63 protein-coding genes and 1 pseudogene are annotated in these 57,671 nt (G+C 34.4%); 9 read left to right on the top strand and 55 right to left on the bottom strand.

Features of this window, described 5'->3' with window-relative positions; all coding sequences use genetic code 11:
* The first annotated feature begins 250 nt into the window (after nt 1–250).
* Entirely contained in the window at nt 251–790 is a 540-nt protein-coding gene (locus C1726_RS24595; protein ID WP_102275560.1) for a sigma-70 family RNA polymerase sigma factor, read from the top strand.
* Nucleotides 766–2,064 carry a DUF4179 domain-containing protein gene (locus C1726_RS24590; RefSeq protein ID WP_102275559.1) on the top strand — a complete coding sequence of 433 codons (1,299 nt, stop codon included), beginning with the start codon at nt 766–768 and terminating at the stop codon, nt 2,062–2,064. The genes C1726_RS24595 and C1726_RS24590 overlap by 25 nt, the downstream gene beginning before the upstream one ends.
* 708 nt (nt 2,065–2,772) lie before the next feature.
* Here the strand turns inward: C1726_RS24590 and C1726_RS24575 are convergent.
* From C1726_RS24575 to C1726_RS24565, 3 genes and pseudogenes are all read right to left on the bottom strand, one after another.
* A complete protein-coding gene (locus C1726_RS24575) occupies nt 2,773–3,267 on the bottom strand; it encodes a HEAT repeat domain-containing protein (RefSeq protein WP_102275557.1) in 495 nt (164 codons plus the stop codon).
* Nucleotides 3,268–3,364: 97 nt separating this feature from the next.
* Nucleotides 3,365–3,541, bottom strand: a pseudogene (locus C1726_RS24570) (virginiamycin B lyase family protein); the annotation flags it as partial.
* Nucleotides 3,542–3,716: 175 nt separating this feature from the next.
* The gene (locus tag C1726_RS24565; protein WP_235822843.1) at nt 3,717–4,214 is read right to left on the bottom strand and encodes a DUF6022 family protein; all 498 of its coding nucleotides are present in this window, start codon (nt 4,212–4,214) and stop codon (nt 3,717–3,719) included.
* A gap of 146 nt (nt 4,215–4,360) precedes the next feature.
* On the opposite strand from C1726_RS24565, the gene C1726_RS24560 reads away from it, so the two are divergent.
* Nucleotides 4,361–5,053 (top strand): MerR family DNA-binding transcriptional regulator, encoded by a 693-nt coding sequence (locus tag C1726_RS24560; protein ID WP_102275556.1) that lies wholly within the window; start codon nt 4,361–4,363, stop codon nt 5,051–5,053.
* A gap of 116 nt (nt 5,054–5,169) precedes the next feature.
* On the opposite strand, the gene C1726_RS24555 is transcribed toward C1726_RS24560, so the two are convergent.
* From C1726_RS24555 to C1726_RS24520, 8 genes are all read right to left on the bottom strand, one after another.
* Nucleotides 5,170–8,340 (bottom strand): ATP-binding cassette domain-containing protein, encoded by a 3,171-nt coding sequence (locus C1726_RS24555; RefSeq protein ID WP_102275555.1) that lies wholly within the window; start codon nt 8,338–8,340, stop codon nt 5,170–5,172.
* 398 nt (nt 8,341–8,738) lie between these two features.
* Nucleotides 8,739–8,963: a hypothetical protein gene (locus C1726_RS24550; protein ID WP_102275554.1), complete on the bottom strand. Its 225-nt coding sequence runs from the start codon at nt 8,961–8,963 to the stop codon at nt 8,739–8,741.
* A 533-nt stretch (nt 8,964–9,496) separates the two neighbouring features.
* Entirely contained in the window at nt 9,497–10,012 is a 516-nt protein-coding gene (locus C1726_RS24540) for a GNAT family N-acetyltransferase (protein WP_102275552.1), read from the bottom strand.
* A gap of 300 nt (nt 10,013–10,312) precedes the next feature.
* Nucleotides 10,313–10,543, bottom strand: coding sequence for an NUDIX hydrolase (locus tag C1726_RS24535; protein WP_102275551.1), 231 nt, complete (start codon nt 10,541–10,543; stop codon nt 10,313–10,315).
* Nucleotides 10,534–11,061, bottom strand: coding sequence for a GrpB family protein (locus C1726_RS24530; RefSeq protein WP_102275550.1), 528 nt, complete (start codon nt 11,059–11,061; stop codon nt 10,534–10,536). The genes C1726_RS24535 and C1726_RS24530 overlap by 10 nt, the downstream gene beginning before the upstream one ends.
* A gap of 234 nt (nt 11,062–11,295) precedes the next feature.
* Complete coding sequence (locus C1726_RS26410) at nt 11,296–11,469, bottom strand: hypothetical protein (RefSeq protein WP_180968294.1); 174 nt, start codon at nt 11,467–11,469, stop codon at nt 11,296–11,298.
* 752 nt (nt 11,470–12,221) lie between these two features.
* Complete coding sequence (locus C1726_RS24525) at nt 12,222–12,962, bottom strand: SDR family oxidoreductase (protein ID WP_102275549.1); 741 nt, start codon at nt 12,960–12,962, stop codon at nt 12,222–12,224.
* Between the two features lie 267 nt (nt 12,963–13,229).
* A complete protein-coding gene (locus C1726_RS24520) occupies nt 13,230–14,399 on the bottom strand; it encodes an MFS transporter (RefSeq protein WP_102275548.1) in 1,170 nt (389 codons plus the stop codon).
* A 213-nt stretch (nt 14,400–14,612) separates the two neighbouring features.
* Here C1726_RS24520 and C1726_RS24515 point away from each other — a divergent pair, with 213 nt between their 5' ends.
* Nucleotides 14,613–15,506 carry a LysR family transcriptional regulator gene (locus C1726_RS24515; RefSeq protein ID WP_102275547.1) on the top strand — a complete coding sequence of 298 codons (894 nt, stop codon included), beginning with the start codon at nt 14,613–14,615 and terminating at the stop codon, nt 15,504–15,506.
* Between the two features lie 486 nt (nt 15,507–15,992).
* Here C1726_RS24515 and C1726_RS24510 read toward each other — a convergent pair whose 3' ends face one another.
* From C1726_RS24510 to C1726_RS24490, 5 genes are all read right to left on the bottom strand, one after another.
* The gene (locus tag C1726_RS24510; RefSeq protein ID WP_102275546.1) at nt 15,993–16,604 is read right to left on the bottom strand and encodes a hypothetical protein; all 612 of its coding nucleotides are present in this window, start codon (nt 16,602–16,604) and stop codon (nt 15,993–15,995) included.
* Between the two features lie 295 nt (nt 16,605–16,899).
* Entirely contained in the window at nt 16,900–17,463 is a 564-nt protein-coding gene (locus C1726_RS24505; RefSeq protein WP_102275545.1) for a DJ-1/PfpI family protein, read from the bottom strand.
* 179 nt (nt 17,464–17,642) lie between these two features.
* Nucleotides 17,643–18,209, bottom strand: coding sequence for an ATP-binding protein (locus C1726_RS24500; RefSeq protein WP_102275544.1), 567 nt, complete (start codon nt 18,207–18,209; stop codon nt 17,643–17,645).
* 258 nt (nt 18,210–18,467) lie between these two features.
* A complete protein-coding gene (locus C1726_RS24495; RefSeq protein ID WP_142385108.1) occupies nt 18,468–18,587 on the bottom strand; it encodes a sigma factor-like helix-turn-helix DNA-binding protein in 120 nt (39 codons plus the stop codon).
* A 477-nt stretch (nt 18,588–19,064) separates the two neighbouring features.
* A complete protein-coding gene (locus C1726_RS24490) occupies nt 19,065–20,168 on the bottom strand; it encodes a CamS family sex pheromone protein (protein ID WP_102275543.1) in 1,104 nt (367 codons plus the stop codon).
* 365 nt (nt 20,169–20,533) lie between these two features.
* On the opposite strand from C1726_RS24490, the gene C1726_RS24485 reads away from it, so the two are divergent.
* Both C1726_RS24485 and C1726_RS24480 read left to right on the top strand, forming a co-directional pair.
* The gene (locus C1726_RS24485; protein WP_102275542.1) at nt 20,534–21,022 is read left to right on the top strand and encodes a hypothetical protein; all 489 of its coding nucleotides are present in this window, start codon (nt 20,534–20,536) and stop codon (nt 21,020–21,022) included.
* A gap of 145 nt (nt 21,023–21,167) precedes the next feature.
* Complete coding sequence (locus tag C1726_RS24480; RefSeq protein ID WP_235822842.1) at nt 21,168–21,599, top strand: topoisomerase; 432 nt, start codon at nt 21,168–21,170, stop codon at nt 21,597–21,599.
* 319 nt (nt 21,600–21,918) lie between these two features.
* On the opposite strand, the gene C1726_RS26405 is transcribed toward C1726_RS24480, so the two are convergent.
* From C1726_RS26405 to C1726_RS24360, 25 genes are all read right to left on the bottom strand, one after another.
* A complete protein-coding gene (locus C1726_RS26405) occupies nt 21,919–22,077 on the bottom strand; it encodes a hypothetical protein (protein ID WP_180968293.1) in 159 nt (52 codons plus the stop codon).
* 128 nt (nt 22,078–22,205) lie between these two features.
* Nucleotides 22,206–22,415 carry a hypothetical protein gene (locus C1726_RS26685; protein WP_235822841.1) on the bottom strand — a complete coding sequence of 70 codons (210 nt, stop codon included), beginning with the start codon at nt 22,413–22,415 and terminating at the stop codon, nt 22,206–22,208.
* 204 nt (nt 22,416–22,619) lie between these two features.
* Nucleotides 22,620–23,024, bottom strand: coding sequence for a hypothetical protein (locus tag C1726_RS24470; protein WP_102275541.1), 405 nt, complete (start codon nt 23,022–23,024; stop codon nt 22,620–22,622).
* 143 nt (nt 23,025–23,167) lie between these two features.
* The gene (locus tag C1726_RS24465; protein ID WP_102275540.1) at nt 23,168–23,569 is read right to left on the bottom strand and encodes a hypothetical protein; all 402 of its coding nucleotides are present in this window, start codon (nt 23,567–23,569) and stop codon (nt 23,168–23,170) included.
* A 39-nt stretch (nt 23,570–23,608) separates the two neighbouring features.
* On the bottom strand, nt 23,609–24,178 hold the full coding sequence (locus C1726_RS24460) for a nucleotidyltransferase domain-containing protein (RefSeq protein ID WP_102275539.1): 570 nt from the start codon (nt 24,176–24,178) through the stop codon (nt 23,609–23,611).
* Nucleotides 24,179–24,271: 93 nt separating this feature from the next.
* On the bottom strand, nt 24,272–24,775 hold the full coding sequence (locus C1726_RS24455; protein ID WP_102275538.1) for a DinB family protein: 504 nt from the start codon (nt 24,773–24,775) through the stop codon (nt 24,272–24,274).
* Nucleotides 24,776–25,026: 251 nt separating this feature from the next.
* Nucleotides 25,027–25,608, bottom strand: coding sequence for a DUF4256 domain-containing protein (locus C1726_RS24450; RefSeq protein ID WP_102275537.1), 582 nt, complete (start codon nt 25,606–25,608; stop codon nt 25,027–25,029).
* A 164-nt stretch (nt 25,609–25,772) separates the two neighbouring features.
* Nucleotides 25,773–26,429, bottom strand: coding sequence for an ABC-2 transporter permease (locus C1726_RS24445; protein WP_102275536.1), 657 nt, complete (start codon nt 26,427–26,429; stop codon nt 25,773–25,775).
* Nucleotides 26,413–27,282, bottom strand: coding sequence for an ABC transporter ATP-binding protein (locus C1726_RS24440; protein WP_216629093.1), 870 nt, complete (start codon nt 27,280–27,282; stop codon nt 26,413–26,415). The genes C1726_RS24445 and C1726_RS24440 overlap by 17 nt, the downstream gene beginning before the upstream one ends.
* A gap of 11 nt (nt 27,283–27,293) precedes the next feature.
* Nucleotides 27,294–27,668, bottom strand: a complete 375-nt coding sequence (locus C1726_RS24435; RefSeq protein ID WP_102275534.1) for a GntR family transcriptional regulator — start codon at nt 27,666–27,668, stop codon at nt 27,294–27,296.
* A gap of 177 nt (nt 27,669–27,845) precedes the next feature.
* The gene (locus C1726_RS24430; protein WP_102275533.1) at nt 27,846–28,361 is read right to left on the bottom strand and encodes a GNAT family N-acetyltransferase; all 516 of its coding nucleotides are present in this window, start codon (nt 28,359–28,361) and stop codon (nt 27,846–27,848) included.
* Nucleotides 28,362–28,464: 103 nt separating this feature from the next.
* Nucleotides 28,465–29,034 (bottom strand): hypothetical protein, encoded by a 570-nt coding sequence (locus C1726_RS24425; RefSeq protein WP_102275532.1) that lies wholly within the window; start codon nt 29,032–29,034, stop codon nt 28,465–28,467.
* Between the two features lie 230 nt (nt 29,035–29,264).
* Complete coding sequence (locus C1726_RS24420; protein ID WP_102275531.1) at nt 29,265–29,957, bottom strand: aspartate/glutamate racemase family protein; 693 nt, start codon at nt 29,955–29,957, stop codon at nt 29,265–29,267.
* 126 nt (nt 29,958–30,083) lie between these two features.
* Complete coding sequence (locus C1726_RS24415) at nt 30,084–30,875, bottom strand: hypothetical protein (protein WP_142385107.1); 792 nt, start codon at nt 30,873–30,875, stop codon at nt 30,084–30,086.
* Nucleotides 30,876–31,097: 222 nt separating this feature from the next.
* Entirely contained in the window at nt 31,098–31,874 is a 777-nt protein-coding gene (locus tag C1726_RS24410; RefSeq protein WP_102275529.1) for an alpha/beta fold hydrolase, read from the bottom strand.
* A 260-nt stretch (nt 31,875–32,134) separates the two neighbouring features.
* On the bottom strand, nt 32,135–33,385 hold the full coding sequence (locus C1726_RS24405) for a cytochrome P450 (RefSeq protein WP_102275528.1): 1,251 nt from the start codon (nt 33,383–33,385) through the stop codon (nt 32,135–32,137).
* A gap of 77 nt (nt 33,386–33,462) precedes the next feature.
* Nucleotides 33,463–34,461 carry a glycosyltransferase gene (locus C1726_RS24400; RefSeq protein WP_102275527.1) on the bottom strand — a complete coding sequence of 333 codons (999 nt, stop codon included), beginning with the start codon at nt 34,459–34,461 and terminating at the stop codon, nt 33,463–33,465.
* A gap of 140 nt (nt 34,462–34,601) precedes the next feature.
* The gene (locus tag C1726_RS24395; protein ID WP_102275526.1) at nt 34,602–34,856 is read right to left on the bottom strand and encodes a spore coat protein; all 255 of its coding nucleotides are present in this window, start codon (nt 34,854–34,856) and stop codon (nt 34,602–34,604) included.
* A gap of 13 nt (nt 34,857–34,869) precedes the next feature.
* The gene (locus C1726_RS24390) at nt 34,870–35,055 is read right to left on the bottom strand and encodes a hypothetical protein (RefSeq protein WP_102275929.1); all 186 of its coding nucleotides are present in this window, start codon (nt 35,053–35,055) and stop codon (nt 34,870–34,872) included.
* Between the two features lie 132 nt (nt 35,056–35,187).
* A complete protein-coding gene (locus tag C1726_RS24385) occupies nt 35,188–35,973 on the bottom strand; it encodes a class I SAM-dependent methyltransferase (protein ID WP_235822840.1) in 786 nt (261 codons plus the stop codon).
* A 145-nt stretch (nt 35,974–36,118) separates the two neighbouring features.
* Complete coding sequence (locus tag C1726_RS24380) at nt 36,119–37,363, bottom strand: aminopeptidase P family protein (protein ID WP_102275525.1); 1,245 nt, start codon at nt 37,361–37,363, stop codon at nt 36,119–36,121.
* 63 nt (nt 37,364–37,426) lie between these two features.
* Nucleotides 37,427–37,873: a hypothetical protein gene (locus C1726_RS24375; RefSeq protein WP_102275524.1), complete on the bottom strand. Its 447-nt coding sequence runs from the start codon at nt 37,871–37,873 to the stop codon at nt 37,427–37,429.
* A 53-nt stretch (nt 37,874–37,926) separates the two neighbouring features.
* The gene (locus C1726_RS24370; RefSeq protein ID WP_102275523.1) at nt 37,927–38,220 is read right to left on the bottom strand and encodes a DUF2085 domain-containing protein; all 294 of its coding nucleotides are present in this window, start codon (nt 38,218–38,220) and stop codon (nt 37,927–37,929) included.
* Between the two features lie 37 nt (nt 38,221–38,257).
* Nucleotides 38,258–38,491, bottom strand: a complete 234-nt coding sequence (locus C1726_RS24365) for a hypothetical protein (RefSeq protein WP_102275522.1) — start codon at nt 38,489–38,491, stop codon at nt 38,258–38,260.
* 5 nt (nt 38,492–38,496) lie between these two features.
* Nucleotides 38,497–39,396 (bottom strand): proline iminopeptidase-family hydrolase, encoded by a 900-nt coding sequence (locus C1726_RS24360; protein WP_102275521.1) that lies wholly within the window; start codon nt 39,394–39,396, stop codon nt 38,497–38,499.
* Nucleotides 39,397–39,709: 313 nt separating this feature from the next.
* On the opposite strand from C1726_RS24360, the gene C1726_RS24355 reads away from it, so the two are divergent.
* The gene (locus tag C1726_RS24355) at nt 39,710–40,300 is read left to right on the top strand and encodes a guanylate kinase (protein WP_102275520.1); all 591 of its coding nucleotides are present in this window, start codon (nt 39,710–39,712) and stop codon (nt 40,298–40,300) included.
* A 51-nt stretch (nt 40,301–40,351) separates the two neighbouring features.
* On the opposite strand, the gene rbsB is transcribed toward C1726_RS24355, so the two are convergent.
* The 6 genes from rbsB to C1726_RS24325 all read right to left on the bottom strand — a co-directional run bounded on the left by rbsB (nt 40,352) and on the right by C1726_RS24325 (nt 46,098).
* Nucleotides 40,352–41,251: a ribose ABC transporter substrate-binding protein RbsB gene (gene rbsB, locus C1726_RS24350; RefSeq protein WP_102275927.1), complete on the bottom strand. Its 900-nt coding sequence runs from the start codon at nt 41,249–41,251 to the stop codon at nt 40,352–40,354.
* 109 nt (nt 41,252–41,360) lie between these two features.
* Nucleotides 41,361–42,305 carry an ABC transporter permease gene (locus C1726_RS24345; RefSeq protein WP_102275519.1) on the bottom strand — a complete coding sequence of 315 codons (945 nt, stop codon included), beginning with the start codon at nt 42,303–42,305 and terminating at the stop codon, nt 41,361–41,363.
* Nucleotides 42,302–43,804: a sugar ABC transporter ATP-binding protein gene (locus tag C1726_RS24340; RefSeq protein ID WP_102275518.1), complete on the bottom strand. Its 1,503-nt coding sequence runs from the start codon at nt 43,802–43,804 to the stop codon at nt 42,302–42,304. The genes C1726_RS24345 and C1726_RS24340 overlap by 4 nt, the downstream gene beginning before the upstream one ends.
* A gap of 1 nt (nt 43,805) precedes the next feature.
* On the bottom strand, nt 43,806–44,201 hold the full coding sequence (rbsD, locus tag C1726_RS24335; protein WP_102275517.1) for a D-ribose pyranase: 396 nt from the start codon (nt 44,199–44,201) through the stop codon (nt 43,806–43,808).
* Nucleotides 44,198–45,106, bottom strand: a complete 909-nt coding sequence (gene rbsK / locus C1726_RS24330; RefSeq protein WP_102275926.1) for a ribokinase — start codon at nt 45,104–45,106, stop codon at nt 44,198–44,200. Before rbsK ends, rbsD begins: the two co-directional genes overlap by 4 nt.
* Before the next feature lie 5 nt (nt 45,107–45,111).
* Complete coding sequence (locus C1726_RS24325) at nt 45,112–46,098, bottom strand: LacI family DNA-binding transcriptional regulator (RefSeq protein WP_102275516.1); 987 nt, start codon at nt 46,096–46,098, stop codon at nt 45,112–45,114.
* A 338-nt stretch (nt 46,099–46,436) separates the two neighbouring features.
* Between C1726_RS24325 and C1726_RS24320 the strand changes: the two genes are divergently transcribed.
* On the top strand, nt 46,437–47,057 hold the full coding sequence (locus tag C1726_RS24320; protein ID WP_102275515.1) for a DUF3298 and DUF4163 domain-containing protein: 621 nt from the start codon (nt 46,437–46,439) through the stop codon (nt 47,055–47,057).
* Nucleotides 47,058–47,078: 21 nt separating this feature from the next.
* On the opposite strand, the gene C1726_RS24315 is transcribed toward C1726_RS24320, so the two are convergent.
* The 6 genes from C1726_RS24315 to C1726_RS24290 form a co-directional block, all read right to left on the bottom strand.
* The gene (locus C1726_RS24315; protein ID WP_102275514.1) at nt 47,079–48,062 is read right to left on the bottom strand and encodes a 2-hydroxyacid dehydrogenase; all 984 of its coding nucleotides are present in this window, start codon (nt 48,060–48,062) and stop codon (nt 47,079–47,081) included.
* A gap of 12 nt (nt 48,063–48,074) precedes the next feature.
* Nucleotides 48,075–49,214, bottom strand: coding sequence for a glycerate kinase (locus C1726_RS24310; protein WP_102275513.1), 1,140 nt, complete (start codon nt 49,212–49,214; stop codon nt 48,075–48,077).
* Between the two features lie 68 nt (nt 49,215–49,282).
* Nucleotides 49,283–50,212, bottom strand: coding sequence for a D-2-hydroxyacid dehydrogenase (locus tag C1726_RS24305; RefSeq protein WP_102275512.1), 930 nt, complete (start codon nt 50,210–50,212; stop codon nt 49,283–49,285).
* A 203-nt stretch (nt 50,213–50,415) separates the two neighbouring features.
* Complete coding sequence (locus C1726_RS24300) at nt 50,416–52,083, bottom strand: ribonuclease J (protein WP_102275511.1); 1,668 nt, start codon at nt 52,081–52,083, stop codon at nt 50,416–50,418.
* 146 nt (nt 52,084–52,229) lie between these two features.
* A complete protein-coding gene (locus C1726_RS24295; RefSeq protein ID WP_235822839.1) occupies nt 52,230–52,778 on the bottom strand; it encodes a putative ABC transporter permease in 549 nt (182 codons plus the stop codon).
* A gap of 137 nt (nt 52,779–52,915) precedes the next feature.
* Nucleotides 52,916–54,145: a DUF438 domain-containing protein gene (locus C1726_RS24290; RefSeq protein WP_102275509.1), complete on the bottom strand. Its 1,230-nt coding sequence runs from the start codon at nt 54,143–54,145 to the stop codon at nt 52,916–52,918.
* 215 nt (nt 54,146–54,360) lie between these two features.
* Here C1726_RS24290 and C1726_RS24285 point away from each other — a divergent pair, with 215 nt between their 5' ends.
* The gene (locus C1726_RS24285) at nt 54,361–54,798 is read left to right on the top strand and encodes a DUF6376 family protein (RefSeq protein WP_102275508.1); all 438 of its coding nucleotides are present in this window, start codon (nt 54,361–54,363) and stop codon (nt 54,796–54,798) included.
* A gap of 39 nt (nt 54,799–54,837) precedes the next feature.
* Here the strand turns inward: C1726_RS24285 and C1726_RS24280 are convergent, their stop codons facing one another.
* Both C1726_RS24280 and C1726_RS24275 read right to left on the bottom strand, forming a co-directional pair.
* On the bottom strand, nt 54,838–56,790 hold the full coding sequence (locus tag C1726_RS24280) for a GTP-binding protein (protein WP_102275507.1): 1,953 nt from the start codon (nt 56,788–56,790) through the stop codon (nt 54,838–54,840).
* Between the two features lie 256 nt (nt 56,791–57,046).
* Nucleotides 57,047–57,671: IS256 family transposase (locus C1726_RS24275; protein WP_180968101.1), on the bottom strand; the 625-nt coding region annotated here is incomplete at its 5' end.

Raw genomic sequence — 57,671 nt, 5'->3', positions numbered from 1 at the left:
AGTTCAAATTGAGTAGCATTCATAAGTGTAAGGAGCATCATAAATTCACCAAATTTCTAAATTTAAGCTTTCATGTTTTTTAGTTCTTTTTTTTTGAACTCAAACACCCTCCCTTTTATATTCCTTTATTCCAACTGTTTGTAACGAATAGTATAGTGAAACTATCCACTTAATTGTATTTTTTAATATTTGAAACCGCAGAGGGCACTTATGTATCTAATAATTAGAAGAATTGAAAGGAGCTCGCAAAGTGAATCTTATTAAAGAAGTGAAGAAAGCAATTAAAGGGAATAGTTCTTCCTTTGAAAAGCTGATTCTTGCACATAAATTGATGATGTATCGAGTTAGTCGAACGATTCTCTCACGTGATGAGGATTGTGCTGATGCGATCCAAGAGGCAATAATGAAAGCCTTTTTAAATATTCATACCATTCGCGAACCACGTTATTTTAAAACATGGTTGATACGGATTCTTCTAAATGAATGTCATCAACTTCATAGGAAAAGAAAGAATCTCATTCCAATTGAAGGATTAGGAGAACCAGTATCAAAAGATTATGGATACGAAAAAGTTGAGATCGAACAATTACTTGATGTCCTCCCCTTAGAAGATAAACAAATTTTAAAACTATTTTATATCGAAGACTTATCAGTTCATGATTTAGCTCTTATTTTAGACATTCCTGAAAATACCGTAAAAACAAAATTACGACGCGCTCGCGAGAAAATGCAGAAGTCATTAGCTCAAGATAAGGAGGTTATGACATGGATAAATGGGAAAAGCAATTAAATAATGATGTGAATCTGTCAGTACCAAGTATCATAGACAAACGTGTGGAAGAAACTCTTAAACAACTTCCAAGAAAAAAAACAAAAAAGAAAGTATTTATTGGACTTACAGTGGCAATGGTTGCTCTTTCGATGGTAATTGGCTTATCGGTAATCTCTCCTACATTTGCGAACACTATGAAGGAGATTCCTGTAATTGGCTCTGCGTTTGAATTTATTGGTGATATTGATGTAAAGAAAGGAAAAATAGAAGGTTTAACGATAGAACTAGGAGAACAAATTGAAATAGACGGACAGTTGATTACCTTTACTGAAACTCTATATGATGGTGGACAAATTCATATTGGCTATATTATTCAAGAAAATGAAAGCAATCGAACCCCCTTTTTTCTAGATAATCTTGAGTTGTTGATTAATGGAAAAAAGGTGGGTTATGGAATGGGTAGAAAAGAATTAGAGATTGAAAATGGAATGTATGCAGGAACAATTAGTGTCCATGTCCGTGAAGAAATCCCAGATTCTTTTGTTCTTGGTATTCGATCAAATAAGGGGAAATCCTGGTTTGTGGAGTTAGCAGTTGAAAAGAAAGGAGAATATCAATCCTTTCTTATTAATCAAATAAAGAAAAATGAGGAGCTAACGGTTATATATGATAAAATTACTTTCTTTCCTACTTCAACTGAGATTTCATTTCGCTTAATGTATGATGACAAGGTAAATACTGATAATAAGTTTTTGATGCTCAATTATCAAGTAATTGATGACAAAGGTCGAGTATTACAACCGTTTAGTAGTGGAGGAAAAAGTGGACAATCTGTAAACGGGAAAGTTATTTTCCATTATGAGCAATACAATGAAGCAATGCAAACGATCCCAACTACTTTAACGATTAAACCCTATTTTAGTAATTCAAGTGAAATAAAACCACAAATAAAAAAGATTAAATGGGAAGGGGAAAAAATGACCCTTCCTCAAGGTGAAATTGGACACTTAACTATTTTAGAATCAACAGTTGAGAACGGCGTCAGGACTTTTAGGTATAAAGTAGAAGGTGAAGATTTATATAGTCAAGCAAACGCAATATGGCTTGAAGATTCAAGTGGTACTCGGTATTATTCTGAACAACCAGCGGTCCGAGTCGATGGATCTATTAATCAATATCAGGCTTCTTTTTCAGAAACACCAACTTCTAAAGATTTATATATTACAACCGTAGCAATGAGTTCACCAAACTTCTTGGAAGAGTTTGAAGTTACGATAAGCTTAAAAGAATAACTCCCATAATATAGTGATACAATTATAAAATTTAGGGACTCTCCAACATGGAGAATCCCTTTTATACTTTAACATAAGCTGTAACCAATCGTGTAATTCTTCGCAATCTTTTTATTGCTTTAAAATATGAAGCTAAAATGAAAAAAAGTGATGAAAGCGCCACTGATGGATGAAACTAACCATTTAGCAATCATGTACATTTTCTTTAATTCATTGGTTTTACTTGAAGAACAATTACATTTTTTTCCACCACAAAACATTAAACAACATGTAGGAACTACTATAAAAAAGGGAAAAATTACAATTTATGAAATATATTTTCAGATTGAAAAGTTATTTTACATTTAGTGATACTAAAAATTCTTCTAAATTTGGAGTTTGATTATATTTAATTGCAGCTTGCTTATCTTTTTCAATAATTGCTTTGGTTAAATCAATATTATTCAAACTTGCAAGAGCTACTGCATAATGAATAACATCTACTAATTCTTTTTCTAAAGAAGCCTCTAAGGAAAGTTTCTTTCGACCCTCTAATATTTTGGTTTTATAGGAAGTCCTTGAGGTGAATCACTAAATTGGGAATAAAAAAGTCTTAGAAGATTGATTGCTCTCCTAAGACTACAAGTATTATAGTTCATTAATTATTTATATATCCCAGCAAACACCTGAATTTCTTGGTAAAACAAATGATTCCTTGTTGCTTGTTCATTACAACTCTCTTCTCAAAATTTCTATTGATTCCCTTAGAAATTCAGTTTGATCACGCAAATTATCTATTTTGCTCATTATTTTTTTAATACACTTATGTTTCAAATCAGTAGGAATGGTTTTTGCATTGGATTCTAACAGCAGGAAAGATTGCCTGCTCACTTCGAAACTATCGTCAAACAATAAGTCAACTATTAATTCAGCAAAAGGACCACAATTAAAATTCTCCAATGCATATAATAATGTTCCTTTGGAACCAACAGTATTAGGGCTTTTCAACATATAGATTAGTGGTTCAATGGCTTCGCTATTACCTATATCAGATAAGGCTATAGCAATAGCATTTCTTAAATTTTTATTATCTGTCGTTAAAAGATGATGAATTAAAGGTCGTACTGCTTCAATATTCTTATTATTACCAATCTCTTCAATTAAATCTATAGCGTCTTCAATATTATTATTTTTAATTTTTATCTCCAGTTCTTCTAAATACATGTTATCTCTTCCCTACATTTGGACCTCTTAGATTATTTGATTCCATTGTATCTTCGTCCTTTCATGATTTTCATAACAAACTTAGCCGACCTATCTAATTATTTTGATTTTCAGTAAACAAAATTTCCCCATTGTGCCCTTCAGTTATTCCAAAAGGTGCTGAATCTGGGCATGGTAAAACATATTCGATAATTTCGCTTGTTACTGTCAGCTATCCAATTTTATTTGCCTTATTTTCCGTAAACCATACTGCACCATCTTTTCCTGTGGTTATTCCATATGGGACTGAATCCTATGTCAAGAAGTTCATATTCTTCGATCTTTACAATCATGTAGTTCCTCCTTTTTTGTTAGGTAATGTTTTAGTAATTCCTTAGAGTACAATTAAAATAATGGGATTCCTGTTAGAATATAGTACACATAACAAATTAACCAAGTAGTTTATTGGATCATGACAAGTTCTCTTCTAGTTGAATAATTTTTTTAATGATATCTTCTCGTTTAATTTCTTTTAAAGGAAGAAACCTTGGCTGCGCTGGCAAGTTAAACTCAATATGTGAATGAGATAACTCAAACAGTAGAGTTCCTATCTTATCTTTATGTTGATTTTCAATCACAATCCAAAAAACGCGTTTTTCATGACGAGGTGTGCCCCACTTACCTTTTTCCATTGAATTTCTAAAGTGTAGACACTCTCCAATCACAAAGTCATCTTCTTTCGTATTTTCTGCAGATCGAAAACCATTTTCTTTTACTATTTTCCATATTGGTGGAATAAGTTTATCTAAATACATGCCGTATGTTGCATCTTCATATTCCGGAAATAGCTGTTCAAGCTCTTTGATATTATTGTTCAGTACTTCTTTCCAGTGTTCTTTTATATAAGTAGATAGCACTTCTCCTAACTCATAGATTGTCATCTGCGGTTGAACGTTTACTGTTGTCATAAGAATCCCTCCATATTTTTCATCTTACAAATCAAGCTTACAACAATGAAGCAAATTCTAAAGTTTTTAGAGGAAATGTCTGAATTTACAATACTTTATTTGATAAACTTTACATATTAGTATAGTTGTCATATTGGAGTGTGCTCATGGAAAAAATAAGACCTATAGATATAGCCAAAAAATTAAATATTAGTACAAGCACTTTAAGAAGCTATGAAGAAAGAGGGATTGTACCGAAACCTGAACGGTCATCTACTGGTTATAGGATATTTACAGAGGAACATTTAGCTTATTTTGAGTGTATTATAGCTCTGTCTCCTGGATTTGGAATGGACATAACATCAGCTGTTCTAAAAAAGTTGCAGCGAAAAGAACTAGACGCTGCTCTTTGGATTATAAATAAAGCGCAAGTAGCTAATTATGAAGACAAAATTATTATTGAACAAGTGAATAATTATCTGGAAAACTTGACGCATGAAAACTCTATGACTACTGGAGAAGTTTCACTTCAGACAAATATACCTCCATCAACTCTTCGATATTGGGAAAAGGAAGGATTTATTACGTCCAAAAGAGGAGAACTAAATAACTATCGCCAATTTGACACATTCCAGCTCATAAAAATCTTATTAATGAAAATAACTCAGAATGCATTTTATTCATATGAGGTTATTCAAATAAAAAAGAAGATTAAAGAATTAAACCAAAATGATCTTGAAGATGTAAGAAAAGTGATACATGATATTCAAAAACATATAGATAAACGTAATCAAAAACAGCTTAAAGGGCTATTCTATCTGTATAAATTGTCTACAATATTAAACCTGTATAGAATATAATTGTTAAGCCTTCTTGGTTGAACACTTTTTTCAATCAAACAGGTTCTACAAAAAAACTCATTTACAATATATATCGTAAATGAGTTTACTATCACTAGCTGACATCTAGCTGTGTTTTAATTATTTTGCTCGAGGCACTGATAAACGGCCATCATATCTTGTTTATTTAGTTCTCGAATCCGATTGAAGATTGGAATGTCTGCGACTTCTTCTGTTCGAAGACTTTGATCTACAACATCCCTTACTTTTCCTGTCAGCCATGTTTGCACGTCGATGCCATCGACGATTTCCTTTAGTCCTTCATTATTTATGCCACTTGCATGACAACTAACACAAGGAATGGTTAACTTAAACACACCATCATGCAGATTATCTTCTGAAATCACTTTCTTTCCTTTACAAAAAGGACATGGATGGCTTTTTTTAATTTTATTCATTTGGGTTACTAATTTTTTGTAGCCAAATGCTTCATATACATAAGTTAGCTTTTTGTATTTTCCATTAGTGAAATACTGATCGATGATCGTTTCTCTTGTTTCATAGATATTTGGAAAATCACAGATAGTCACTTGATTGTTGCTGCTAATTGATTCGATATTATTCATAATTGTATCCCAGAATGGAAGGACGTTTTGTAAAACGATTTCATAACCGGTAAAGCTTGCTTGTTCTATTTCAAACAATTTCAATGCAACTTGTGTTTTTCTGGGCAGTAATGAGACATCTTCAGTCAAAATCATCTCTCCGCCTACAATTGCTTTCAGTTTGACAAGTGCAGTTATGTCTCCTGTTATTTCCAAAACTTTGTCAATCGGCTGATTGATTATTTCACGAATGTCCGTGTCTCCAAATTTAAGCGGCTTCTCGTGTTTTAATACTGCGCCCTCACAAATTGGACATAGAATCATTTCCTTCGAAGCTTTCATATGCTCTTTAATAATTGATTTTGAAATGACAATATAGCCGCCAATGATAGTATTAAATCCTACCCATGTTCTTCGTGCCTTGCCTTTTTTATCATAAAAGGACTTTTCAAAATACCCATACCAAAATGTATGCTTTTCTTCATCTGACATCTCATTATAGCTTTTCGTCAGATCAAGACCGAGCTCATTTTTTATTTCTTCAAATAGAAATTCTATTTTAGGGATTTGATAGAATTTTAATACGTCCATTATTTCTGGATAGAATAAACCGTCACTAAATGAAAGATTTTTATCTTGCATGACCAAATCCTTATCAAATATTTCAATTTTAAGACGTCCAGAGCATGAGGGACAATGATTGGCCTGTGAATAGAAGTCAAAGCTTCTCGTATCTTTATTGGTCGGATGTGAAGCAATAATATGGTTAATCAAGCCGCCCATTTCATAAAGGAAGCTATATTGACTATACAAATGCCTTTCAAGGTCAATGGCAATAACCGGTGCAATTTTATTAGAATCGTATTCGCCATAAATCAGCCTGGCCATGGATGTTAAGCTTTTTAATATACCGCCCTTATAGACATTTTCTGCTTCTTTAAAATAGTCAATATGCCTTTCTTTTAAATACGTAATGCCCTTTTGTGAATGGAGTGTGGACGATATTGACGCTGGCAGTTTACTTTCTTCCTTATTTTTCATTTCATAATAGACATCATGACGAACAACATCAAGTTGTGTGATTGGTTCATTCTTTCGTTGACCAAAATCTACGATAAAATCAGAGCTTTCCATCATATAGGCATTATGTTCAATCATAATGATCGAAACAGACTCATCTTTCAAAATGCCCCTGACACTGTCTATGAATTGATTTAAAATATTTTGTGATAAACCTTTCGATGGCTCATCAAAAATAAAAAGTGTATGAGGATTTCTAGTTTTTGAAAATAGTTCCGAGACTAAATGCACACATTGAAATTCACCAGTCGATAATGTTTGTGTCTTTCTTTCTAATGTCAAATAACCAAGTCCAAGTTTGATTAATAGGCTCAAGCGTTTATAGGCGATGTCTTCATTAGGAAGTTCATCAAGGATATCTTCAATCGAGCGCTCAAAAATATCATCAATATCTTCACTATATTTTGTGAGTCTCTTTTTAATATCAAGAAAGGTTGCAACGGTTGACAGACTGGTAATCGATTGGTTTCGATCCTGCCCTACCATTACAAGCTTATCTTTTGGATATCTCTCTTGAAAATCTTTGGCAATGCATTCATTGACAAGTGTAGATTTTCCGCATCCCGATTCCCCCGTTACGGTAACAAGTCTATTTTTCGGAATCTGAAATTCAGCCATTTGAATATTACGGCAATATAAATCTTTAAATTGATAGTATTCTGTTGGTGTTGCCTCATTTCGTTCCCAATAGATTGGTTGTGGACGCGGTGACTCTTCCACAATTTTCCCGCCATATTTCCCGCTGCCAGGGCCAAAAAATAATTGCTCATCTGTTAGATCGAGTACTGTGTCAGAATGATCAATAAGCCAAATTTGATTCTTAAAGCCTAATTTTTTTATCTCATCTAAAATGTTCAGTAGTGTTTGATGATCAAGACCAACTGAGATTTCATCAATAATAATAACGGTATTTTCACTTACTGCCATGAATTCTGCCAAGAACAGCCGTGTTAATTCTCCGCCTGACAATGTACCCATGATTCGATTCAATGTTAAGTAACCGATATTCATATTGATAATATTTCGAAGAACTTTCTGTTTCTCTTCATTTATATGTAATTCCTCTGCAAGGGAGTGAATCAATTCTATGCTTAGATTATTGATATCGGAAATACTATGTGGCTGATTCCAAATTTTTATGTTATATTGCTCCACTTCCGGATTAAAACGCTTTCCCTCACACTTTTTACATTCAATATTTTTGGTCGTGCCGCGTCCTTTACAAGCTGGACACCAACCTAATTCATTATTAAATGAAAAAACTTCTGGTGATAGATTAAATGTTTCAGCAAGATGCTTGCGAATCTCTGTAAATACACCTGTATGTGTGCCAATGGTTGAACGCGGATTTGAAGAAATGGATGATCTTCCGAGAAAAAGCACTAAAGGCATCTCTTCCATCTTAATGGCACTGAAATTTGTTTCCAAGATATCAGAGAATAAATATTGATAATCAGCCTTTGGTAATAAGGAAACAAGACGTTTCTTAGATTCTTCACCAATTGTTTGACAGAAAGTCGTCTTACCAGATCCTGACAAACCGGCAATTCCTAATGATTGATCTTCCGGTAAGACGGTATCTAAACGGTTAATATTGTTAGCAATTAATTGATTTATTTTCATTCGGCATCCTCTCCATTCACTAGATCTAGTATTGCCACATAATGGTGCTAATAAAGCAAACGGCTCAGTCCAATACCGAGCCGTTAGTATTTATTCATCATACACTTAACTTAAACAAGCATATCGAATGTTTGAAATTTTATGTAAGGGAGAAGATTCTCTTGAAGGAATTTTCTTAGGCATAATGTGTGTATTGTTCATATACCTCTTTTGCCCGTTTTGCAGCAGCTTCTCCAATTATATCAAAAAAAGTTTTATCAACAAAGGAACTTCCTAAGGGAAAAAGGATATTTTTGAATGTTATCTTTTTAGCAAATAAAATTCGAAAATTAATACAATGCCAATAACAACACTTCCATGTTCATATTCATCAATTGTCGTGCTCTCTATCCTTTCAACTATTTACTCTTTTGTTTTGTAACTTGCATACCGCCGATGATAAGCATGATCATCCCAATCACTGCTAGAATAATCCGAACTAAGAAGGGACTCAATGAAAACACAGTTTCACCTTGCCAGTGCAATCCGAACAACCTTTCATTCAGTCCCACAATCGCCAATAATGGCTTAAGAAACAAACTCAGCGCTAATAATACTATACCACTAATAATATTGCTATTCATTGATTCATAACCTCTTTTCCAATTAAGATAAATGAAGATTAGTTCACAACAAAGCGATCTATCATTACCTTTCCTAGAATTTTATCCGATATTTTCAATGTTTGCTTGGCAATATACACAACTGGTCCAGAGTTCTCTGTTATAAAAAAGTATCCACCATCTAATGTATGAAAAGTCGCTACCCCACATGCTTGGTGACAATATGTTTCTGGTAACTTAAAACCAGCGCGCAATATCGGTAAGAATAAATCTAGCAACTCTTGATTTTCTATTATTTTATGCGTATTGCCCTCATAACTCATAACCGCATGCAAAAGTTGCTTGTCTGGCAATCGATGAATTGAAGTTGGTTATGCTTTTGCGATGCGTTAAGTCCGATAAAAAAGTCGAGACCATGCGCCACAAGCTGCCCCTCTACATAAAAAAAGAGCGTAATTTTTACTGCTGAATCACGCCCGATTATTTAAGCTTATTCTGTGATGAAAAACTAGCGGTAATATAAGAGGAAAAAAAGATATTATTAAGATTAAAGATTACAATACTTTTCTCATTCGCCATACTGGATATTTCTCGTTTTCAGGATATTCTTCTTCTATTTTGACCATCCCTAAATGGGTGTATAAATTTATAGCTATATGATTGTTAGAGGATACTCTTAAATGATACTCGGATACATTAATTTCACTAAAAAATTTATCTGCATACCTAATCAATTCCTTGCCAAGACCTTTCCCACGATAATCAGGAAGAAGATAAAGTAAATCAACATAACCAATCTCGATACTTTCGTAATTGGTGATACCAAACCCCATTTGACCAACTGGAATATTATCCTTTTCAATAATTAATTGACCAATTGGAAGTTTATTTACTCTTTCCCTCACTCGGTTTAGATAAGCTTTAAAATCGAAACCATCTAATGTTCCGGTATTTTCAATTTCAGTATCTTTCCTAAATTGAATAAGTATATTCTTGTCATTTTCAAAATTAACTACACGAACATTCAAATTAAACCGCTTGTTTCTAATACCATTTACACCAACATTCATATCTTTTCACTATCCTTCTATTATTAAAAATCATTTAAAAATATTCTGTGAACAATGTCTAAATCCTTCTTTACCATATTTGGATTGTTACTTTTAAGTACATTCCATCTCAACCTCAACTTATTCATATAAATATAAAATCAACTAACTACCAAAGATCTGCCCTTAACATAAGAAAGAGCATAATTCTTGCAGCAGAATTGCGCCCGATTATTTAATATTGAAAAATATAATACAGCTGCAAAGAAGCTCCTCGATTTTTTTGTTAAATCTTCTGTTAATTGAAAAAAGTTTTTGCCTTCATTCCTTTCTAATACAACTTATTAAAATATCTCTATCTTCTTGGAAACTTAAATCTAATTCCTTTAATTCATCTATGTTTTTCCAAGCAATATCATAGATTAAATTGTCTGGGTCTTGAATATTTAACTCTCCACCAACAAGCTTTACTAAGAAATAATGAACTTCAAAAGATATATTGAGTTCTATATAACTACCTTTTTTCACCTTAATTTTATCAACTAATTCCACAATTTTAGATCTTTTCTAGCTTTATCAATAACATTCTTAATAAACGGTTCTTTTTCCTTTGTATAAGCTGGTCTATCAAATTTATATTTTAAAGCAAGTTCTTTTTTTAACAAAACATACTCATCAGCAACCTTGGGGTGTAGCCTTAGATAATTTCGAAACAATAATTTTTCAATCCACTCACTGCTGTTAATTTCGCATATATGTAGATGACAAGTGCCCTGCGCCCATAAACCCTTCCTGAAAAACCTTCTATCTTTTAATTCAGGTTTAGGAACATATTCATATTCTATTGCACTTAATGGATTAATAAAGTTAGATACTTCATCTAAATAATGTACACCTACTATAATGTCAATTATCGGTTTCGCTACCAATCCCTTTATGGAAGTGCTTCCTATATGTTCAATTCCAATAACTTTACCCCTTAAAATATTAAGAATTCTCTCTTTCTCGTAATCAAATTGTTCTTCCCAAATCGGGTTATAATCACTAAGTATAACCACTGGTTCCGTCATAATAAATCCCACCTATAAAATTGTATACGATCTAATATAATTCTAAAAAGTATCACGAAAACCTCTATTAAACTGCTTTTTACTTTAAAGATCTCTTAATAATTCTATTGCATGTATCAAAATTTAGTTGAATTTTAATGTTGATATTGACTATATTAATTTGTTAATCTACCAATTTAAGCTGTACCACAATTAATATATTCAGTGAAAATTCGTTAACTCAAGCTAGACTCCTTATTTGAACAGCTTTTCATCAAGTAGATAAACTCTTGACTGTTCATTCTCTTTCTTTATCTTCTCCTTTTTCTTCTCTCTATCTTGATTTAGTTCTAAGTTCGTTCCTTGCTCGTTTATAGAAGGTTCTGCCGTCGTTCCGCGAAAAGAAGGGCAAAAAAATGATGAATCCATTTGTGTGGATTCCTTCACAGAGTATATCAAGTTCCAACATTCGCTTTCCTAACATAATTAGCAGATTTATTACGAGCTTATCCACTATCCAGCTAATGGTGCTTTTCGAATACTGCTTCTTCCCTCCTTCCTATATGTAACCAAGTCCTCTATAACATTTAATTTTCTCTTAAATTTTGCCTTTGTGCTTACCATCCTACAGACCTGTCTTGTTGCTTGTATCAGCAGCAACTGATTAAGCCAAAACAGAACGATTCCTTTGCATAAATCAATCTCGATTGCCTCTCAATTCCATTTCACCAAGTTACGCATATTTTACCTCCCATTCACTTTTTACGGCCTCACCTTATCTATAGAGAAATGCTGCCAAAAAAGACAGGGTCATAAAAAACATTATTGGAAGCGTTTAGAGAGTTCTATTTTTATAAAATGTAACAATTCTAATCCGCCTTTGTTGTTCATACTCCGATATTATATTCCCCATCTTCTATGCTTAAACCTTCTTATAGAGCATTAATATAACTCTCTTTACTCATAAAAGGATCATGAGTAAATTCTTTAAAACTATTTACTTCAGTAGTCAATTCAGTTGACGATGACATATTATCCATTTTGCCATCTTCAGGTTTTAAATCTCCTCCTTTAAACCATAAAAAACTGCCCCAAATTTTTAGGGCAGTTTTTTATTTTTCATTAGTATGTCTGCCAGCCTTAAGCATCCTATTAAGCACGGGGGTTAATATAGTCTTCTTTTAAAGCGGTTGTTGAGTTGGACGTACGATCATTTCACTAACAGATACATGCTCTGAAGCCTCAATAACAAATGCTACCGTTTTAGCGACGTCTTCAGATTGTAATGGGTCAATTGATTTTTGATATTCTAACTCAGCTTCTCGTAAATCATCTTTTTTAATGGACCCGGCTAACTCGGTTGCTACTGTACCGGGAGAAATTATAGTTGAACGGATATTATCTAAACGGTGTTCTTGACGCAGACCTTCCATAATGGCACGAACGGCAAATTTCGTCCCACAATATACAGCTGAATTTGGATAGACCACATGACCTGCCACAGAGGCTGTGGAAATAATATGGCCGCTTTGTTGTTCAACCATAATTGGAAGGGTTGCAGCAATCCCATTTAGAACACCCATCACATTAATATCCAACATTTGCTTCCATTCATCACGACGAGCTTCAACTAGCGGACCTGTTGGCATGATAGCAGCATTATTAAACAATACATCTACACGACCGAACTTTTCCATGGCCAAATCAATCACATTTTTTACTTCCTCATAATTTGAAACATCTGCAGCTTTATAATATAAATTAGCTTCTGGAATGGAATCTTTAATTTCTTTTAATCGTTCTTCACGACGAGCTGCAATGATTAATTTTGCTCCTTCTTGTGCAAGTTTCCTGGTCGTTGCTTCACCAATTCCACTTGATGCACCCATAATAACAACCACTTTATCTTGAATTTTTGACATAGATAATAACACCCTTTCATCCCTTTTAAAATTTTTTCAGGAAATAGGAGGTCTTTTTCTTCTGCAATATCATCCATTCCTCTATACGAAGAACGACCTATGTGAACTGGAATACTTAGCTTATTAAAGTCTTTTTTTTCACATATTTCGAGGCAACAACCGCAATAATGCCAGGATATGAATTCCATTCTAATGCTGGAGTCGGTTTTCTAATTTAGTATGGTTTCAAAGAGAAGACCAAGATGCCCAAATTGATCCATACACTTTTTACCTCGAAACTAGCTCTGCAGCTCTAAATTGATAGTTTCTTAGGAAAATAAACACCATGGTCAATATCAATGAGAAGATCCCCACTAATACAACGTATTGTGTCCCCATTTCTGATATAAATAATCCACCTGCAGTTGCACCAATTGTTGTTCCTATATTACAGGATGATAAAAACAAACCATTAGCGAAATCAGGGGCTTCTTTCGCTGCTGTGGTAACTACATATTGATTGATGTTAGCAGCTAGCCCGGCTAGTATCCCCCAGAATAAAGTAACAAGTGCCATCGGTATGGTAAACTTTCCTGCGAAAAATAACAGGATGTATACAGCTCCCATTAAAAAAGGCAGAGCTGCGATCGTTTTTACCGGTTTTTCAACGAGTAATCTGCCAGCCAGGATGTTTCCTATAATATTAGCTGCACCATAAATAAATAGGATGAGGCTTGTTATATTTGATGATGCATTCGTTACCGTTTGTAAAAATTCAGCAAGATAGCTATAAACGCCAAATATAGCGGCATTTAACAAAATGACAATGATAATGGCAATCCATGTGTTCGAATGCTTTAATACATGTAGCTGTGTACCATAGGAGATTTTTTCTTTTACAGGCATTGACGGGACAAAGAGGAAAGTAGCTAGTAGGACAGCAATATTAATAATTGCGAAAAATGCCATTGCCATTTGTAAATTAAATACACCAGCAATGAAACTTACGATTGGTACACCAACAACCATTCCCGCTGATACACCAATAAATACTTTTGCTACTGCTTTTGGGGCTTCCTCCTTACTGACTGAATCTGCTGCTACCGAAAACGCCAGAGAACAATATATCGGATGGCAAAGAGCAGGAATGATCCTGGCAATTAGTAGAATACTAAAGCTAGTTGTAAAGATGGAGATGATGTTTGCTGCTACAAAAACACTAAGAACGAATACCATTACTTTTTTTCGGTCGAACCTCGAAAACAATAAAGGCATTGTTGGGCCGGATATTGCAACACCGATTGCAAAAATACTCACCAGCCATCCTGCTGCTGAAACACTAACATTAAAATGATTAGCAATCTCAGGCAATATCCCAATTATACCCATCTCAGTATTCAAGATGCCGAAAACTCCTATGGTCAAAATGAATATGAGTAATTTTTTTTGTTTAGCCAAAATATATACCTCCAAAAATATTTATGAAAAGATGAATGTGTCTGAAGTCTCGAAAGCTGGTTGTTTAGCAATTATCATGATTAAAACCTCCCTCGTTATTCATTTTAGCGCGACTTCTACACATATATCCAATACCTATATCTCATAACAAGATATGCTTGATGGGCATTTCAGAAACAGATATACTAAAGCATTATACAGGAGGTATGTTTTATGGAATTAAGGGTTTTGCGCTATTTTCTTGCGGTTGCAAGAGAAGGAAGTATTACGAGGGCAGCAGAATTTTTGCATGTTACACAGCCAACCTTGTCAAGACAATTAAAAGACCTTGAAAAAGAGCTAGGGAAAAAACTATTTATTCGCAGCAGTCATAGTATTATTCTTACCGATGAAGGAATGCTCCTGCGAAACAGGGCTGAAGAAATCATTGAAATGGTTGATAAATTAGAGGCGGAATTTAGTTGCATGGAAGAAACCATAAGTGGTGATGTTTATATAGGTTGTGGAGAAACCGAAGCCATGAAGCAAATTGCACGTGTGGTAAAAGATTTGCAATTTAGTAATCCGAATATACGATATCACCTATACAGTGGAAACGAAGACGATGTGACTGAGCGGCTTGATAAGGGCTTACTAGACTTTGTCATTTTAATACAACCAGCAGACTTATCGAAATACAATTATATCAATATGCCTGCCAAAGACATTTGGGGCGTTATTATGAGGAAAGACAGTCCACTAGCGTTCAAAAAGTCCATTCAATCAGTAGATTTATTAAATGTTCCGCTCATCTGTTCACGACAGGCTATGAAGCAGACATTTTCAAAAAATGAATTTGCGGATTGGTTTGGTGAAAACTTTGATAAACTAGACATCGTAACTACATTCAATCTTGCATATAATGCTGCCATTATGGTTGAAGAAGGCATTGGGTATGCAATAACCCTAGATAAAATAGTGAATACGTCTAGTGATAGTAATCTTTGTTTTAGACCGTTAGAGCCAAGACTTGAATCGGGCTTAAATATTGTATGGAAAAAGCATCAAGTTTTCTCTGCAGCTGCTGAGATGTTTTTAACAGAAATTCAGGGCAAATTTTCAAATTAGTTAACAGGATGAAAATCACAACATGGAGCCTGGAGAAAAGGGGGAATAGACAAGATGATTTCTTTAGTTTTCTCGTGATATTCCCTCCAGTTTCATTCCCATTTTTTGCAGAACTCTTTGAAATAGAATTTAAGAATTCATATGTATCTTCCATAGTTTTATGTGTCTCCCATGGAATGAACTTAGATACATCTGGTTCAGACGCATACTCGAACATATCCTCTGCCTTGAACTTACGTAATAATAAACGGTCTGTTGTTAGAGCTGGTAAGTCCCCATAGATGTCTCTAATTTTCATTTTATCTCCCTTCTTTCGGTTTCACTAAAAATAAAAATCGAGCTTAAATATTTAAATTCCTTATTCAAAAATATAGTGTACATAAAGAAAGAACGCATTTCCTGCTGTAAAATTGACGTTTATGGAAAATTGAAGAACTTTAATATAAATTAGTTCCTCAGGATTTTGCTAAGCTCACGTTCGTAAAGTCACTCTAAATTTATCACAATTTCAAGACCTGTTGGTTTATCCTTAAAAGTGTCGCTATATTCTTTAAATACTAAATCAATTTCTGAAATATCATCAGGTAACGGTGGTGTAACAATAAAATGGTATGTTAAATGACCTGTTGAGCCTCTTGCTCGTTTCTGCCAGCAATCATATTTCTTACTTATAAACAGTTCAAAAGTATTGATTTTGTGCCTGTTAATTCGCTCATTTGGTGAATCCTCGGGCTCATCCCAATCAATTTGAAGTTGTACTATGCTGGCATTCTCATACTGCCGAATAGCAGCAACTGAATAAAAACGATCATCTTTTTCTATTGATTTCAAAACAGGTATGTGCTTTCTAAATCCAGTTGGTTCAACACGAGGTTTAAAGAAGTCTTCCAATCTCAGTGCCCCAAATAATGAACTTAAATATTCTTCATAAAGATCGTATTTGATAGCCCAATTAGAGGTAACATCATCAGGTGGTAAACCTGGATTATTGTTTGAGAGCTCCTTACGCTGTTTTAATAAAGCACAAATTTGTTCATCAATTTGGAGAAGTTGTTTATCATAATGGTTTGTTGGCCGGGGTTGTCGATTTAGCTTCATTTCGCCACTACCTTTCAGAAAGTTGGGAATTATTGTTATATTTACATTAAAACATAAAAAAGGGTATTTTGTTATTATTTTACACAAGTAACTTGTCTGTTACCTGAAAAAGCGATTGTCCCTGTTGAACAATCGCACTCGTTAGCATTTTTGTAGAACTTTTAATTATCAACTTTGAAAAAATAAAGCACCTCAGTAAGATATGAGGATAGACACCACTTTAAAACACACATTCTAAGGAGGAAGCTCTAATGTGAAGTTTAAAATGATACTAATAGGCATCTTTAGTTATACTTTATGCGTTTCCTTTACAAAATTTCAATGCATGATCAGCTTCTTGAGTATTTTTCCATAATCCTAACTCGTGACCAACAGCAACTGTAAATTCTGCAAATGCAGTTCCTTTAGCTGTAATGAATCCTTCTTCGACTTCTATAGCTGCTTCTGTATAGGTAGCATCCTTAAAGACCTCTTTAAATGATTTATATGTTCCAGGAAGACACGTAAAACGTTTATTCTGAAGTAGCCCTGCTCTTCCCAACAGTGCCGCTGATGCACAAATAGATGCAATAGGAATACTTAAAGATTTTGCCTCTTGTAGTAAAGAATGAACATGAAGTTCATCTATTACCGCGTGTACACCATCACCACCAGGAATTAAAACAAGATCATAATCTCTAATTTTGACATCAGAGATTGATAGTTGTGGCAAGGTTTTTAAACCAGCGAGACTTTCTACTGGATTCCCATCTAAAGTCATTGTTGTGACCATTGCTTTTCCTTTTTTCTTAAGAAAAAACAACACATGAGCAATTTCGAAATCAGCATAACTTGGATATGCAAAAAACAATACTTTCATACCGTATTTCCTTTCTCCTATTCAAATATTTTTGTTTTAAAACGAATAATCTAGGATATTTTATTTAATTTTTGCGCCCTATAACGGATTGAATGGATTCTATTGAATTACTATATTATAGTTTCCAATCCGAAAATGCTTTTTTTATTTACGCAGACCGTATTTAAATACATTACAATCTATGATTTGATTCCATTTATAATGTTAATGATTGATTCAACAACCGACTGAACTTCACACTCTTTGGTTATAGTAAATAGATAATTTGCTTCTTCTTCAGTTGGACGAATGAAATCTTCTTTTTCTGTCTGGTTTAATTGGATATTTAAAATTTCATCATAGTTTTTTACATTTCTAAGTATAGTTAAGTCACGGTCACTATTCACAATGCGACATTTTATTTTATCTAGTGGAAAATCAAAATTTACAATAATTGTTTTAAATCTTTCTTTTTTAAATAGGTTTAATAAGTATAACCGAGGATTTTTTTGTCTGTTAGAATTGCACAAAATAATATGAAGATTGGTTTTGTTAATAGCAAAATCTACAATAGTTTGTGTAAGAGCATATTTTAAATTTTTCGGTCCGAATTCCGGAATTAAAATAGAATAATTTTTTTGTAAGAATTCTTCTTGGAGGTCTTGATCAACAACGATAGAATTTGTCATTCGTTTTTCCAGGAGCTTGGCGAAAGTAGTTTTTCCACTATGCGTAACTCCAACTGTCATTATTAGAAACCTATCCATATGAACCTCCTATTTCCTGTTGATATGTATAAATAACATCGCAACAAAATAGCTTTTCACAACATAAATAGAAAGATAATAATTGTACGAAGAATCGTACTTCTTTTCGCCTTTCTCATATTTCTCTCAAACGAATTCCTATTGGAAGTTTCTTAAAAAAGCTCATTAAGCTTATTTTCTTTATAGTCGGTCATGTTTAGCTTGCACCCTCTTATACATTTCTTGAAATGTTATACTCGCGCGAAATAATTAAATTTTTTATGTTCCCACTTTAAAATCCAGCATTTCAGTAATTTCCTTATAACTTAACTCAAGTTCGTATCTTAACAACAATAATTGCTTATAAAGGGGAGATTCAATAACTCCCCTCCTTTCCACTTATAAGAAGATCGATGTGATAAAAAGTTAACATATAAAATTAAATTGATTTTAATTTTTTTAGTAAAGGCTCTGTTATAACTGAATGTTGAATTAACTGTACTTGAGAAATAACCGGAAAAATTCCGTCTAATTCGGGAAATACCCATATTTCCTTTAAAATAAAGGGAATTTTTCCGGTTATAGCCCCTAAATCTATGGATTTTGTCTAAATTTGAGCAGTTAAGCGGAATATATCCTCTTAAATCTGCTTCTTAAGCTTCTTTTCTATAAATAGCCGGAAATTCTCCGCTTAAAAATTCTCGTATGTACACGAAAATCAACAATGAAAATTAAAAGAGCTTTAGTAAAAATATAGTACACTACTTCTTTCCGCATAATTGCTGCATCGGATTATTGCGCCTTGTTATTAAAAAACCCATTTACAACATAACGACTATATCGTCTAAATGTATTTCTATTCGAGACAAATTAACTTTAATAAATATGAATTTTGGGACTTTGATTTTTATTACAAATTATTATGGCTTTAGGCTCGTCTATCGAAGTGATTAATAAAGTAATGGGAAAATCTTGTGAAAGATTAGAAATTTCAGGGGTAATATATTGAACTAAACCTACAAGACTAGGATAACTCAACGGATCAATTGATAATTCAAGAGATATTTTCTCTATATTTGAATCATCAATAAGTCCTTTTCCGCTTAGAGAAAAATTCATATTGTAATATTTTTCAATGTCCTCTTTTATATAAGTAATTTTATCATTTAGTTCTTTATTTATTTTCCCAAATGTTTTAGAAGGGACACTAATTTGATTTCTATTAATGTCAACCCATTTGATAGATTGTTTATTATCATTAACTATTGTTGATGCAAAATACCTCCCTGGCAGCATATTGTTTTTATTTGCCTGAATATAGAGTGCGATAAAGACAGGGACATTGGATAGTTCCTTTTGTTTTCTGATTCTATGTAATATTTGTTCTCCAATCTCTTTCCCTTTCTTCTTTAAAAATTTTTCCTTTAACTCAACTAGATCAGTATGTTTCAACCCTTGATCATCAATGATTTTATCAATATAATAAGTAGAGTTTAAAATAACTCCAATAGACAATCCTTTTATTGTTCCTTTTTTATCTACATATTCTTGGTCCTCAATAATCGCAAGATATTTAGGATGTTTTTTTTCTAACTCCATCTTAATCTCCCATCCTGCATCTTCGGGTATTTCAATAGCAGGGTTCAATCCCTCGGGTTCATCTGACTGCCTTTCGTGCCATTTGGAAATATTTTTTATTGTATTACCCTCTCTATAAAAGAACTTTGTTGAGGGGAAATGTTGTTGGGATAAATTCATTAACTCTACTTCTATGTTAGTAACATCTAGCGGATTATAGATTTCCTGTACAATTATTCCTCTAGTCTCCCCGTAATTAGGCAAAATTTGATAATTTTTTCTTTCCTCAATATCAGCTGTTGACTGCTCCATCCCTATTTCTGTATCCTCAGTTTTACAACCTGCTAATATAGTGAAACTGAAAATTGCTAGAATAAATAAGATTTTTAATTCAATCTTCATTATCTTTATCTCCTCAATATTTCCTTAAAATTATTAAGTAGAACTTGAATAGTTATTGAAACAATTATCATATTATATAATTATAACTAATTATGTATAATATTGGTAATATTTTAATAATAATGAAATTTACTATAGAAAATTAGAGAAAAAATTTCGTTAGGTAGAAAAGCTCTCCTTTCAATATTTTGTGTAAAGTGATTAATACATCATCATAATTCTATTTAAGCTCAAAACATTTCATTAATCACAAAATATTCTTTATCTTCAATGAAAAATCCGATAAATTTCTGGAATATTATGTTAAGATGGAAAGGATTTGGGAGAATATTCTTTTGAGAAATACTTAAGTTGGGAGGATAAAAGTGAAAAAAAGTTTAATAATAGTCGCAGGTTTATTTATATTATTAGTCGGTACTAGTCTTGGATCAGCAAATGAAAAAAACGTTTATATTTTCGAAAATCCTACAAATGCTAAAGAACAAGAAATTAAAGATGAAATAGAAAAAGCAAACAACGAATTTTTAAGAGAGGTTAACGAGGATGTTCAATCATCTTTTAAACTTGATCTTACAAAGTATGAAGCGGTTGAACTTTCGGAGATTTTTAAAAACGATGAATATGATAATCTAGTTAGTATCCTTATGGATGTGATGATTGAGCAAGAAAATGGAGATATTGTACCATCCGTTTATATTAAAAATGACGAGGCGATAATTTTAGAAAAAAAGGCTACTGGAAAAAACATTTATCATGAAATTAAATTTGATAATGAAAAGAATATATGGGTTAAGGAAGTAGAAAAAGAAAAAATGGGTAAAGTAATTACTCATCCGAATGAAAATAAAAATTAATCATTGTTTGCAAAATCGAGAACACTTAAAAAATTCACACCAAAAAGGCTTCCCATAAAAAGTCGACCTCACTTTGCTTATGGATCGGCTTTTCTTTTAATTAACAGGGGGAATTGTAAAACAATATTCTTTAGGGGGCATTAACATGTTGAAAAATACTGTATTTTTAGGTATTGCATTTTGTTCAATTATATTAGTTGGATGTACTGGTGAACAGACCGAAGAAAAAGTTCAGCATGAAGTGACCGAGGCATCAAATGGTGATCAGAAAGTAGTATTCGCTTCGAAAAGCAGAGAAAATAATGTATCAAATTTATTGTCTGAATTAAAAGAGGAAATAATAGTATCCATTACAGAACAAACAGCATTTGAAAGAGATTCAATTACAATGATGTTAGATGGGGCTACTGGTGAAGGGAATTTTGAAATATCTTGTTTTGTAGGTTTTCCGAAGGATGCAAAGATTGATGAAACGAAAATTCAACAAATAGTTGATGATACTATTATGAAAGTGTCTAAAACAGAAAACGTAACCATTAGTGAAGAAAATATAACAATAAAAATTGAGAAATACTAAGGGACAATAACTTAATAAGAGGTCATTACAAAGCATAATTAAAGGAGCTTGGATATTCAAGTTCTTTTTTTGTGCAAATTTAATCGGTTATGATAAACTATATCCTTTATCGACATCTTATGGGTTCGGTTCAGAAGTACAAAAATTAAAATTAAATAAACATTTTGATTAGCTATTGAGTTAGTATGAATTCCAACCCATTATTTATACTTGAAATAGCACAAAAAAGACATCGGTCATCATGAACCCGATGCCTTTAAAAATGAATTTGGGTACTAATCTATATAAATCCTCGAAAGAAAATTGATGAAAAAATTGTTTACATAAACGAGCTGCTATTACCAAAGTTATCCTTAGTCTCTTCGTATAGCCTTTTAGAATCAATTGATATGTCATACTTTTTATAAATGTAATCGATTATCATCCCTATTCCAATTAATATAGAAGCTAGAACTACAACAATTAACCACGAAGGCATCTTCTCTCCTCCTTCCTTATATTTACTATATTTTAACATATAGTCCCAAAGCATTCCTGAAAAACAATCAATGCATATAGATTACATTAATACAACTGTTTCAAACAAAGTAACACCAGGGTTAATGGTTATTTTTGTTTCTTTTTATAGACCATCGCTGCTCCAACTAGTACAAGTAAAACTGCCTGCCCCATCATTGTTTCGACTGTTGGATAAAACCCAATAATGCTGACTACTGGCAAGCCATCTACTATAGTTGTTGAAACTGAATCCCTTAGCTGCAATTCGACCCAAACAACTTGATTTAAATCTTTTTCATCTGTAATAGCAGGGTTCACCGTACCATCCTTGAAAGCAAATAAATTAAGCTCTGTTCCACCACAGCCGGAAACGAGTTAAAACCTGCCTGTGTCCATTTAATCTGTACCTTGCCAGAGGCTGCACGGGAGAATCGATAAAAATTCATCCGTTAGTCAAAAAAAGTGCCTCTGACCTCTACATGTCACCAACTCCTGCATCTTTGTATAAATTAATATCATTAACTAATTTATTGGTTCTTCTATTTCCCTTACTATCATCCATTTTTCGTTAAATAGTCTCCAGTTTTCAATGGTAAATAATCTTGCTAATACTTCCTCATCTTTTACAATTAATTGTTCATAAAAAACAACAGCATTTTCGTTATTCCTTAGTCGAATCACTCTATTTTCAAACCTCTTATTCGCCCCTAAAAAATGTCTAACAGATTGGTCCATACCCTGTATAGCTTCTTTCTTAGTAAAAAAAACAGGTTTTTCGTTTCCGCTACTAAAAAAAGCAACATAATAATCTTCTGTCATTCTATTTACTGAAGATGTGTCACTTGAACTCATTGCTTCGTTCCAATCTCGGATAAATTCATCATGCATTTTGGTAAATTCATTTAAGCGATGTTCTAATTCAATCATTGTTAAACCTCACTTTCAATTTCATTTATTGGTCTATCGTTCTCCAGGTCTATTCGTTTTCCTGCTACCTTGTAACCTACAACTCTAGTTCAATAAGATCTTGCTCGCCTATTTTGACACCCAGATCTATTGAGATGCAGACGTTAGTTTAAAATCTCCAGCAACGCTTCTCTTGATTTGCTGTTTTTTAATTTATATGTCCCTTCCCTTGTTTCACTTTCTAATAAGTCATATTCTTGTCCAAAATCCAGCCAAATTCTAATGGTTTCGGTTGTTTCATTTTCATAAAATAACGTTAATTTAAAGTCTTCGTGGTATTCCTTCTCATATACAGTGCTTTGATGATTTGCTTTATTTAATATCTTTATGAGTTTGCTAATTGTATCGTCTTCTTCAATTTCTACAACTTTACTGAAACTCCCATCAGTATGATTATATCTTTGATATTCTACCTTAATAATATTTGAAAAATCATTAGAAAAAAAATAGCTACTAATCAAGACAATAAAAATTGCTAAAAGGATAACACTTACAAGCTGTTTCACACTGATCTTCAACTCTTTCACCGTTTATGGAATAACGGCCTAATCTAATAATTTTAGCCAATCATGCTTGGGTTCATGAATCTTTATCGCTTGTCGCAGCCAATTTTTCTGTTTAGACTTAAGGAAATCCTTAACAGATAAAAAATCCTTATGATCTTTTTCTCTCGTATTTTTTATCTTGTATAGTAAAACTATTTCTGGTGCCAAATATGGCAGACCTGTTTCGGAAAATCTTATTACCGATTGTATAGGATAGGAAATTCTTACATCTCTTCTGAACTTCCAATTTTCAGCATCGGATTCATTTAATAGAATTTCTAATTCATAATTATTTGCATGATTGATTGCATGTATTTCATGAAGAGGTAATTTTATATACTCATTGTCCCAAGGGGTAAATTCACCTTTACAAACTTTTTTAAATTCCCAAGGACTAAGAAATTCCTTTAATTTCATTTGATCTTCTCTAAATATGCCGATCTCTAAATCATGGTGATCTCTTGTTTCTATTCCTAGAAAAAGGTCAATTGCCCAGCCACCTGCAAAAAACCATTTTTTATTGAAATTTGACATTACAGAATTTATGTATTTACATTGTTCAAACGACATTCGATCACTCCAAATACTTCTATTTACACGATTTATTTACGTTTCAAACAATAAATATTGTTATAATAGTGTCTTACTTTTCAATTGGGTAGGTTACATTTTTGGAGCTTGCATACCAAAATTAGCCCATTCTTCTTTTGAGGGACCATAAATACCTGGAACACTTAGTCCTGCTTGTCGCATTAAAACCGTCATTTGTCCACGATGGTGGTTTTGATGCTGAATCAAAAACAGTAATAGTGACCCATTTGGAATCTTTTGACCTAAAAAGTCTATACATTCTTCTAAGTTTTTATCGCTCCATTGTGACATTAAAGACTGAATAAATGTAGTACTTGCTTGCTGGTAGCTGTCTGCTATAAATTGGGCTGAATCAGGAACGGGCCAATCTTTTGTTGGGGCCTCGAACGTTAAATTGGTGTTTGAGGCAATCATTCGAATGGAAGAAACGGTGTGCCAAGCTATACGTCCTAAATTCCAATTCTGTGAAGTAATTTCCTGTTTAAGTGACTCGTCAGTTAAATTTTTTAGTAATTTATGAGTAACCTCCGATTCATATTTCCAAGATTTTAAAAAATGGTCTATGGTTACGAACATAAAAAAACCTCCTAAAATTTTTACATAACACTTCGCTAAATATTTAATTTTCCCTTCTTATTAACCAAAAAATGTTAGCGGTTATACGGGATTTTTTATTCAGCAAGCTTGCACTGAAACTACAAAAACTTCACAAAAAAAGCGTTAATCCTTCTTGGACTAACGCTAACTGATTGTTGAAGACTGAAATTATAGCTTTTCCTAAATGATTAATTCATTTTAAAATTGTATTTTAGCTTTCTGTACAAAGTTTAGACATTTAATGAACCTCGGAAACCTCTGGCAGCATAGTAGGAATCAGCACCATTGTGGTACACAAAGACGTGCCCAAAACGATAATCGCAAAAAAGGGCACCGCCAAGTTTTCTAATATCATCCGGTGTTTGCACCCAACTCGATGTTTTCTTATCGAAATTGCCAAGTTTCTGCAGCGCTCGATATTGTTCTTCAGTTAAAAGTTCAATGCCCATTTCAGTTGCCATGTCGATTGCGCTATTTTCTGGCTTGTGTTTTTTTCTTGACTCTAGTGCTTCACGGTCGTAGCATAGACTTCTGCGGCCTGTTGGAGTTTCAGTTGAACAATCAATAAAAATGTATTCATTCTTCTTTTCATCGTGTCCAACAACATCCGGTTCACCGCCAGTTCTTTCCATTTCATAGAGTGACCATAGTTTTTCTGTATTTGCTTCCAGCTTGGCTTGGACATTGGACCATTCAAGACCTTTATGGCGGTCCATGTTTTTCTCAAAACGGATTTTTAACACTTTAAGTAATTCCTCATGTTGTTCTAGTGACAACTCTTTTTTATTGCCGATTTTACTTCCCTCAGTCATGTTTATTTCCTCCTTATTATTTTTCTCATAATAATAGATCCTTTTCTGAAACTCATTGGCAGAAATCGGGAAATTATATACATCTATATATAGGAAATTCAAATAAGCCTATATTAAGTTTACCTTAAAACAAATAATTTTTGAAATCCGTATAACATTTAGTTTCAAAATTCTCTGTTCCTATAAAAAGCTAGTGAAAGATAATATGAGCAAATTAGAATTAGAAAGAGTGGGGCTGCTAAAATTATGAATAGTTGAAAATCTGAGCTATTACTCAAAAAGGTGATTAATTCCTGGCTCAACATTAGTTTATTGTTTCTACTGAAATAACTTACCAGTCCAGTTCCTCCAAATACAAATACAAAGAAAATAATTAAGTTTGCCATTTTTGATTTTAAAAAGCCATACTTAAAAATTAATGGAAAGGATATCGAACAAAATAAGGTAACAGTAATAATTGCAGCAATTAATCCAGAAAAATTAAAAGGAATATCAAGTGGTAGATTAAGTAAGTTACTAATCAAATAAATGAGATAAAATCCAATAGCTGCAAATAAAGCGTAAATATAGATAGAAACGTATTTAGATAATACAATGGTGGTTTTCTTGATAGGTAGACTTATGAGTATGATGTCACTATTATTCTTATCTTCTAATGCACTTGCTCCTAACACTAATTGATAGGTTATAGCCAAGATACCTACTATCAGTCCAGCAGGACCTATATTAGAAAGGGTAATGGAAAAAAAGATGATTAATAGGACAGATAATTTTAATGCTCTCTTTTGCATCAAAATGTCCTTTTTAATAAGATGATACATGATGATCACTCCTTCTCGTGTAAAACACCATCATATCTTCTAGCGTTGGTTTTTCAATTATTACGGAATTACCATATTGACTAATTACTGCTTTTTTATCTTTGCATAATGCTTCAAATCCAAAATCGTTTTGTTTAAGTCCAATAAAGTTTAATGGGTTATTCATATTCAATTGTTTTTTACTCCCTTTTACGATAAAGTGTTCCTCTAAAAGTTCATCCTTTGTTTTGCTCAATATGATTTCACCATTATTAATTAAAGTAATATAATCAGCAATTTTATCTAAGTCAGAAGTAATATGTGTCGAAAAGAAAATGGATTTGTTTTCATCCTGCAGCAGTGATTGCAGAACATCTAATAGTTCAGATCGTATAAGCGGATCTAAACCTGAAGTTGGCTCATCCATTATTAAAAGTTCAGCATGATGGGAAAGAGCAATGGCTAATGAGAACTTCATCTTCATCCCTTTTGACAAATGCTTTATTTCTTTTTTTAAAGGCAATTCAAAGTCTTTAGCATATCTATTGAAAACACTTTCATCCCATCTGCTATAAAACGGACTTATGATTTCTTTCATTTCTTTTACTGTTAATTCTTCGTAAAAATGATTTTCATCATAAACAAAACCAATTTTTTCTTTAATAGTGATATTATTTGATTCGTTTTCTAAACCAAAAATTTTTATTTCTCCACTATCTTTCTTTATCAAATTCATAATAAGTTTTATGGTAGTACTCTTCCCGGAACCATTAGGACCGATAAAGCCCATTATGTATCCTTTTTCAAGAGTGATATTAATACCTTTTAAAGAAAAGTCTTTATAGCTTTTCGATAAATTGGTAATTTCCATCATATTATTCATTATTACCATCCCTTATATATAATTTTGACCATGTCTTGAATCTCTTCCAATGTTAAACCAATTAGTTTGGCTGTATCGATCGCTTCTGTCATTTTTTCTTCCATCATTTTTAATTTGCTCTCACGAAACATATCTTTGTTAATAGCTGCAACATATGAACCTTTACCTGCAACTGTAACGATGAATCCCCCATTCTCTAGTTCATCGTAGGCACGTTTAGTTGTAATCACACTGATTTTTAGTTCCTTAGCTAAATTTCTAATTGATGGGAGAGGTTGAGATTCCACCAGTTCTCCCTTAATAATTTGCTCTTTGAATTGATTTACTATTTGTAAGTAAATTGGTTCATCCACAGAGTTTGAGATTATAATATTCACTCATAACATCCCTCTATTCGTTATATCTGTATATATTCAGTATATACAGACATAACAGTGCTGTCAATAAAATAAGACCTTCATTTGTTCGAAGGTCTTAGGTAATTATTTATATTAGGTTTATTAAATTAAAGAAGCTAATGGTACCGCTCTAAAATTTTGAACATTACTGCTGTTCTATTTAATAATCAGTTTGTATTGGATCAGGTGACTGTTCATCTCAATGAATTCTTCATCACCAATTCTACTTATTTCTTTAAAACCTATCTTCTCTAGCATTCTTCTTGAACGAATATTAGCTTCATGTGTTTCAGCTTTAAAAGTCGTAATACCTAAATTCTTTATGGCATATTCCATTATGCTTATAGCAGAATGATATCCAATCCCTTTTCCCCACAAACAGCTATCACCAATGGCAATTCCTAACTCAGCAGTATGATCCTGAATACAGGCTAAATCTGCATATCCAATTAATTTTTCATTCAACTCTAACCCTATTCGAATATAGTCTTCCGATGCATTATTTACACAATTGACCCACCATTTATATAGTTCTTCTGGAGAGCAATTTCTGGCCCATCCATTGGCTGAACAAAAAGATTCATCCTTGCTCCAATTTAAGACAATTTTAAAATCATCTTTCGTTAAAGGTCTTAAACTTATGCATTGTTTATAATCCTTATTAGCCTCCATTTCTATTCCTCCTCAAAAAATGAATAAGGCTGGATTAAATTTTATTATGAATGGTGTTACATTAAAAAAGGAGAGGTTAAAATGGAATGGAATAAAGGTTTTTTTAATCAATATTTTTAATCAATAAATTAAGTTCTTCATCAATTGAAGTCCCACTTTTCTTCTTTGTTATCTCGAAAGGTTTGTTATAAAGACAAGCATATTTCAAAGCCAGAAACCCATCTAAAGGAAATGTATAGTTTTGCCACTCTTGTCGATAGCCTAATATCCCTCTTTGTTTAATAATTCTATCTAACTCTTTTACTACACATAAAACAAACTCATTAAAATTAACTTTAGCTTTAAATATTGTTATAGGTAAATTTATGTTCTTTTTTCTTTCTATATTCGGATTTAGAGTTTCAGTAATTGTAATTTCTAGTTCATCAAAGTCCCTCTTTAATTCCCAGCACAATAACATAGGACCAGTATGCCACTCAATCCCTCCATTTATTTTGTGAAAAGCGCCTTCTTTCCAACTTAGTTTACATAACGGATGAATAGCTGCAAGGTATGTAACAAAATCTCCGAGTGCATCTGAATGAAAAGTCGGATAAAATTCAAACTTTTGATTATTAATTTCTAGCACACATGTTGCATTGCCGCTTTTAATATCATCATATGAAAATTTCAAATTTGATCACCTCAAGAAAAGTTAACGCTAATGATAATTTATTACCAGTGCCTATCTTTTCGTGCTTGAATATAACCGTAATAAATACAGGTTAAGTCTTTTATTTCAAAGTGCTTTGATCCCAAACCGTAAATGCCAATGTAATAAGCATTAATCCTCCAAAGGCTAACGCTTTTTTTGTTGAAATAGATAATAGAAAGGTGAGCCTCTATAGCTATTATTCAATCAATTTAGTCTGCTAATGCTGTATTAACTGCTTCCATCGCATGGATTAATGTTGTATCGAATAATGGAACTTCTGAATCCTCTTGTTTCACAAGTAACCCTATTTCTGTACATCCTAATATGATTCCTTCAGCACCGCTATTAATTAAATTTTTAATAACCTTATTGTAATATTCCCTTGATGAAGACTTTATTTTACCTAAACATAACTCTTCAAATATAATCTTATTTACTATCTCTCGTTCTGTATTATTTGGTACTAAAACCTTTATACCATTTGACTCAATTCGTGATTTATAAAAGTCGTGCTCCATTGTGTACTTGGTACCTAATAGTCCAACAGTATGCACATTAGATTTTTTTATTTGAGTAGCAGTTGCTTCAGCAATATGTAAGATAGGTATTTTTATTTTCCGTTTTATATACTCAATTACTTTATGCATTGTATTTGTGCAAATAACAATGAAATCTGCTCCACCTTTTTCTAAAGCATAAGCAACTTCCCCTAGTAGATTCCCAGCTTCCTCCCACTTACCTTCTGCCTGGAAACGTTCGACTTCCTCAAAATTAACACTATATAGAAGACATTTTGCTGAATGTAATCCCCCCAATCTTTTTTTCACCTCTTCATTTATGATTCGGTAATATTCGGCTGATGATTCCCAGCTCATTCCACCAATTAGCCCTATTGTCTTCATAAGAATTCCTCCATAATGATATTGGGATATAAATCCAACTCTGCTGCCTCTTTCTTCTTTAAGCCCATACATAATAGATAATAGATAATATAATAATTTAGAAAAAAAGCACTCACACATAATGTATTAATCTATTTTCCATTTAACTTGAATCTTTCCTTTCAAATTATCTCCTGTCACAATAATTTTATATATACCTGCTTCTTCAGCTTTAAATTGGAATGCGTTTGAATTAATATCTCCATATTCTTTATTTGTATTTTCTAGCTCGTTCATCCCTACTAAATCCCCATTATTATTTGAGATATGATACCCATACCCTCCGTCATTCATTTGTTCAAAGGATATAGAACTTGTTACTATATCTGCCTTTTTCAATGGCAATGGAATCTCGTGTTTGCCATTGAAACGCTCAAACTCTGCTGAAAATGATGAATCTGTCTTTTCTTCGGTCCATTCCTTTTTAATAGTAAAATCTATTAATCTCAAACTTAATAAAAGTGGAAAGACGAAAAGGGCAATCCATACCAAATACTTTTTTTGTTTAATAATGTAGTAACTAATGGTATAGATAAACGCACATAATGCACCAATACTTCCAGCAATCAGTGAAAACAAATGAATACCTGTAAATGGAAAAAATACAATGAAACCAGCTAAACAATGCAAAAGAATACTCATCTTGAATGTGCACTCTCTCCATTTAAGCCTGATTAAATCAATTATCACTGTCGTTACTAATGCATATCCGCAAATGAGTCCCCAAATCTTTATATTTGATAAATATTCCGTAAACTCATACAAATTAAATCCAGTTCCCAATATGAGATATAAGCACATAATAAATACTAACAAGCCAAGCGCAGCCAGTTTATTTAGAATGTAGTTTATCACCTTGTTGTTAGATATTATTTCCAAATCCTCAATTCCCCTTACATTCCTTTTCTCCATATGGCATCAAAGATTCCTAATATTTTTCATAGCCAAAATATAGATTGATCCTAAATGAATGAAGGTGATCAATCTAGGGCAATTCGCCTAATTATTATCCTTATTCATAAGCCTGCTCCTATGTAGAAATAACTCTTTCTAGCACAATAAGCAATGAATTAAACAAGAATAATCAAACTTACCTACTAATTAACTAATATAAAGCTGTATGAATTCTTTAATTTCAGCTGTGTGAGTTAATGGCAGATAGTGATGCCCATTATTAATGATCTGTACCTTAGCTAATGGATACCGTGCTTGAAACTCTTTAACTTTTTTCTTAGAGAACTCGTCTAAATTATTTTCAGCAAGTAATAAAATTAAAGGAATGTCAGGTTGTTCCTTTAAACAATAATTGATTGAATCTACTTCTTTACTTAACGCATTATAAGAATCAACATCGCAATGATGCTTGTAATATCCAGAATCCTCTATATAATTTTCTAAAAAATAGTGTTCAAATTGCTCGTAATTCTGCTTTCGTAATCCTTCAATGGAATATGTAAAGTCATGAACAGCATCTCTTATATCTTCATACTTCTCGATTTTTTGTGGAGTCATTTCTTCTTGTGTGCCTTGCCGCTCACCTAAAAAGTAATATCCCCCATCTAGTAAAAACAGAGATTTAACAACCTTATTGTATTTTTGATAGAATGCTTGTATAATTGTCGCTCCAATTGATGTACCAACTAAATGGACTTTTGTTACGTCTAATGAATCTAGTAAATCCTTTAAATTATTTACATAGCTATTAATCGTCATGTCTTTTGTTTCATAGTTGTTATGTCCTGGAAGATCGCAAACAATCCAACGAAAATCATTTAATTGCTTAGCCAATGGAATATAGAATTCTTTTCTCTCTCCTAAAGCTGGTATCGCCAGAATTGTAACAGCGCTTTTGGTATGACCGAAAATTTTATAATTCATTTTCTAAACTTCCTCGTTTCTGTTTGTTTGAACAGCAAATTTAAATATTCTTACTTTTATTATACAGAGAATTAAAAAAGGATGGGGATCAAATTTTTTGTGGGAGTGTTGAAATAGTATAAAAAAAGAGTGAATCCTATTAAAATTCTAGGTTCCCTCTATTTTTTTGCAAAGTATTGTGAACTGCTTGATTATTGTTTGCAATTTATTCGTTTCTTTCTTTTTGTCACTGCTAATTATTAATTACATGGGTCAGTATCCTATTTTACATTTTTAATCACTATTCTGCTTTGCGGAATACTTGGCATGCTAACCATGCTATAGCTTAAGTCTTGTTTAGGAAGCTCAAATTCCATTTTGTTTACCAAATAGTCAAGACTTACCTTCATGACCTCAATAGTTAGCCACTCGCCGGCGCAGCGATGACCCATAAAGTAATCACCACCGCCCTGAGGGATGAAATCATAAAGGTTTTCTACCTTGTTGGCGAACCGTTCGGGATTAAATCGTTCAGGATTATCCCATATGTTTGGATCATGATTTGTTCCATAGAGATCGAGCAAGGTTAATGTGTCTTTTTCGAATGTATAGTCCTTCCACATGAAATCCTTTTTAACTAAAGCAGAGACAAATGGAAAAAAGGGATAAAAACGGCGAACTTCTTGTATAAACAGTTCAGCATAATTTGTATGATCGGATTTGAGTTTATTTCTTTCTTCAGGATAATAGTGCAAGGCTAATGTTAAAAAATTGATATATATTGCGATTGCTACAATCGGTCTCAAAATGTTGATGATCTCAACAGCCACAGTCTCTGTGTCAAGTAAGTGGCCATCGAGATTACGATGCCTGACAAATTGATCGAATGCAGAGTTTTTCGGAGGCTGTACGTTTCCAGCACGAACGTTATTAACGAGCTCTTCAACCCACTTTTCTACTTGATTTCGTGCGTTTCTTCCTTTCCAATGATTCGGCCCAACTTTAGCTGCGGATTCGAACATTGCACCTAAATCTTCGGACAGCCGAGTTACTTCTTCTTCTGGCAGCGGTACTCCTGCCCATTGGCAGGCTGTTCGACACAGAATTTCTTGTACCTCATCATAGAGGATTACTTCATCCATTTGCCGCCATTTATCTACCGCAAACTGCCATTGTTCTTTTGTTATGATAATCAGTTTTTCTAATTCCTCAGGTGACATGATAGACATAAACATTTCCTTGCGCAGTTTATGCTCTTTATCATCTAAACTTTGGACACCATTTTTTCCAAACAATGTTTGAACTGCCCGATTAGGAGCTGCATTTTTTCGTTTGAATTTTTCTGTGTCATAAAAAATCTCAGCCGCTTCATTTCCGCCCATACAAATTACTTTTTTTCCAAATAAACGGGTCTCAAAAATATCAGAATGGAAACTGCGCCGCCTATTTAAAATGTACAAATATCCTTCTCGCATAAGGCTCAAGGTATGATCTATGCCCTCTTCACGAGGTATGTAATTCGCATCTGACATAGGATTCAACTCCATTTTGTTCGAGTAATATGATTATTCTTTGTCATTCTTACTCGTTTACTCACAAAATCGAGAAACTACTTAATCCACTCATTAAAGAATGTGCGATAGCCTTCTTTCATCACTGTGTTTGAAAAGGCATCAAATGCGTATTCCCGATTTTCCTTAGATGATTTCATTGGAACAGAAGCCGCCATATTAACTAACTCAAACCAGTTCTTTTCGTTACCGGAAAAGGAATGCTTTGCACTGATATGATCATAGCAGGGATGCTCAGGTTTAACGACAATTTTCCCCATAGCTAAGCTCTCAGTTAAAGGCATTGCAAATGTGTCAAACTTAGAACAGCTCCAATACACTTTTGCAGAATTCATCAAGGTGAAGATTTCATCTTGTGATAGTGCAAACTGTAGTTTGACATTGCTTGGAATTTGATATTTTTTCATACTTTCTCGATATCGCTCGCCTCCGAAGACCATATATACTTCTTTATCGGGGTTTTGCCAAGCATACTCGATCACTAAATCAGGTCTTCTGTTTTCTTCATCTCTGCCAATCCAAAGGATCCGATTTTCTACAACTTGAGATGGATCATAATATTTATTCGCTAGCTTTTCATTGAATCCGATCGGAATAACAGTTACATCGTGAACACCAAAATGACGTGCCATTTCCCTTTTTAAAAATTCGGTTTGGACAATTGCTTTATCAACGATTTGATAGAAAGGCTTCATCATCTCATATCCTGTCAATGCCGGATCAGGAAAGCTATGTGGAAAAAGAACACTATTTTTCAAAAACATTTTTAAATAAGTAAAACCGGAAACAGTGTAGATTACATGTTCGATTTTTTGCGAATATATTTGATCGAGCACGATGTCATAGTTAACGAGATCTCCTTTTTCATGTTCATATCCTGGAATCCAGTCATAGCCACTCACATGCCGTTCCGGCGATATGAAAACAATTTCAATGCCCAGTTCTTCTCCAATTGCTTTGAGACGTTCAGCAAAGATTCGCGGACCTTGTGCCTCCGTAAATTGAATTTTCCTCATTACTAACCCTACTTTTGTCATTGCCTTACCCCTTCACACTTATTGAACTCTTGTTGATATCGAATAGTATTATTTTACCATAATAATTGTTAGATTAACTTCACTGATCCTAAATAGCAAAAATCCACTTGTTTAAGTGGACTTTTGCTGTTTCATTCTCATTATTGACCAGAAGTTAGCTCTGTTAGTACCTGTTGAATTTCTTCTTGTGTGGCTGTTTGCGGCGGCTTATAATCTCCGTTTTGCAGAGCATAATTATAAACTGTCCGCTGTCGAGACTCATCTGCATTTCTTAATTGAATTAAGGTTTGTCGCAGTTCGGCATTATTTGCATCGCTAATATAACCTGCATAGCTTTTTAAACTCGCATTTAACCCATTTAAATAATCATTAACAATATCTTTATCCTGTAGCAAGTAAATTTCCCCCTTATTGTAAAAATGTTAAAAGCTGCTGCTGCGCTGTTTTTGCAGCCTGAGCATCCCTTTGCAGCATCGTTTTTAACTCAGGATCTATGGCAGTTTGAGCATAAGCTTCTAATTTGTTTGCGATCATTCCGTGTTCGCCAATGATTCTGCGTAAATTTTCCACTTCTGTTTGTGTCAACGATTGCATCATGTCTTATTCCCCTTTCTAAAGTATTCAAATTTAGCATCTCCATGTAAATAAATGTAATTCTTCATTTAATTAATAAATGAAAAAGGGAGAGTAAATATCAAATTCACTCTCCCTTTTTCTATCATCTGATTATTGTTTCTCCATGACAATACTAATTGCTCCCAGGTACTTTTCATATTTCTTAAAAGTGCCATGCATATCTTCTATTCGTTTTCTAGCATCCGGATTCACCGCAATATTTTTTACGATCGTTGCAAATCCCTTTACACCTTCGTCTTGAATCATCCGCTTCTTTTCCAATAAATGCATGGGGCGCATTTCTATGATAACAACATTAAAGCCCTTATTTTCAAAAAGAGATTTCCATTCAAATACAGTCAGCGGTTTCGCATTTACGCGAATCACATTTGCTAAATCACGACGAATCGTGGATTTTAATTCTTCATCGATGTTATTTGGATTTAAACAAAGTTCATGAATCCCATACCTGCCGCCTTTACGTAAGATCCGATTTGCTTCTTCGATAATCTCCTCTTTTTGCTTCGGTGATTGCATTGTCAGCATCGCTTCTCCATATAAGACATCAACCGATTGACTCGGCAGTTTTGTATGTTGAGCATCCCCAATAATACAAGCGGCATTGTTTGGAGGCAAGTATTTACTTACTTGTTTAGCCGCTTCATCATTTTGTTCAATGGCAGTATAAGATTTAGGTTTCTTCTCAAGTACGATTTTTGCTGTAACTCCCATACCCGGAGCAAATTCAGCTACATCATCATCTTCTGTTATATGTAAGTGTTCGAGCATCTTTTTTGTTAGTTCAATCCCGCCAGGACGCAGGACGCGTTTTCCCATTTTAGCGAGTACCCAATGACCTGGCATTTTTGAAAAATCTGTTTGTATAATTGAAGTCAAAAAATCACTTCCCTCCACTTATTGATAATGATAATTGTTATCAATTACTATTATGTGAATAGCCTAAACCTTATGTCAAGTGAATCTTGTGCTAGTAATTAATAAAAAAAGCCATTATTACTTACCGTAATAATGGCTTTGCAGCTTAATTTTGCATATATGCTTCTATATCCTCTACCGAACGAATGATATCCTTCGTAAGCACTTCATGCCCTTCTTCAGTTACTAATACATCATCTTCAATACGAATGCCGATTTCTTCATCTGCAATATAAAGACCTGGCTCCACAGTAAGTACCATCCCAGGCTTTAGAACTAAATCTTTGTAACTTCCTACATCATGTGTATCTAATCCAAGAAAATGGCTGACCCCATGATAATAGTACTCACTAATCTCAGTTTCCTCTTTAATTAAGCCAACTTTTACACATTCCTCTGCAAGCACTTTCTTTGTCATTTCATTTAACTTTGCAAATGGCACCCCTGGTTTAATAAGAGCGGTTGTTTCTCTCAAAGCTTTTAAGACGATATTGTAATACACTTTTTGCTTATCTGTAAATTTTCCATTTACCGGAAATGTGTAGCTGATATCAGCATTATAGTATTCAAATTGTGCTCCTAAATCAAGCAAAACGAGGCTGCCATCCTCGACTATGGCATTATTTTTTTCATAATGTAGAATCGTCCCATTATTTCCGCTTGCTACGATTGTTGGAAATGCATGCTCTTTGATGCCTTCAGAATTTAAAATAAAGTCAAAATGAGCTTCTAATTGATATTCTCTCATGCCTGGCTTAACATGCTTCATTACATTTCTAATGCCATTTTGGGTAATTTCAATCGCTTTTTTGATTTTTTCTATCTCATCTGGTGTTTTATAAACGCGAAGCTCACAAATGACAGGGTAAACATTATTAATTTGAACAAATGGATAATTTGTTTGGATTTTACAAGCAAATTGCTGCGCCTTTGTTGTTGTCGAATCTAATTCTCTGCGTTCTAAATCTAAATATACGTGAAAAAATGATTCTGAAACAAATGTTTGTGACAATGTAGATTCGAATTGATCAAGATATAAAATGTTGTCAATTCCAGATGCGTCAATTGCCTCGCTGATGGAAACAGACTTTCCAACCCACTTTTCTAATACCGGATTAGATTTTTCGATAAAAAGATATTCTTCTACTTTTCCTCTTTTCTTTCGAGCCATAAAGATTATATTTGGTTCATCGATCCCTGTTATGTAATAAAAATTACGATTAGGAACAAACTTATAGTCCTCATCCGCTGATTTTTGCGGTGCTTTCCCAGCAAATAAAATAAGAAGAGATTGTTCCTTTAATTCCTCATACAAATGATTGCGATTAGTAATAAAAAAATCCTTTTGCATAAAATTCCCTCTTTTCAAAAGATATGAATTTATAAGTATAGGTATATCATAACATACTCAATTTCATTTCTGCCCATTGTGTAACTCGATTTTAACATGATGTTTTTCATTAGTAGAATCCTTATCAATTACCTTCCAGTTTATAGACATCATCTTTTGTAAGTCCTCAAATTCATTACTTGTTAAGACTAGACCATCTAAGTAAGTATCAAAGACCTGGTAATCAATATTTTCTTCTAAACCATATTTAATCTTTAATAGTGTTTTTAATGCATTTTTTGTGAGAAAAGTAATTGTATAGCCTTTTAGGATAGCTCTTTCTAATCTTTCGGAATGGGATCTATAAAAATCAATAAATGTCTGCCAGTCAGGAATTCCTTCGCCATATGGAGTAAAATCCTTGCTATCACCTTTTTTTAGTAGATCCATCATTTGGCGATCTGTTGTTCCGCTCCTTCTAATCATCTCAATCATTATGGCATAGTTTAATGCAATTTTTTCTCTGCTCAATCGATTTTCCACTCCTAGCTAATAAATATATATTTAGTTTCTGTCTTCGTATTTTATAGAATCAGTGAGACAATGTAGTCACTTATACTGACAATTAAAATACTTTGCCCTAGTCCGCAAATGGCTCCTGTCAGCAATCGTAATCTGTTATTGCTCATTCTAAACTTCAGCTTTTGGGTCCATCCATCAAGGATCATAGGAATATTTAGAAATAGTCCAAGCCAAATAGAAATATGTATATCTATAAAGAATAAGATCGGAAAAAAGAGATATCCTGCCAAAATTCCTGTACACCTCGAACATAATGGCAGTGTATATCCCTTAATGGTTAAACATCTGCTTTTCATCCGATGACAAGGGACGATTTCCAATAATCGATTGATTCTAATTACAATCTGGTCCGCAATCACAATCTAGGTCCGGTCCACAATCACAATCTGGTGTACAGTCAAATTTCTTTTTCCGATTTTTCTTTTTTCCATAATATATAAGAATGATGAAGAGCAATAATGCCCCTATTCCTATAGAAAGGATTCCGAAAAGTGTGTTTCCATTAATAATTAAAGTGGTCCCAACGACTAACGTAATAATCATGGCAGTTAGTAACAGAAAGAACATAAACTTCACCTGCTTATTCGTGCATTTTTACTGTTATTATCCATGTTGCTTAAAAATTCTCTTACTACCATCACATACTCTTCCGTTTCCTCTAAATAAGGCATATGTGCACTGTTTTCGAAAATATGTAATTTTGCTCCAGGTGTAAGGCTGCAGAAATATTCCGTTGATTCTGGGGTAGCTTCATCATATCGGCCACATGTATATAATGCTGGGACAGCAAAATCCTTTAATTGCGGGGTGCAATCGAAGTTTTTTAAATTTCCTGTCACGTGAATTTCTGATGGACCCCACATAAGATTATATACATCTGGATTTTTGTATTGTGCACCTTGTTTTAAGAAAGCAGGCATTGGGTCAAGACGGCAAACAAAGCGTTTATTGAATTCATTGGTGGCAGCCTTATATTCTTCCGAGTCGGTTGTTCCATTATCTTCACATGCTTTTAATACAGTTTGTACTTCTGCTGGTAATTGCTTCCGGTTCCTCGCCTGGTCTTGTGCCCAAAGCGGTGCACTTAAACAAGGGCTTGAAAGGATAACACTTTCTACACCTGCTGGATTGGATAAAATATAAGCAGCAGCTAGTGTTGTTCCCCAAGAATGGCCTAAGATATGGACTTTGTCTAAAGAAAGAGCTGTTCTAATTTGGGCTAATTCTTCTACAAATCTTTCAATCTTCCATAAAGAAGGGTCTGCTGGTCGATCTGACTTTCCGCAGCCTAATTGATCATAAAAGATAACTGGACGATCCTCAGAAAGAACATGTAATCCTTGCAGCGAATAATGGGATGAACCTGGTCCGCCGTGCAGAATAATAACAGGTGTTTTATCCGTATATGTATCGTAAATCTGATACCACACGTTTCCTCCTGTTACTTTTATGTATCCTTCCTTAACTGACATATAAATCTCTCCTATCATCGATGAATAAACTTACCATTTTCAATTATATATCAACTCTTTTCGACAATACCGAGTGATTTCCTTTATTTTAACTATTTATAAAATTAAAATATTATTACAAAATAATCGATTAACTCCAAATATTTATAATAATCTGATATAATAATACTATTTAAATCAGATTCTTAAAGATATGATTTGAAAGATTTTCCCCTACTATCACGTAGTTAACCCCCTCAGAGTTATTTCACTTTACTAAGCTGCTGCTTCGTCATTTATCGTCACAATCAAAACTATTTAAGGAGGCAAATCTATGTACGAAATTAAAGAAAAAGAAAAATTATTTATTTACACAGGTCCAGATGGTTCTGGCAGGAAAACCATTGCTAAAATGGTCGCAACAATGTTTGATATGGAGACCATTCTCTCCTATACAACTAGAGCGCCCCGTCATTATGAACAAGATGGTGAAGACTATCATTTTGTTAAACAAGAAACTTTTAATAAAATGATAGAAAATCAAGAATTTCTAGAAAGTGTTGAGATTGATGGATTCTATTACGGTATACGTGAAGAAGATATTATAAAAGCTTTTGAATCACATGCCCTCGTTTATTTGACTTTAAATCCAGAAGGAACAGAAAAATTAAAAAAGATGTATGGGGATCGTGTCATTCGATTTTTTATCTATGCTGATCGAGACACGGTTATTGAAAGGCATAAAGCAAGGGAGGATAAAGAAGAAGATATTAATCGGCATATGGCTCACTATGCTGAAAACATGAGCTATAAGACAAAATGCGAATATGCATTTGAAAATTTTGATTCCCCGCAAGTCTCATTTCAAGTAAGCGAAGTTGTAGAAACAATATTAGATAGGGATATTATTGTTACAGATTATTAACATAAAAAAACTGCTATTCAAATGAATGGCAGTTTTTTTTATACTCTATGATTATTTTACTAACTCTAACTCAACTGGAATAAATTCATCAACTGTTTCGCCGCCAGCCACTTTTAAAGCTGTTGTAACCCCTTGTTGACCAATAATGACAGGCTTTTGAGCAACAGTTGCCGCCATATTCCCACTTTCAACTGCCTTGACCGCATCGTCAGTTGCATCAAAACCAACGACAATCACGTCTTTTAAGCCAGCTGCTTGAAGAGCTTCTAATGCACCTAATGCCATTTCATCGTTATGAGCAAAGACCGCTTGAATATCTTTATTACCTTGTAAAATATTTTCCATTACAGATAAGCCTTTTGCACGGTCAAAATCAGCCGCTTGTTTAGCAACTACTTCAACATCTGCAACTGCGTCTACTGCTTTATGGAAACCTTCACCGCGTTCACGAGCTGCTGATGATCCAGGAATTCCTTCTAATTCAACGACTTTCCCTTTATTTCCTAGCTTTTCTAAAATAAATGCTCCAGCCATTTCCCCTCCGGCTACGTTATCAGAAGCAATATGTGCTACAACTTCTCCGCCTTCAGCGCTGCGGTCTACCGTGATTACAGGAATATTTGCATTGTTAGCTGACTCAATTGCAACGGCAACAGCAGCAGAATCTGTAGGGTTAACTAGCAGCACATCAACACCTTGCTGAATTAAATCCTCGATGTCACTTACTTGTTTAGCAGAATCGTTCTGTGCATCAACTGTAACAATTTCCGCACCTTGTGCTTTTGCTTCCTCTTCTGCCCCTTGTTTTAACGAAACGAAGAATGGATTGTTCAAAGTAGAAACAGAAAGACCAATTTTTACAGTTTCGTCCTTTTTACCGCTAGTATCTTTTTCGCTCTTATCTGATGATCCTGGAGCTTCTGTTGAACAGCCAGCTAATAAAACCATCATTAATGTGATAAACAAAAATCCTTTAAATGCTTTTTTCACTTAATTGACCTCCTAAAATGTATTCAATGAAATAAAATGTTCTTGCGGACAAATTTGCTTTAACATTAGATTATGCCGCTTTCTTTCTGTCTAATAAGACTGCTAGTAGAATGACACCTCCTTTAACTACTTGCTGATAAAAGGAACTTACATTCATCAAATTTAATCCATTATTTAAAACCCCAATAATGAGGGCTCCAACCAAAGTTCCAAAAATCCAGCCTTTCCCGCCAGATAAGCTTGTACCGCCTAATACAACTGCAGCAATTGCATCTAATTCATAGGATGCCCCTGCAGTAGGCTGAGCAGAATTCAAACGAGATGTTAAGATAATTCCTGCTAGTGCAGACAATGTTCCTGTAATGGAATAAATCCAAATTTTAACTTTATCTACGCGAATACCTGATAAAATAGACGCTTCTTCATTTCCTCCAATTGCGTATACCTTACGCCCGAATGTAGTCTTCTTTAAAATGAAGTAAAGGATACAATAAGAAATGAGCATCCAAATAACAGGAACCGGTATCCAGCCTAAGTATCCACGTCCCATTAATTCAAAAAACTGACTATCTGATAAACCTGTAATTGGACGTCCTTCTGTATAAACAAGTGTTAAACCGCGAAAGATTGTCATTGTCGCTAGTGTGGCAATGAAAGGAGCTACTTTTCCTTTTGTAATAATGAAACCATTAATTGCCCCCATTACAGCACCTGCCAGTAAGCCGATAAGGATAGCTAAAATTGGGTCCATTCCACTAGCTAACAAACCTGCAGTAACTGCCGAAGATAGGGCAAGGATAGAACCGACTGATAGATCAATTCCACCTGTTAAAATAACAAAAGTCATTCCGAATGCGATTAAAGCATTGATTGATACTTGACGCAGTACATTAAAGATATTATCCAATGTTAAAAAGCTTGGACTTACGATTGCTAATATGACCGTGATGATGACTAATCCTAATAAAGGTCCTAATTTTTGCAGCTGTTTTGAAAATAAAGCTGAGGACTTCATTTTTTATTTCCCCCTGTCGCGGCTTGCATGATTATTTCTTGGTCAGCCTCGGACTTATTTAATATTGCGGATACTTTCCCTTCGTGAATCACAAGGATTCGATCGCTCATTCCCAAGATTTCTGGAAGTTCGGAAGAAACCATAATAATGGAAACGCCTAATTTTGTTAATTCATTCATGATTTGATAAATTTCTTTTTTTGCTCCAACATCGACACCGCGGGTAGGCTCATCTAATATTAAGATTTTCGGATTAATACCCAGCCATTTCCCAATTACGATTTTTTGCTGATTTCCGCCACTGAGTGATTTTACTAATTGTTCACTGCTGGACGTTTTTACATGTAGCTTTTTAATCATCTCATCTACAAAGCTTGCTTCCTGTTTTGCTGAAATGATATTCTTTTTAGAAATTTTTTTAAGGTTGGTCAGTGAGAAGTTTTCTCTTACGGATAAATCGAGTACTAGCCCTTCACTTTTACGATCTTCCGTAATAAAGCCGATCCCGGCTTTTATCGCATCAAATGGTGATTTGATTTTTATCTCTTTTCCATCAATAAATAGCTTTCCTTCTTGTACCTTCCGATAACCAAAAATTGCTTCCATAATTTCCGTACGGCCAGCGCCCATTAAACCGGCTACACCAAGAATTTCTCCTTGATGGATAGAAAAATCGACGTTTTCAAAGGAGCCCTTACTTGTGAAATTTTCTACTTTTAACCTTTCGGAACCTATAGCTGTATCTCGATCCGGGAAGCGGTCACCAAGCTGCCTGCCAACCATCATTTTGACAATTTCATCAAAGTTTGTTTCTGGAATCGCTTTCACGCCGATGAATTGACCATCCCGTAAAACAGATATTCGATCGCAGATTTGAAATATTTCTTCCATTCGATGTGAAATATATACAATCCCAACCCCTTGTTCTTTAAGGGAATCGATCACTTTAAATAGGGCTTCAATTTCACGATCTGTTAATGCGGCAGTAGGCTCATCCATAATTAGTACTTCCGTATTTGCTGCAACTGCCCGAGCAATCTCTATCATTTGCTGCTGACCGACAGATAATTTGCCAGCCTCAATAGATGGATCAATATCGATCCCTAGACGATTTAAATATTCTTTCGTTTTTTGCTGCATTTCTTTATCTTTTGTTATTCCAAATTTCCCGAATGTCATCTCTTTTCCCAAGAACATATTCTCGGTAACTGTAAGGTAAGGAATGATATTTAGCTCTTGATGAATAACGGCAATTCCTGCCATTTCAGCTTCTTTCGCATTTTTGAAATGTACTTCATTTCCACGAACTGAAACAGTTCCGGCATCTCTTTCATAAATGCCTGTTAAAATTTTCATTAACGTAGATTTACCTGCTCCATTTTCTCCCATTAATGCATGTACTTCACCAGGCATAATTTCAAAATCTACTTTTTCCAAAACGATATTACCGGAGAATGCTTTGGAAATGCCTTTCATCTGAATAATTGATTGGCTGTTCATATTAGAAAATCACTCCTGCATGTAAAATAATGTTTGCATATGGAGTTACTTCACCTGTTCGTATGACTGCTTTTGCTTTTTTCGTTTGTGCTTTAAATTCTTCGTGTGAGATATAATTTAATGGCACATCTTTAAGAATAGAGGTAACCTTCTCATTGATTGGTTTGTTTTGCTCCTTTATTTCTACAGCAAGTGTTGCTTTTTCAACTGCCATATCTTCAAGCAAGGTCTCTAACGTCTCAATGAAACTTGGGTCCCCTTGTCTTAATGCTAAATCGATTCGAATCGTTTCGTCTGGTATAGGAAGACCACAATCAGCAATAACGATCGTATCGGTATGTCCAAGTCGTGATAGAACTTCAGATATATGACTATTTAAGATCCCTAATTTTTTCATTTTCTTTTTTCCCCTCTTTGCTGCAGGAATTCCTCTACCTCCTGGAGGGTCGGCATTCCGCCTTGAGCACCAAATTTTGTTACAGATAGGGCAGCAGTTGCATTAGCGAATCGACATGCTTCTTCAAGCTCATATCCCATACTTAAGCAATAAGCTAGAGCGCCATTAAAGGTATCACCAGCCCCTGTCGTATCTACGACATCCACGCTGAAACTAGGAATTTTAAGTTCATCCTCTTTCAAAATGGAAACGCCTTTTGAACCTTTAGTTACAATGCATTTCTTTATGATTTCTTTTCTTTCTTCATCTGCCCATTCAAAAGAAGTAAGAAGCATTTCTTGTTCATGCTCATTCGGTGTTATATAGTTAACTTTTGAAAGAAGCTCTTTTGATAATGGCTGAATCGGTGCAGGATTTAAAATGATGGTTGCTTTATGTCTTCTTGCGATTTCTACTGTTCTCTCAACAGTTTCTAACGGAATTTCCAATTGGAGCAATACAACATCACTTTCCGCAATTATCTTTTCTAATCCTTCGATATAATCGGGTGTTACATGGTAGTTTGCACCTGGTACAACGATGATATTGTTATCTCCATCATAAAGTGTGATGCTAGCAGTACCGGTTGAAGTTTCTGTAACCGGTTCCACATTTTCCACATTTATTCCTTGTTGTTTCAAATGCTGTTTTAACTCTTTACCAAATATATCATCACCGACACATCCAATTAATGTCACGTCTGCCCCTAATCTTGCAGCTGCAACCGCTTGATTTGCCCCTTTGCCACCAGGTATGGTGTGAAACGCTTTTCCTAAAACCGTTTCACCCATTTTTGGAAGGATATTTGTACTTGTTACAATATCCATATTAATACTGCCGATGACAGTGATTTTCTTTTTTGTCATCATTTTCACCTCAAGACCTTAGTTGATTGACCTATTTTTAAAGATACTTTAAATTCTTGCTGTGCAGGATTTACAGCTTTTCCCTCAATCATATCAAGTAAAAGTTTAGCTGCTGACTCCCCTAATTCATATATAGGCTGTGCCATCGTTGTAATTTCTGGACTTGTAAGTTCACAAAGCTGAATGCCATCAAAACCAATCAATGAAAGATCTTGTGGAATTCTTATTCCCATTTGTGTTGCGGCTTTCAATACACCTAAAGCCATATAATCATTCCCTGCAAAAATCCCATCAATATCACGGTGCTGAGATAGTAGAACCATCGTCGCCTTTGCAGTTTCTAGAACGTTATAATTTCCATTAATAATAAATTCCTCAGTAAACCAAGGCTCATTGGATACCTCACTTAAATAGCCTTTAAATCGTTCGTCTGCGTTAACGACATTGACAGGTCCTCTGACATGGGCAATTTTTTTACATCCAATTGCTTTTAGATATTGTACTGCTTCTTTTGCGCCTTCATAATTGTTGACTGAAACAGATGGAATACTTTGATGAATTGGACGGTCAAGGGATACGATCGGGATGTTATTTTTCTCGATGTAGTTTGGTGCAAGCGTACTTGTGACAATAATGACACCGTCGACATACTTTTGCTTCATGACATCAAAATATTTCTTTTCCTTATCCTCATGTTCGTCTGAATTACAAAGGATTAATGTATAGTCATTGTTATTTAAAACATCTTCTATCGCTCTTGCTATTTCTGGGAAAAATGGGTTCTTTATATCAGGCACGATGAGAGCAATTGTTTTAGATTGTTTTTTAAAAAGGCTCCTAGCTACCGCATTCGGTTTATAGTCTAATTTCTCTATGGCCTTTAAAACTTTTTTTCTCGTATCCTCATTTACATAGCCATTATTATTTAACACCCTTGAAACTGTAGCAACAGATACACTCGCTTCATTTGCTACATCTTTAATTGTGCTCACATCATACCTTCTTTCTGTAACCGGTTACACATAGATATAAAAAAATATTTTTCTATAAATTATTAAGAAAAACTTAGTATTTGTAAATTTTTGAATGATTAATAGTTACTAATAGGTAATCGCTTTCAAATATATTGAAAAAACTTTTACCTCAAATGATTCTCTTTAGGTAACTTTAATTGAATTTTAATTGCTTAAAATGTATTTGTCAATAGACTAATAGAGGAATATAGAATGATAATTGCTTTGGTTCTCATTCTGTAATCTAAATTAACCTTCATTCACCCATTCAATCATTTGGAATATGATAGTTAAAAATGTTTAAAGGATGGAGTAGTATGCCGATTTCGTTTCCTGTAAGTATAAGAACAGAAAAGATAAGTGGCGGCAAGGATAAAAATATTTATTATCCTCAAGTGTATAAAATGAAGAATGTACGTTTAGAACAAAATATCAACCGAAAAATTGTCCATCAGACCCAACAGCTTGTAAATGAATTAGTTGGCGGAGATCCAGCATCGGTAGTTGAAATAATCGGTTCTTATGAAATAAAAAATAATCAGCGTGAAGTACTTAGCTTAGCACTTTCAAATTATACGTACCATTATCATGCAGCACATGGAATGACGATTATTAAATCTTTAACATTCGATTTAAAGGAAGGAAAGCATTGTGAACTTAAGGATTTATTCAAGCCAGGCAGTGATTATGTTAAAAGGCTATCTATGCAAATACAAAAACAAATTAAACAGCGAAATATCCAGCTTCTCAATCCATTTACAGAAATAAAACCAAATCAAGACTTTTATATTGCCGATAAAACAATTGTCATTTATTTTCAGCTTTATGAAATAACGCCTTATGTATTTGGTTTCCCTATGTTTCCTATTTCCGTTTATGATCTGCTGGATATCATTGATGAAAATGGTCCGCTGGGAAGGATGGCAGAGAATAATTAAGTGAATAGGTTACAGTCTTTATTAATCATTCAGCCATTCCTTATTCACAGCATTTTGGGGAATATCTCCAGTTAACGCTCGAAGAAGATTTTCTGCAGCAACTTCTGCCATTTTCATACGCGTACCAATGCTGGCACTTCCTATGTGGGGGAGTGTCACTACGTTTGGCAATGTAAGCAGTGGATGATCTAAAGGGACAGGCTCCTGTTCAAAAACGTCAAGACCTGCAGCCCAAATTACTCCATCAGCAAGCGCTTGATAGAGGTCATTTTCGTTCACTATCCCTCCGCGAGCAGTGTTTATTAAAATGGCAGTATCCTTCATTAATTGGAAATGCTCCTTTCGAATCATATTATATGTTTCTGGTGTATAAGGAGTCATGATACAAACAAAGTCAGATTTTTTTAATAAGTCCTCTAATGATACATACTGTAATCCTAATTCTCCCTCAGCTTGAAGGTTTCTGTTTCGATTACGATACAGAATATTCATATTGAATCCTTTCGCTCTTCTTGCGAGTGCTTCACCAATTCTTCCTAAACCAATAATTCCAATTGTAGAATTATATATATCTTGCCCGGTAAGCTGCATGGGAGACCAAGTCTTCCATTTTCCCTCTCGCATATAGGAAGACGCTTCTGGAATCCTTCTTGCAGTAGCCATTAAGAGTGCAAATGTCAGGTCAGCAGTAGTCTCTGTTAACACTCCTGGCGTATTAGTAACAATAATCCCTTTTTTGGTGGCTGCATTAATATCAATATTGTTATAGCCTACTGCCATATTGCTGATTACTTTTAGCTTTTTTGCTTTGCTTATTAATTCTTCATTAATGTTTTCGGTTAATAAGCAGAATAATCCGTCTATTTCAGTGATTTTTTCTTCTAATATTTCGCGGGGAACTGGCGTATCTTCATGCTCCCAAATAGATACTTCACAACTTTTCTCTAGCTGATCTATGATAGGAACAGGTATTTTTCTAGTTATAAATATTTTTGGTTTCGACATGGTTCCTCCCTGCTAGTTTAATTTGACATCCTTTAGTAATCGCATAATTAACTCCGTTCGCTCGATTGTCCACTTTGAAGAATTTATTATTGCTGTTTCAAGTGAACATGGACCTGGTACAATTGAAAAGGCACTGCTAATTCCTAGTTCGTTTATTTCATATTTATCTAGAAGGAAGCTTCCACAGAGAGCAATTACCGGGATATGCTGCTTCTTTGCTATTTTACTAACCCCTGTGATTACTTTTCCAGAGAGTGTCTGACTATCAAGGTTTCCCTCACCTGTAATGATGAGATTTGCCCCTTTTATCTTCTCTTCAAATTGAATTGCACCCATAACAACTTCTATTCCAGATCGGATCGTAGTCTGGAAAAAGGCAGCTAAGGCTGCACCTATTCCGCCAGCTGCTCCCCCGCCAACAATCTTGCAGAGATCCATATGTTTTTGCTTCTGAACAATTTTACTATAATGAAATAATGCTTGATCCAGTTTAATAACGTCACGGGCAGTAGCACCCTTTTGCGGACCAAAAATGATTGAAGCTCCATTTGGACCACATAATGGATTTGTTACATCACTTGCAATTAAAAAGGACGACTCTCTTATTCGCGGATCTAAAGCTGAATCATCTATAAATGCTAAGTTTATTAAAGCTGCCCCGCCATCAGCTAGTTCATATCCATCATTTGAGTAAAATCTCACCCCTAATGCTTTCAGCAGCCCGGTACCTCCATCATTTGTTGCACTTCCGCCAAGTCCAATAATAAACTTGCGATAATTTCGATCCAGTGCATGCTTGATTAGTTCACCTGTTCCATAACTAGTTGTCAGCAATGGATTTCTATCCTCTTTCGATAAGAGTGTAAGACCGGAAGCTTGAGCCATTTCAATAACCGCAGTTTCTTGATCCCCTAATAAACCGATAGTTGCCAATACCGGTTTCCCAATTGGCCCCTTAACTTCAAAGTCTATGAAGGAACCTCCAGAAGAATAGACGAGATTCTCCATTGTCCCTTCTCCGCCGTCAGCTAAAGGAATCTCAATTACTTCAGCCTTTGGGAAAACATGATGCACACCAGTCTTCACAGATGTACAAACTTCACGGGCGGAGATGGCTCCTTTAAAAGAATCAGGTGCAACGACAATTTTCACTGAAGCACCTCCATTATTAATCTCAGACATTTAATCTCTATGCATTTAATATACCATAAACTAGTAATTTAATACCCCTTTAAAAAATCAACTTGATTATGCAATTTTTCGTTCCTTTCAATTTTATATAATGTGTCCATAAAGTATGAAACGGCTTCATTTAGATCTGTAACTGCTGAAATATGCGGGGTGATAATAATATCTTCTCTTAACCATAATTCTGAGTCCTCGGGAAGAGGTTCATTAGTAAGTACGTCTAATACAGCACACCTTATTTTACCTATATTTAATCCTTCAATCAGTGCTACTTCATCAACGGTCGCTCCCCTGCCGACATTGATAAAAGCAGCCCCATTAAAGTTGTTAAATAATTCGTCATCAAAAAGTTTATATGTTTCCTTTGTTGAAGGCAGTGTGCTTATAACCCAATCTGCAAGTGTTAGTAAAGGACCCGCATAAGCAGGTTTTTCGACCTCTTTGAAAAAATCCTTTTGCTTTCCACTTTGAGATACGCCATATACGGTCGCACCAAAATGATGAAATGTCTTTGCAACTGCTTGTCCAATTTCTCCTGTGCCAAAAATAACAATGGTTAGTTCCTTCACCATTTTTGGCGTTTTAGGAACCCACTCCTTTTGATCTTGTTTTTCCTTAAAATACTTATGGAACTGGAGATCTCTTAATACATAGCTCAAGCAATACTCACTAATTCTTTCACCAAAAGAACAAATGGTACGAGTAAGAAGGGTAGTCTCCTTCCATCCTTCCACCTCTAAAAAGTTATTTACACCTGCATTAAAGGAATGAACCCATTTCAAATTTGAAGGATTGAAGTTAGGACACGGTTTAGACCCAACATATGCATCTGCCCATGTTAAGTCATCTAATGTTATATCATCAACAGGAATAAATCGGAAGTTTTGAGATTTTTTATTAAAAATTCGTTCTTGAAAAAATTTTTCATATTTTCCAGCCACAAGTATATTTTTAATATGCATTAGATTTCCTCCAGATTATTATGAGCGAACTAAGGCACAACAAGCAGATTTATCCTGCCAGTTGTGCCTTAGTATTAACTATTGTAACAATTTACCGCAAAAAATACTGCATTACGTTTAGATAATCCCTCCCTTTCCCATTGAACAGAATCGATAAAATGTATATTAATGGTCTGGGGGATTGTCTGTTTTAATTTTTAAATTTAAATATCCATCAGTATAGGAACAATCATTGGCTCCTTTCTCGTATGTTCTTTTACATACTGTGCTATAGACTTTTTTATCTGTTTTTTCATGACATTCCATGAATATCTATTTGCTTCATGCAGCTCATTGATTGTTTCTAGAGCAATTCGTTTCATTCCTGTTCGGAGTTCAGAGAAATTCTGATCAACAAAACCTCGAGAAATAAATTCCGGTTCGGACAGCAGTTTTTCTTCCTGTTTATTCATCGGAATAATAATTATGAGCATTCCTTCCTCTGAAATTTGTTTACGATCACGTAAAACAAACTCCATCTTCCCTACATCCACTCCGTCAACATATGTGTTCCCGCTCGGGATGGTTCTCGTACTGCGGGCAACAGAATCTTCTATATCAACAACATCGCCATTTCTAAGGATAAATGTATGGTCTTCTTCTACACCTACAGATTCTGCAAGCATCCTGTGATGATGCAGCATTCGATATTCTCCATGAATAGGGATAAAGTACTTCGGCTTCATAAGGGTTAGCATAAGCCTCAAATCTTCTTGATACCCATGACCTGAAACATGTATTCCTGAACTGCTTCCAGATCCATAAATAACATGCGCACCTAGTTTATATAAGTTGTCAACAATACTGCTCACATTTCTTTCATTGCCAGGGATTGGACCTGCAGCAATGATAACCGTATCTTCTGATAATATCTCAACATTACGGAAGTTTCCCGTGGACAGACGGCTCAGGGCTGCCATCGCCTCTCCTTGGCTACCAGTGCATAAAATAGTTACCATTTCTGGAGGCAAATCATTAATTTCATGAGCTTCAATTATCATGTCTTTAGGAATGTTTAAGTAGCCTCGTTCTATCGCAACACCTACCACGTTCACCATCGACCGGCCGAGTAATGCTAGTTTCCTCTTCGTTTTATCCGCAGCATTGACAACCTGCTGAATTCGGCTAACATTTGAAGCAAAAGTAGATACAATCACCTTTCGTCTCGCCCTAATAAATATCTGTTCCAAATTTTTACCTACCATTTGTTCGGAAGGAGTATAGCCTTGGCGTTCAGCATTTGTGCTTTCCGACAAAAGGAGGAGCACCCCTTTGTTCCCGATATTAGCCATTTTATGAATTTCTGGTCGCTCATTATTCTCAGGTGTCCAATCAAATTTGAAATCCCCAGTATGTACAACTGTTCCATCTGGAGTATTGAACACAATCCCTAAACAATCCGGAATACTATGATTCACTTTAAAAAAGCTAATACTCATCTCACCGATTTGTACAATAGACTCTGAATGAATCTCTACCAGCTGGCTTTCTCGTAAGAAACGATGTTCCCTTAATTTGAGTTCGATTAATCCCAGTGTGAATCGGGTTGCATATACAGGTACATTTACTTCTTTCAAAAAGAAAGGGACTCCTCCAATATGATCCTCATGGCCATGTGTAACAATTAAGCCACGTACTCTTTCTTTATTTTCGATAATATAAGAAAAATCGGGGATAATTAAATCAATCCCTAATAAACTTTCATCAGGAAACATATTTCCACAATCGATAATTATAATATCATTTCCATATTCAATGGCGTACATATTTTTTCCGATTTCATTTAAGCCGCCAAGGGAAAAAACAGATATTACTTTCCCTTTTGTTCCCATATTAACTCCTCCTAGTATTCATGTGGATTAGTCTATGCTTGATTATTGATTTTAGCTGAGTGAATAGTTAGTCATTGTAAAAGTTATGTAAAAGGCTATGGGAAAGGTTCTTTTATTTACAAGAATAAGTGACCCGTCCCCATGTTTTAGTGAATAGGGTTACTAATTGATTGAGCGAGTGCAGAATGTCTGCGTATGGCAGCAACAAATTCAACAATAAAGTAAAATAATATAATTGGCCAAAGGAAATTCCATATCGCACCAATACCTTCGTAGGAAATAAGAACGAAAGGATGGATTATTTTTATGCATAAGAGTGATAAGATACCCCAGTATGCTGAAAAGAGAAGACAAATATGTCCATGAAGCTGCAGTGGATTGCTTGAATAATCCCACCATTGCCGATTAAAAAATCTTTGAAGCAGCATCCCACTTACATATTCAACAAGAGTTGGGATTATGAAGCATAGAAGAATGACAATCATCCAATTTCTTTCAGGTGTGATAAGATAGACCAATAACAATGGCGCAAATCCATACATCGGTTTAAAGGGACCAACGAAAAAATTGGGTTTGAAAAATTTGCGGTTAGTGATGAGATTATAGCAATTCTCCAATAGCCATCCTAAAAGTGAATAAATAGAAAAAAAGTAAATAGCCATACCAGCTTCTTTTATGAGCATCGTACTAGTCATTTTAAGTGTAACCTCCATTTTCATCATACTCACTATAGGTTTTGCAGATTAATTAACAGGTATTCAAATATTTAGTACTTCTACTTTTATTTAGCAGCATAAAAAAACCTAGTACAAAAAATGTACTAGGTTTTCTACTAAGATAAGATTCGTTTTTCCCCGTTGATTGCTTGAATCGGGTCAATATTTTGTGTGAATTCGAGTGTACCTACATATTCCCCGTTTTCATCCCGAACAGCGAAGTAACGAATGTAGACATATTTATCGCGGAACTTAATATAGAAATCTTCATGTTCCTTTCTGCCGGATTTAAAGTCAGCTAATAGCTCTTCTACTACATGAACACTTCTTGGCGGATGGCAGTTTTGGACGGTTCGCCCGATGACTGCTTTTGTTCGTGCAAAGATTCTTTCTTTTCCATGTGAGAAGTAGCGGACTACATCATCCTGATCAATGAATGTAATATCAACAGGCAGATGATTTAAAAGCAGCTCCAGCTGTTTTAAGGATAATAATCCTGTTTCCATTTTTATATATCCATCAGAAATGGTCTTTTCACTAATTTCATTTCTTTCAGGCTTCCACTCTCCAGCAGGCCCGGTCAAACAAAAGCCAATTTCATCACTTTCACGGGCAATTTTTACCCATTCATCCTCTGTTAAGTTTTGCAGGGCCATCGGGAACAGAATATTTTCTTCCCGATAAATCATATTAACAACTTCTTGGATAATAAAGCTGACAATTCCTGCAACAGCTTGCTTATCCCCATCATAATTTGTTAATTTTTGCTTCGCTTCCTTAATAGAGTCCCGGATAAAATCATCAATTCTCCACATATTGTTGGTCGGCCCGTAAATACCGTACTTTTCTAAATAAGGGAAGATTAGATTTTCCTTTCGGCTGTAGTGCTTATCAATATCAAGTAAAAGATTGCAATCCTCTAGTAATTGATAGACATTTTCTTCAGAATCGTCACGGATAAATTGTTCAAAATGTGTTTGAACCTTCGTTTTTATCAGTTTATCAATTTCTTTGTTTTCCAAAATAAATGTATGAACTGGATGACCAGGCTCATCCTCTGGATGCTTGCTTCGCGGAGTTTCTTTAATAGAATCTCTAAAAATCTCTGTATGCAAGGAATATAACCGCTGAATTTCTTCTACCGGCAAATCATTGTCAAGCATTTCTTCATGTTTAAGCTGAGAGATTTCTTCGACAGTCACCTTTCCGATAAAGGCATCGAAGTGTGCTTTCACTTCCTTAATATTTTTTCCATTGTAAAGGTCTTTAAATATTTGTCTTAAGATGGTCAGGCGTTCTGTATGGTTAGTGGATTGTTGTTCACGGTTATTAATGAATTCACTCATTAAGATTCTCCTTCGCTTCATGGCATTTTAAATACAAGTGATAATGTTTCTCATGAATAAAATACCATTAATCTAATTAAAGGATTGTGATTCATATCATGGTGATGAAAAATATCTATTATTAGTTGCCTTTAAGTAAGCGTTAGGATGAAACTTTTCTAGTATAGATTCGTATTAATTGTAGAAGAACGAAATTAATTACGAGGAGAATCACAATGAAAAAACTAAATTTATTAATTGCTGTACTCGTATCACTATTAGTAAGTGGCTGTTCTTTCTTAGGGGAAGTTAATGATTCCTTAGAATATGCAAATAAAGCAACAGAACATATAAACACATTAAGCAATTTTGCTGAAACGGCACCGCAGATGATTCAAGAAGCGGCTGCAAATGGAGAAGCGAAAGTGGAACTAGAAAATCAAATAAATACTCTCATAGAAAAAATGGAAAATTTTAATGCTATTGATCCTCCAACGATTGCTGAGGATATCCACCAACAGCTTGTTGAAAAGAACGAGATAATTATTAAGGAAATGAATCAAGTAATGGGTGACGGTGAAATATTATTAGATCAAATTGAATCCACCGAGATATTTACAACGATCAATGAAATTACTGCATTATTAAATCAGTTGAAAGAATTAGGTTTGTAAGCGAGCTTCACCAAATGGTGAAGCTCGTTTTTTGACCTTTTATAAACAGTGCATTTCCTTTTCCGCTACATCCCATGGGACTGAATAGCCTTGTCCCTTTGAACAAAAAATGGAGGAAGAAGTGTATGCTGGATCGGCATTTTTATCATAACTAACTGTTTCAATTACTTCTTTTTCATTATGACAGCGATCGTAGCCTGCAAATACAAGGCTTATGGATCCTTTTCCTTGTGTAAAAGCTGCAAGCTGCGTACTGTATCCCATGAAGGTTGATACTGGTACCGTTCCTGATAAGATTGCTTTTTTTCCTTCCGTTATAGGCGGATTGAATTTGCCAAAGGCAGTTTGAATATCGGCTAATACACGGCCCATCTGTTCGATATCAACTTTGATCTTAAACTCGTATATGGGTTCCAGTAAAATATTTGAAGCTTTTTCTAGTCCCTGCCGTAATGCTCGATAAGCAGCCTCGCGAAAATCACCGCCAGATGTATGTTTATTATGGGCACGGCCAGTTAACAAAGTAATTTTCACATCAGTGAGAGGGGATCCTGTTAAAAGACCATTATGTTCCCTTTCAAATAAATGCTGTTCAATTAAATTTTGATTTCCAACAGTCAAATCGTCCGTATGACAAGCATTTAGGAAAGTGATTCCGCTATTTCTTTCACCAGGTTCTAGTTTCAGATGAACTTCTGCATAATGCCCCAAAGGTTCAAAATGTCCGTATCCAACAACAGTCGAATGGATTGTTTCTCTATATAGAATTTCAGGTTCTGCAAATGAAATTTTCAACTGAAATCGTTCCAAAACAACTTGTTCTAATACCTCAAGCTGGATTGTGCCCATGACATGGATATGTATCTGCTGCATATTTTCTTCCCAAATGACATTTAATGAAGGGTCCTCAGCATCCAAAATTTTGAAGAACCTCAATGCTTCTTTTATATTTACAGATGGTTCAAAAAGTACTTTCGATTTTAAGGCTGGCACCATTTCAAAACCAACGCTCTCGTTCATTTCACCAATGTAACTTCCTACAGTTATCATCGTTAAGCCAGAGACAGCAAAAAGTTCGCCAGCCTTAACATGATTAACTGTTTTATATTTACTCCCGCTATATACACGAATTTGAGTGATTTTCTCTGAAATCTCATTCTGGCCATTCCAGTAGCTTATCTCGTCTCGTACTTTTATACTGCCGCTTAACGCTTTTATAAAAGAGATGCATGCTCCGTTCTCATCATGACGAATTTTATAAACACGGCCAGTAAAAGCTTCATCAGATTCAAATGAAGTTACTGTCAATTGATCAAATGCAGCCAGGAAATGTTCAATTCCGATATCCTGAAGCGCTGATCCGCTCGAACAGAGGAAAGCTTGATTATGATTTATCATTTCTTGCAGCGATTTAAGCCATAAATCCTTTTGATAGCCACTTTCCATGTACTGTTCTAAAAGATGCTCGTTACGCTCTGCTACAAATTCAATGAGTCCTTCATCCATCTCACCATCACGAAAGGAGTCTGTTATCTCATAAATATCCCTTGTTAAGTTTAGCCTAATATCCTCGAGTACTGCTTCAACATCTGCCCCTACGCGATCTGTCTTGTTGATAAAGAAAAATGTAGGAACTTGATATTTTCTTAAGAGCATCCAAACGGTTTCAGTATGTCCTTCAATTCCTTCCACCGCGCTTATAATAATAATGGCGTAATCCATCACTTGAATGGCTCTCTCCATTTCAGGAGAGAAATCGACATGACCAGGTGTGTCAATTAAATAATAAATAGAATGATTATAGCTGAAGCTGGCTTGATCTGCAAAAACAGTAATTCCACGCTGTCGTTCAATTTCATGGCTATCTAGAAAGGTATCCCTATGATCGACTCTACCTCTTTGTTTAATACTTTTCGTATGATAAAGCAGCTGCTCGGAAAAAGTTGTTTTTCCGGCATCCACATGTGCTAGTATTCCAATCGTTTTGTTCATTATATATCCTTTCTTCTCAGGAATCAGTCAAGTCCTGAATTTTGTGTAAAAAGTGTCAACAATATACTTCGACATAATCAAAACTATAATAAGTGGACTACACTATTTCGAATTTACATTGAGGGGCGGGCATGATAGCCTGGAGGGCAAGCCAGGGGTTGTTAAACTCCTGGCTTCCTGGCTTTACATCATGCCCGCGGAGGCTCAATGTCAATTCGAAATTAGGCCGTCCAACATACCTAAAACAACTTATCATCTAATTTCTTTGGTATGGAGTATTCCCTACCTTTATTTTTTTGTTTGCTTGTTGTTCTGCAATATCCATTAAAAGTGCCCCTATTAATCTAAACGCTGACTGTGTATTGGGAAAAATCCTTATAACTTGTTCCCTTCTCCTAACCTCTTGATTTAATCGTTCCAATGAATTTGTACAGTGAATATAAAGGTGATATTTCGAAGGTTCGTTTAAGTATTGAATGGCATCTTCGAAGCCATCTTCTAACGTCGATATTGCCTTATCTAGTTTTGGATTTTCTGCAAAATGCTTCACAAATTCCTCTTTAAATTCTCTAGCATCCTCAATTGTTACAGCGTCAAATATTCTCTTTAAGCCAATTTTTACGTCATCCATGTCTTTTTTTGGCAAATGATTAAAGATATTACGTTTAAAATGCACGGAGCAGCGTTGCCAAGTAGTCCCCACAAATTCTTCGGTAATAGCCTTTTTTAAGCCCTTATGTGCGTCAGATATGATTAGTTTAGGTGATTGAAGACCACGAGATTGTAAGTACTGAAAAAATCTTTGCCAAGCCTCATAGCTCTCAGCGTGATCTACTTTTAAACCCAGGATTTCTCGACCATTTTGTTCATTAATGGCGGTT

This window comes from Cytobacillus massiliigabonensis, assembly GCF_900199725.1.
GTDB classification, from domain to species: Bacteria; Bacillota; Bacilli; order Bacillales; family Cytobacillaceae; genus Cytobacillus; species Cytobacillus massiliigabonensis.
This window is presented reverse-complemented; position numbering and strand designations above follow the sequence as displayed.

What these genes read in the sequence shown, in the direction of transcription:
- C1726_RS24360 (WP_102275521.1), bottom strand. Translation starts at nt 39,396, where the DNA reads ATGTCAGTTAAGGAAGGATACATAAAAGTAACAGGAGGAAACGTGTGG.
- C1726_RS24390 (WP_102275929.1), bottom strand. Translation starts at nt 35,055, where the DNA reads ATGCAATCGTTGACACAAACAGAAGTGGAAAATTTACGCAGAATCATT.
- C1726_RS24590 (WP_102275559.1), top strand. Translation starts at nt 766, where the DNA reads ATGGATAAATGGGAAAAGCAATTAAATAATGATGTGAATCTGTCAGTA.
- C1726_RS24370 (WP_102275523.1), bottom strand. Translation starts at nt 38,220, where the DNA reads ATGAAAAGCAGATGTTTAACCATTAAGGGATATACACTGCCATTATGT.
- C1726_RS24380 (WP_102275525.1), bottom strand. Translation starts at nt 37,363, where the DNA reads ATGCAAAAGGATTTTTTTATTACTAATCGCAATCATTTGTATGAGGAA.
- C1726_RS24430 (WP_102275533.1), bottom strand. Translation starts at nt 28,361, where the DNA reads ATGGAGGCTAATAAGGATTATAAACAATGCATAAGTTTAAGACCTTTA.
- C1726_RS24320 (WP_102275515.1), top strand. Translation starts at nt 46,437, where the DNA reads ATGCCGATTTCGTTTCCTGTAAGTATAAGAACAGAAAAGATAAGTGGC.
- C1726_RS24355 (WP_102275520.1), top strand. Translation starts at nt 39,710, where the DNA reads ATGTACGAAATTAAAGAAAAAGAAAAATTATTTATTTACACAGGTCCA.
- C1726_RS24565 (WP_235822843.1), bottom strand. Translation starts at nt 4,214, where the DNA reads ATGACAACAGTAAACGTTCAACCGCAGATGACAATCTATGAGTTAGGA.
- C1726_RS24510 (WP_102275546.1), bottom strand. Translation starts at nt 16,604, where the DNA reads ATGAAGCTAAATCGACAACCCCGGCCAACAAACCATTATGATAAACAA.
- C1726_RS24295 (WP_235822839.1), bottom strand. Translation starts at nt 52,778, where the DNA reads ATGACTAGTACGATGCTCATAAAAGAAGCTGGTATGGCTATTTACTTT.
- C1726_RS24470 (WP_102275541.1), bottom strand. Translation starts at nt 23,024, where the DNA reads ATGATTGAATTAGAACATCGCTTAAATGAATTTACCAAAATGCATGAT.
- C1726_RS24340 (WP_102275518.1), bottom strand. Translation starts at nt 43,804, where the DNA reads ATGAACAGCCAATCAATTATTCAGATGAAAGGCATTTCCAAAGCATTC.
- C1726_RS24490 (WP_102275543.1), bottom strand. Translation starts at nt 20,168, where the DNA reads ATGAAGATTGAATTAAAAATCTTATTTATTCTAGCAATTTTCAGTTTC.
- C1726_RS24500 (WP_102275544.1), bottom strand. Translation starts at nt 18,209, where the DNA reads ATGGATAGGTTTCTAATAATGACAGTTGGAGTTACGCATAGTGGAAAA.
- C1726_RS24450 (WP_102275537.1), bottom strand. Translation starts at nt 25,608, where the DNA reads ATGACTGAGGGAAGTAAAATCGGCAATAAAAAAGAGTTGTCACTAGAA.
- C1726_RS24560 (WP_102275556.1), top strand. Translation starts at nt 4,361, where the DNA reads ATGGAAAAAATAAGACCTATAGATATAGCCAAAAAATTAAATATTAGT.
- C1726_RS24280 (WP_102275507.1), bottom strand. Translation starts at nt 56,790, where the DNA reads ATGAACAAAACGATTGGAATACTAGCACATGTGGATGCCGGAAAAACA.
- rbsB (WP_102275927.1), bottom strand. Translation starts at nt 41,251, where the DNA reads ATGATGGTTTTATTAGCTGGCTGTTCAACAGAAGCTCCAGGATCATCA.
- C1726_RS24530 (WP_102275550.1), bottom strand. Translation starts at nt 11,061, where the DNA reads ATGACGGAACCAGTGGTTATACTTAGTGATTATAACCCGATTTGGGAA.
- C1726_RS24290 (WP_102275509.1), bottom strand. Translation starts at nt 54,145, where the DNA reads ATGAGTGAATTCATTAATAACCGTGAACAACAATCCACTAACCATACA.
- C1726_RS24345 (WP_102275519.1), bottom strand. Translation starts at nt 42,305, where the DNA reads ATGAAGTCCTCAGCTTTATTTTCAAAACAGCTGCAAAAATTAGGACCT.
- C1726_RS24420 (WP_102275531.1), bottom strand. Translation starts at nt 29,957, where the DNA reads ATGAAGACAATAGGGCTAATTGGTGGAATGAGCTGGGAATCATCAGCC.
- C1726_RS26405 (WP_180968293.1), bottom strand. Translation starts at nt 22,077, where the DNA reads ATGCCTTCGTGGTTAATTGTTGTAGTTCTAGCTTCTATATTAATTGGA.
- C1726_RS24410 (WP_102275529.1), bottom strand. Translation starts at nt 31,874, where the DNA reads ATGAATTATAAAATTTTCGGTCATACCAAAAGCGCTGTTACAATTCTG.
- C1726_RS26410 (WP_180968294.1), bottom strand. Translation starts at nt 11,469, where the DNA reads ATGGATTCATCATTTTTTTGCCCTTCTTTTCGCGGAACGACGGCAGAA.
- C1726_RS24505 (WP_102275545.1), bottom strand. Translation starts at nt 17,463, where the DNA reads ATGAAAGTATTGTTTTTTGCATATCCAAGTTATGCTGATTTCGAAATT.
- C1726_RS24285 (WP_102275508.1), top strand. Translation starts at nt 54,361, where the DNA reads ATGAAAAAACTAAATTTATTAATTGCTGTACTCGTATCACTATTAGTA.
- C1726_RS24455 (WP_102275538.1), bottom strand. Translation starts at nt 24,775, where the DNA reads ATGTTCGTAACCATAGACCATTTTTTAAAATCTTGGAAATATGAATCG.
- C1726_RS24480 (WP_235822842.1), top strand. Translation starts at nt 21,168, where the DNA reads ATGTTGAAAAATACTGTATTTTTAGGTATTGCATTTTGTTCAATTATA.
- C1726_RS24365 (WP_102275522.1), bottom strand. Translation starts at nt 38,491, where the DNA reads ATGTTCTTTCTGTTACTAACTGCCATGATTATTACGTTAGTCGTTGGG.
- C1726_RS24300 (WP_102275511.1), bottom strand. Translation starts at nt 52,083, where the DNA reads ATGGGAACAAAAGGGAAAGTAATATCTGTTTTTTCCCTTGGCGGCTTA.
- C1726_RS24540 (WP_102275552.1), bottom strand. Translation starts at nt 10,012, where the DNA reads ATGAATGTTGGTGTAAATGGTATTAGAAACAAGCGGTTTAATTTGAAT.
- C1726_RS24405 (WP_102275528.1), bottom strand. Translation starts at nt 33,385, where the DNA reads ATGTCAGATGCGAATTACATACCTCGTGAAGAGGGCATAGATCATACC.
- C1726_RS24575 (WP_102275557.1), bottom strand. Translation starts at nt 3,267, where the DNA reads ATGTATTTAGAAGAACTGGAGATAAAAATTAAAAATAATAATATTGAA.
- C1726_RS24315 (WP_102275514.1), bottom strand. Translation starts at nt 48,062, where the DNA reads ATGTCGAAACCAAAAATATTTATAACTAGAAAAATACCTGTTCCTATC.
- C1726_RS24550 (WP_102275554.1), bottom strand. Translation starts at nt 8,963, where the DNA reads ATGAATAGCAATATTATTAGTGGTATAGTATTATTAGCGCTGAGTTTG.
- C1726_RS24305 (WP_102275512.1), bottom strand. Translation starts at nt 50,212, where the DNA reads ATGCATATTAAAAATATACTTGTGGCTGGAAAATATGAAAAATTTTTT.
- C1726_RS24400 (WP_102275527.1), bottom strand. Translation starts at nt 34,461, where the DNA reads ATGACAAAAGTAGGGTTAGTAATGAGGAAAATTCAATTTACGGAGGCA.
- rbsD (WP_102275517.1), bottom strand. Translation starts at nt 44,201, where the DNA reads ATGAAAAAATTAGGGATCTTAAATAGTCATATATCTGAAGTTCTATCA.
- C1726_RS24460 (WP_102275539.1), bottom strand. Translation starts at nt 24,178, where the DNA reads ATGTCGTTTGAACAATGTAAATACATAAATTCTGTAATGTCAAATTTC.
- C1726_RS24515 (WP_102275547.1), top strand. Translation starts at nt 14,613, where the DNA reads ATGGAATTAAGGGTTTTGCGCTATTTTCTTGCGGTTGCAAGAGAAGGA.
- C1726_RS24525 (WP_102275549.1), bottom strand. Translation starts at nt 12,962, where the DNA reads ATGTCAAAAATTCAAGATAAAGTGGTTGTTATTATGGGTGCATCAAGT.
- rbsK (WP_102275926.1), bottom strand. Translation starts at nt 45,106, where the DNA reads ATGACAAAAAAGAAAATCACTGTCATCGGCAGTATTAATATGGATATT.
- C1726_RS24440 (WP_216629093.1), bottom strand. Translation starts at nt 27,282, where the DNA reads ATGATGGAAATTACCAATTTATCGAAAAGCTATAAAGACTTTTCTTTA.
- C1726_RS24445 (WP_102275536.1), bottom strand. Translation starts at nt 26,429, where the DNA reads ATGTATCATCTTATTAAAAAGGACATTTTGATGCAAAAGAGAGCATTA.
- C1726_RS24555 (WP_102275555.1), bottom strand. Translation starts at nt 8,340, where the DNA reads ATGAAAATAAATCAATTAATTGCTAACAATATTAACCGTTTAGATACC.